The sequence below is a fragment of the Marinobacter sp. L-46 genome (genome assembly GCF_056859535.1).
Window position 1 is genome coordinate 1 of record NZ_JBSXOP010000023.1, and the last position, 50,917, is coordinate 50,917.

Annotated in this window: 40 protein-coding genes and 1 pseudogene; 5 read left to right on the forward strand and 36 right to left on the reverse strand. The window is 58.2% G+C overall.

Translation table 11 applies throughout. The annotated features are described in order from the left end of the window. Positions 1-501 precede the first annotated feature (501 nt). Positions 502-927 (reverse strand): hypothetical protein, encoded by a 426-nt coding sequence (locus tag AC13DJ_RS01480; protein ID WP_482932916.1) that lies wholly within the window; start codon positions 925-927, stop codon positions 502-504. A gap of 225 nt (positions 928-1,152) precedes the next feature. On the opposite strand from AC13DJ_RS01480, the gene AC13DJ_RS01485 reads away from it, so the two are divergent. Beyond that, positions 1,153-1,686 (forward strand): hypothetical protein, encoded by a 534-nt coding sequence (locus AC13DJ_RS01485; protein WP_482932917.1) that lies wholly within the window; start codon positions 1,153-1,155, stop codon positions 1,684-1,686. Between the two features lie 478 nt (positions 1,687-2,164). Here AC13DJ_RS01485 and AC13DJ_RS01490 read toward each other — a convergent pair whose 3' ends face one another. Together AC13DJ_RS01490 and AC13DJ_RS01495 are read right to left on the reverse strand one after the other, a co-directional pair. Then, positions 2,165-2,461 carry a hypothetical protein gene (locus tag AC13DJ_RS01490; protein ID WP_008171112.1) on the reverse strand — a complete coding sequence of 99 codons (297 nt, stop codon included), beginning with the start codon at positions 2,459-2,461 and terminating at the stop codon, positions 2,165-2,167. Positions 2,462-2,557: 96 nt separating this feature from the next. Next, entirely contained in the window at positions 2,558-3,010 is a 453-nt protein-coding gene (locus AC13DJ_RS01495; protein WP_022990378.1) for a hypothetical protein, read from the reverse strand. Positions 3,011-3,414: 404 nt separating this feature from the next. Here AC13DJ_RS01495 and AC13DJ_RS01500 point away from each other — a divergent pair. Next, a pseudogene (locus tag AC13DJ_RS01500) lies at positions 3,415-3,938 on the forward strand (enoyl-CoA hydratase-related protein). 52 nt (positions 3,939-3,990) lie between these two features. Here AC13DJ_RS01500 and AC13DJ_RS01505 read toward each other — a convergent pair. The 11 genes from AC13DJ_RS01505 to urtA form a co-directional block, all read right to left on the reverse strand. Further along, positions 3,991-5,049 carry a ribonucleotide-diphosphate reductase subunit beta gene (locus tag AC13DJ_RS01505; protein WP_199457659.1) on the reverse strand — a complete coding sequence of 353 codons (1,059 nt, stop codon included), beginning with the start codon at positions 5,047-5,049 and terminating at the stop codon, positions 3,991-3,993. 113 nt (positions 5,050-5,162) lie between these two features. After that, positions 5,163-7,922, reverse strand: a complete 2,760-nt coding sequence (locus AC13DJ_RS01510; RefSeq protein ID WP_482932918.1) for a ribonucleoside-diphosphate reductase subunit alpha — start codon at positions 7,920-7,922, stop codon at positions 5,163-5,165. Positions 7,923-8,734: 812 nt separating this feature from the next. Continuing rightward, positions 8,735-9,088, reverse strand: coding sequence for a zinc ribbon domain-containing protein (locus AC13DJ_RS01515; protein ID WP_482932919.1), 354 nt, complete (start codon positions 9,086-9,088; stop codon positions 8,735-8,737). Positions 9,089-9,091: 3 nt separating this feature from the next. Then, complete coding sequence (gene fmdA / locus AC13DJ_RS01520) at positions 9,092-10,324, reverse strand: formamidase (RefSeq protein ID WP_482932920.1); 1,233 nt, start codon at positions 10,322-10,324, stop codon at positions 9,092-9,094. Positions 10,325-10,458: 134 nt separating this feature from the next. Continuing rightward, positions 10,459-11,502, reverse strand: a complete 1,044-nt coding sequence (locus AC13DJ_RS01525; RefSeq protein ID WP_482932921.1) for an AAA family ATPase — start codon at positions 11,500-11,502, stop codon at positions 10,459-10,461. Positions 11,503-11,517: 15 nt separating this feature from the next. Then, positions 11,518-12,564, reverse strand: coding sequence for an aliphatic amidase (locus tag AC13DJ_RS01530; protein ID WP_482932922.1), 1,047 nt, complete (start codon positions 12,562-12,564; stop codon positions 11,518-11,520). 22 nt (positions 12,565-12,586) lie between these two features. Beyond that, the gene (gene urtE / locus AC13DJ_RS01535; protein WP_482932923.1) at positions 12,587-13,276 is read right to left on the reverse strand and encodes an urea ABC transporter ATP-binding subunit UrtE; all 690 of its coding nucleotides are present in this window, start codon (positions 13,274-13,276) and stop codon (positions 12,587-12,589) included. 2 nt (positions 13,277-13,278) lie between these two features. Continuing rightward, complete coding sequence (gene urtD / locus AC13DJ_RS01540) at positions 13,279-14,037, reverse strand: urea ABC transporter ATP-binding protein UrtD (protein WP_482932924.1); 759 nt, start codon at positions 14,035-14,037, stop codon at positions 13,279-13,281. Next, positions 14,037-15,221 (reverse strand): urea ABC transporter permease subunit UrtC, encoded by a 1,185-nt coding sequence (urtC, locus tag AC13DJ_RS01545; RefSeq protein ID WP_482932925.1) that lies wholly within the window; start codon positions 15,219-15,221, stop codon positions 14,037-14,039. The genes urtD and urtC overlap by 1 nt, the downstream gene beginning before the upstream one ends. Positions 15,222-15,230: 9 nt before the next feature. Next, a complete protein-coding gene (gene urtB, locus AC13DJ_RS01550; RefSeq protein ID WP_482932926.1) occupies positions 15,231-16,157 on the reverse strand; it encodes an urea ABC transporter permease subunit UrtB in 927 nt (308 codons plus the stop codon). An 83-nt stretch (positions 16,158-16,240) separates the two neighbouring features. Then, the gene (gene urtA / locus AC13DJ_RS01555; protein WP_482932927.1) at positions 16,241-17,506 is read right to left on the reverse strand and encodes an urea ABC transporter substrate-binding protein; all 1,266 of its coding nucleotides are present in this window, start codon (positions 17,504-17,506) and stop codon (positions 16,241-16,243) included. Positions 17,507-17,806: 300 nt separating this feature from the next. Between urtA and AC13DJ_RS01560 the strand changes: the two genes are divergently transcribed. After that, a complete protein-coding gene (locus tag AC13DJ_RS01560) occupies positions 17,807-21,190 on the forward strand; it encodes a hybrid sensor histidine kinase/response regulator (RefSeq protein WP_482932928.1) in 3,384 nt (1,127 codons plus the stop codon). Continuing rightward, the gene (locus tag AC13DJ_RS01565; protein ID WP_482932929.1) at positions 21,177-22,085 is read left to right on the forward strand and encodes a response regulator; all 909 of its coding nucleotides are present in this window, start codon (positions 21,177-21,179) and stop codon (positions 22,083-22,085) included. Before AC13DJ_RS01560 ends, AC13DJ_RS01565 begins: the two co-directional genes overlap by 14 nt. Before the next feature lie 77 nt (positions 22,086-22,162). On the opposite strand, the gene nhaB is transcribed toward AC13DJ_RS01565, so the two are convergent. From nhaB to AC13DJ_RS01665, 20 genes are all read right to left on the reverse strand, one after another. Beyond that, on the reverse strand, positions 22,163-23,668 hold the full coding sequence (gene nhaB / locus AC13DJ_RS01570; protein ID WP_199457661.1) for a sodium/proton antiporter NhaB: 1,506 nt from the start codon (positions 23,666-23,668) through the stop codon (positions 22,163-22,165). 467 nt (positions 23,669-24,135) lie between these two features. After that, positions 24,136-25,968, reverse strand: a complete 1,833-nt coding sequence (gene glmS, locus AC13DJ_RS01575) for a glutamine--fructose-6-phosphate transaminase (isomerizing) (RefSeq protein ID WP_482932930.1) — start codon at positions 25,966-25,968, stop codon at positions 24,136-24,138. Between the two features lie 29 nt (positions 25,969-25,997). Beyond that, positions 25,998-27,362 carry a bifunctional UDP-N-acetylglucosamine diphosphorylase/glucosamine-1-phosphate N-acetyltransferase GlmU gene (glmU, locus tag AC13DJ_RS01580; RefSeq protein WP_476131975.1) on the reverse strand — a complete coding sequence of 455 codons (1,365 nt, stop codon included), beginning with the start codon at positions 27,360-27,362 and terminating at the stop codon, positions 25,998-26,000. Positions 27,363-27,511: 149 nt separating this feature from the next. Beyond that, the gene (locus tag AC13DJ_RS01585; RefSeq protein WP_058342158.1) at positions 27,512-27,934 is read right to left on the reverse strand and encodes a F0F1 ATP synthase subunit epsilon; all 423 of its coding nucleotides are present in this window, start codon (positions 27,932-27,934) and stop codon (positions 27,512-27,514) included. Positions 27,935-27,972: 38 nt separating this feature from the next. Beyond that, positions 27,973-29,367 carry a F0F1 ATP synthase subunit beta gene (atpD, locus tag AC13DJ_RS01590; protein WP_058342159.1) on the reverse strand — a complete coding sequence of 465 codons (1,395 nt, stop codon included), beginning with the start codon at positions 29,365-29,367 and terminating at the stop codon, positions 27,973-27,975. A gap of 54 nt (positions 29,368-29,421) precedes the next feature. Next, positions 29,422-30,282 (reverse strand): F0F1 ATP synthase subunit gamma, encoded by an 861-nt coding sequence (gene atpG, locus AC13DJ_RS01595; RefSeq protein ID WP_058342160.1) that lies wholly within the window; start codon positions 30,280-30,282, stop codon positions 29,422-29,424. Positions 30,283-30,352: 70 nt separating this feature from the next. Further along, positions 30,353-31,897, reverse strand: a complete 1,545-nt coding sequence (gene atpA, locus AC13DJ_RS01600) for a F0F1 ATP synthase subunit alpha (RefSeq protein WP_058342161.1) — start codon at positions 31,895-31,897, stop codon at positions 30,353-30,355. 28 nt (positions 31,898-31,925) lie between these two features. After that, complete coding sequence (locus tag AC13DJ_RS01605) at positions 31,926-32,462, reverse strand: F0F1 ATP synthase subunit delta (protein ID WP_058342162.1); 537 nt, start codon at positions 32,460-32,462, stop codon at positions 31,926-31,928. 12 nt (positions 32,463-32,474) lie between these two features. Further along, the gene (locus AC13DJ_RS01610; protein WP_058342163.1) at positions 32,475-32,945 is read right to left on the reverse strand and encodes a F0F1 ATP synthase subunit B; all 471 of its coding nucleotides are present in this window, start codon (positions 32,943-32,945) and stop codon (positions 32,475-32,477) included. An 87-nt stretch (positions 32,946-33,032) separates the two neighbouring features. Beyond that, positions 33,033-33,260 carry a F0F1 ATP synthase subunit C gene (atpE, locus tag AC13DJ_RS01615; RefSeq protein ID WP_014423137.1) on the reverse strand — a complete coding sequence of 76 codons (228 nt, stop codon included), beginning with the start codon at positions 33,258-33,260 and terminating at the stop codon, positions 33,033-33,035. 53 nt (positions 33,261-33,313) lie between these two features. Continuing rightward, positions 33,314-34,171, reverse strand: coding sequence for a F0F1 ATP synthase subunit A (gene atpB, locus AC13DJ_RS01620; RefSeq protein WP_482932931.1), 858 nt, complete (start codon positions 34,169-34,171; stop codon positions 33,314-33,316). Between the two features lie 15 nt (positions 34,172-34,186). Further along, complete coding sequence (locus AC13DJ_RS01625; RefSeq protein ID WP_232901992.1) at positions 34,187-34,567, reverse strand: ATP synthase subunit I; 381 nt, start codon at positions 34,565-34,567, stop codon at positions 34,187-34,189. A gap of 228 nt (positions 34,568-34,795) precedes the next feature. Next, positions 34,796-35,671, reverse strand: coding sequence for a ParB/RepB/Spo0J family partition protein (locus AC13DJ_RS01630; RefSeq protein WP_058342467.1), 876 nt, complete (start codon positions 35,669-35,671; stop codon positions 34,796-34,798). A gap of 60 nt (positions 35,672-35,731) precedes the next feature. Further along, positions 35,732-36,526: a ParA family protein gene (locus tag AC13DJ_RS01635; protein WP_232901991.1), complete on the reverse strand. Its 795-nt coding sequence runs from the start codon at positions 36,524-36,526 to the stop codon at positions 35,732-35,734. A 23-nt stretch (positions 36,527-36,549) separates the two neighbouring features. Then, positions 36,550-37,197 carry a 16S rRNA (guanine(527)-N(7))-methyltransferase RsmG gene (gene rsmG, locus AC13DJ_RS01640; RefSeq protein ID WP_482932932.1) on the reverse strand — a complete coding sequence of 216 codons (648 nt, stop codon included), beginning with the start codon at positions 37,195-37,197 and terminating at the stop codon, positions 36,550-36,552. Between the two features lies 1 nt (position 37,198). Beyond that, positions 37,199-39,085, reverse strand: coding sequence for a tRNA uridine-5-carboxymethylaminomethyl(34) synthesis enzyme MnmG (mnmG, locus tag AC13DJ_RS01645; RefSeq protein ID WP_482932933.1), 1,887 nt, complete (start codon positions 39,083-39,085; stop codon positions 37,199-37,201). Between the two features lie 336 nt (positions 39,086-39,421). Beyond that, positions 39,422-40,717 carry an MFS transporter gene (locus tag AC13DJ_RS01650; protein ID WP_482932934.1) on the reverse strand — a complete coding sequence of 432 codons (1,296 nt, stop codon included), beginning with the start codon at positions 40,715-40,717 and terminating at the stop codon, positions 39,422-39,424. Continuing rightward, a complete protein-coding gene (locus tag AC13DJ_RS01655) occupies positions 40,717-43,863 on the reverse strand; it encodes an efflux RND transporter permease subunit (RefSeq protein ID WP_482932935.1) in 3,147 nt (1,048 codons plus the stop codon). Before AC13DJ_RS01655 ends, AC13DJ_RS01650 begins: the two co-directional genes overlap by 1 nt. 3 nt (positions 43,864-43,866) lie before the next feature. Continuing rightward, entirely contained in the window at positions 43,867-44,961 is a 1,095-nt protein-coding gene (locus tag AC13DJ_RS01660; protein WP_474539778.1) for an efflux RND transporter periplasmic adaptor subunit, read from the reverse strand. Positions 44,962-44,991: 30 nt separating this feature from the next. Next, on the reverse strand, positions 44,992-45,348 hold the full coding sequence (locus AC13DJ_RS01665) for a DUF3833 family protein (RefSeq protein ID WP_482932936.1): 357 nt from the start codon (positions 45,346-45,348) through the stop codon (positions 44,992-44,994). A gap of 231 nt (positions 45,349-45,579) precedes the next feature. On the opposite strand from AC13DJ_RS01665, the gene AC13DJ_RS01670 reads away from it, so the two are divergent. Beyond that, entirely contained in the window at positions 45,580-47,400 is a 1,821-nt protein-coding gene (locus AC13DJ_RS01670) for an acyl-CoA dehydrogenase C-terminal domain-containing protein (protein WP_482932937.1), read from the forward strand. A 144-nt stretch (positions 47,401-47,544) separates the two neighbouring features. On the opposite strand, the gene AC13DJ_RS01675 is transcribed toward AC13DJ_RS01670, so the two are convergent. Together AC13DJ_RS01675 and AC13DJ_RS01680 are read right to left on the reverse strand one after the other, a co-directional pair. Then, positions 47,545-49,737 carry a TonB-dependent receptor domain-containing protein gene (locus AC13DJ_RS01675; protein ID WP_474539776.1) on the reverse strand — a complete coding sequence of 731 codons (2,193 nt, stop codon included), beginning with the start codon at positions 49,735-49,737 and terminating at the stop codon, positions 47,545-47,547. A gap of 137 nt (positions 49,738-49,874) precedes the next feature. Next, positions 49,875-50,534 (reverse strand): DUF2959 domain-containing protein, encoded by a 660-nt coding sequence (locus AC13DJ_RS01680; RefSeq protein ID WP_474539775.1) that lies wholly within the window; start codon positions 50,532-50,534, stop codon positions 49,875-49,877. Positions 50,535-50,917: the final 383 nt, after the last annotated feature.

The following is a 50,917-nucleotide window of genomic DNA, read 5'->3' on the forward strand; positions in this document are numbered from 1 at the left end:
CAATGGGGGAAAGGGGGAGTTGTGCCTGAATGCCGGAAACTGGCTAAATAATCGCCAACTTCGACCATGACCACTCGGATCTGGCACTACCAGGCTTGGTCTGCGAAGGTTGTTGGAGCACTATGAGAAATCCGGGCTAGCCGATGCACCCTGAGTAAAACTACCACCGACAATGCGGCGAATGAACCTGGACCTCAGATTAGCAGGTAAGCAAGGAACCAGGTTTCGACGGACACCTGGTTCCGGCAAACACTCACCTTTATGCCAACGCCACTGGCTGATTTTGGCTACCCACTCGCCGCGGATTCCGACGGCCTTGGCAAACCACGGGAATTGCCGGATTTGCTGCCAGTATAAGCCCAAGGCCAACACCACCGAGCCAACCAAAAGGCACAACGCACTACCCAGCTAACGCTAAGCACAGCGGCGACCTTGGAATGGCGACGAAGGAGCCATGGAAAGGGCGTCCGGCGGCCATCGGCCGCGTACTGCTGCGTCTTGTTAAAGGTTTTTGAGGGCTGTTTTTGCCCTGTATGCTTGCACGAATTGAAAGAGGCCTACCCCACTGAACAACGCGACCATTGCGTTTGAGCTGTCCGTATCTACCTGAAATAAACCAGCAGTCGCCATACAAAAAAGCCCGCCAAAAATGTACTCGCTAGGCTCATACCGGTATTTAAATTTCAGTGACTGCCCATAAAGGTGTGATTCAAAATCGACAGGGACCTTCAGCTCTTCCGCTTGTTTACTAGCGAAGCGGTTTACTTTTCCGCGCCAGAACGACCAGTAAACAATTTCCTCACCCGGTAATGCAATTACTCGAAAAGCTCTGCCTGTTCCAGTTGCCACTTGGGTTATGCGTAGACCAGTGACTTCCGAAAGATCGTCGAGTCTTAGTGTTCCATCCAGAAATCGCTTCCGTGCCATGACTCCTTGCCTACCTTTAACGCGAAAATAAGCGGCGCCCTGACAAGGGCGTCCGGTGGAGGCCCTTGTCAGGGCCGGAACGAACTTGATTGACTTGTTAGGCAATCTCATACCCACTCATGACACACAGACACATACATCTTGTACTTTTTTTCACAGACTTATTGACGGCACTCAAATACAGAGTATACTGACCAAAGTATAGACGAAGAACAGGTGATCAGTATGAGTCAAACACCAGATCCTTTAAAGGAACTCGAGGCCATGAGGGGCGTCGCTGATGCACTAAGAGGCCTCGACGAAGATGCCGTAAGAAGGGTTCTCAACTGGGTGAGCGACCATTTTTCTATAAAAATAAGCTCTTCAGATAAGTCGCCTGCTACGAATCAAGCAATCATCGAAGACGTCAATAACGAAAACAGTGACAACGAAATCTCATTCGATGACGTTGCAGAATTTTATGCCGTCGCTCAGCCAGCTTCGGATGCGGAAAAAGCTCTGGTCGTAGCTCACTGGATGCAGTTTCACGAAGGGCTTACGAGCATCGAAACTCAAGGCGTAAACACGCGACTAAAACATATGGGACACGGGATAAGCAATGCTAGTCGCGCATTTGAGAACCTGAAAAAGACAAAGCCACAGTTGATAGTCCAGCTAAAAAAGTCAGGTACCTCAAAGCAAGCACGTAAAAGCTTTAAAGTTACTACTGAAGGTAAGAAGTACGTAGAGCAGATGCTTAAGAATGGAAACAGCAATTGAATACAGTATGAAAAAAGCGCCAATGTTTGCAGACATTGACGCTTTTAGAGATCTTCCACGGGTGCTTGGAGTTGCCCAAAGGAAGGCCGGACCAATTTCCCAGGAAGACACGTTCAGCGACGTAATTCTGGTTGGTAAGTTGGCTGGTGTCAAGGAACTCCGTTGGAGAAACGAAATGGCAACGCCACCTTTTCCAGCACCAGCTGGATTTCGTTGGGTGTTTTGCAAGTCGTTCAAGCACTGGAGGTCAGGGAAGCAGGTCTACCCAAAAAACTCTAGCTGCTTTTGCTTCTTGGTAAGAGCTTAACACCAAGTGGGGGGGCAGATTTCTGCCCCCCTTTTTCGACCTAACGCCAATATTCAGCGGCGGCCTTTGCGTAGCGAAGCGGAGAAAAGGCCGTCCGGTGGAGGGCCGTTAGGCCCGTAACGTACTGGAATGACTGGTTAGCACTGCTCAACTGAACACCTGCGGCTAAAGTCAAAATGGTAATCCGTCTTCGTCTTCTGTTGCATCTAATTCGGTAGACGGCTCTGGGCCAAAAAGTGCGTCTTCAACTGGCATCAGCTCCCACAACTCGTTCTGATGGAGCCAGATCGGATCAGCATTCTCCTGGATGAACTGATCTACAGGCATACCATCCACGGTTGGTGGCCGCTTGATTCTGACTTGCTTACCGTTCATAAAGACCCACTGGTACTTCCTTTGCCGCTCTGCCTTCGCGGCTTTCTTTGCTCTCTTTTGAGCCGGAGTGAGCTTTTTCTTAACCTTTGCCATATCTGAACTTTTTGGTGCTAACGCGAAGCTAAGCGGCGGCCCGTCAGGGACGTCCGGTGGACGGCCGTCAGGCCGGGAACGTACTTAAGCGATTGGTTATGCATTGTTGCCCGCAGCACGAATCTTTCGGAACATCTTGGCGATAAAGCTGTTACCGAGAATCAGACCGACAGACAAGACCAAAACCACACACCAACCATAGTTTATCGACACCTGAGAGCCCACTTGAGTCAGCAGCACACTTACAGAGCGAACGAACCAATAAACGCCAATTAAAAACACGCCAGCAGATACGACACCGCTTTCTGGGATGACAGGCCCGCTGGCTTCTGAGGAAAGAGCAGCCTTGGAGATCTTTGGCGCTCTGAGCCACAAAACCATGCCGATAACGATTGGCACAGAGACGCCTGCAGCAAGGAACCAAATGTGTGGCGAATGTTGGCCACTAAATGCGTCTGGAACCAGAGCAAGCGGAATGTAATTCCCCAAAGTGCTAAAGACCAGGTAGGCAGCAAAAACCTTGATAACGATCTCGATGAGTTCTCTCATAACTCTCTATGCATAACAGTGAATTCTACGAACGAGTTCGTATATCCCGCATTCGTATAATTCCAACCAAAACGCGCCCGAAATTTTTAATTTTTTCTAAACAAAAACAACAACCTAAGAAAACGAACCACGGCTACCGCCGGAGTTATACGCCCTGATTCGAGCCACCCCTGCTCCTACTCAGGGGCGTATAACTCCGCCCCTGAAAACCCCACATCCTAAACATATCAGAAGGTTACTAACATTTCCCATGCATTTCCCCGGAGTTTTGCGAACGGGTTCGTATAACTCCACTGTTTGTTAGTCCATGCAGCACGGGCCTTGGCCAAGGCGGTCGAAGGTTCTTGGCATGGGCCAATCATAGCGAGACAATCGCTGTAAATTTACAGAACAAGGACTCCACGATGGCCAGCTTGCCCCAACTTACGGATGCCCTGCTCACTCTGGAAAACGGGGTGGCCGTGCTGACCCTGAACCGGCACGACCTGCGCAATGCCCTCACAGGCTCCCACCTGATTGATGACATCGTCACCACAGCAGAGTGGGTCAACCACTGCCAGGACGTATCCGTGCTGGTGATCACCGGGGCGGGGTCGGCGTTCAGTGCCGGTGGCAACATCCGCGATATGGCTAACCGCAGCGGCGATTTCGCTGGCAATCCCGCTGAGTGTGCAGAGCGCTATCGCAAGGGTATCCAGCGTATTCCCCTGGCGATGCAGGCGGTGGAGGTGCCGGTGATTGCCGCGGTGAACGGGCCAGCCAGCCGCCCAAGGCAACGCGGCTGACCAAGCGGCTGATGATGATGGCCCAGCGCACCGAGCTGAAGGATTTCCTGGAGATCTGCGCCTGTTTCCAGGGCATGAGCCACAACGAGCCAGAGCACCTGGACGCAGTGAACCGGATGCTGGAAGCCATGGCGCGGAAATAACCCTACCGGAGCTGCCCGACATATCGGACAGCTCTGCCCCCCCCCTACCTGCTTACCACTCCAGCTGAGCGCCGGTCTGGTATTCAATCACCCGGGTCTCAAAGAAGTTCTTCTCCTTGCGCATGGTGGCTTGCTCGTCCAGCCAGGGCGAGACGTTTTTCGCCCCCGGGAACGGCTCTTCCAGCCCTACGGTGCGCGCCCTCCGGTTGGCCACAAACCGGAACTGCTCGGTGTGGTATTCCGCCGAGTAACCCATAATCGGGTCGCGCAGAATGTAGTTGGCGTAAGCCATCTCAGCCGCTTCGGATTCGTCCCACATATCGCGCACGGCTTTGGGGTCGAAACTGATGTTTTCCTCCTCCAGGATCTGGTTCACCACTTTCAGGCCGAAGGAGAAGTGCATGGCTTCGTCCCGCAGGATGTACTGCAGCTGTTCACCGGTACCGCGCATCAGGCCCCGGCGCTGAAGGGCGAAGATGGGGCTGAAGCCGTTATAGAACCAGCAGCCTTCAAACACCGCTGCGAAGAACAGGTAAGACATGATGAATTCCTGCAGGTCGTCCGGGTTGCGCAGGTTCATGTCGGAGCGCATGGCAGCGTCCAGCCGGCGGTTGGCCAGCTGGATTTTGCCGTTGATCTGGGGCACCACGCGGTAGCGGTTGTAGATCTCGCTCTGGTCCAGGTTGAGGGTTTCGATGCAGTGCTGGTAGGTCCAGGTGTGCAGGGCTTCTTCGTATACCTGGCGGGCCTGGTAGATCTGCAGTTCCGGTGCGCTCATTTTCTCCATCACCGCCAGGCCGATGTTGCGCATGGCGAGGATGTCGGAGGTGGTGAGGTAGGCCAGTACGTTTTCGTACACGTGCTTTTCTGCCGGGGTCAAGCGGTGGTGGTAGTCGTGAACGTCCTGGGCCATGTTGACGTCCAGCGGGGTCCAGTGGTTTTTGTTGGCATTCATGAAGTATTCCCAGGCCCAGGGATACTTGAAGGGTGCCAACTGGTTGATGTCGGTTTCGCCGTTGATGACGCGTTTGTCGTCTACGTTCACCGGCGCCGGGCCTTCGGGGTTTGCGGCTTGCTGTGCGGGTTTTGATTCGTCGTCCCAGTTCAGCATGGTTCGCTCCTTTTAGATTGATTTGCCACGGACACTCACGGACCCACACGGACAAAGACAAAGATGTTTTTTCGTCCGTGAGCGTCCGTGAGTGTCCGTGGCCAAAAAGTCAGTTACTGACACGCCTCGCAGTCAGGATTATCAATGCTACAAACCTGCGGCTGTGGCGCAGACACCGGGGCGGTTTTTTCGGCGCCGGTGGCGCCCAGGGAGCGCAGGTAGTAGGTGGTTTTCAGGCCGCGTTCCCAGGCCAGCTGGTACAGGGCATCGAGCTTTTTGCCGCTGGGTTCGGCCATGTACAGGTTCAGGCTCTGGGCCTGGTCCAGCCATTTCTGGCGGCGGGCGGCGGCTTCTACCAGCCAGCGGGCGTCGATTTCGAAGGCGGTGGCGTAGCGGGCTTTGAGTTCGGCGGGTATGCGGTCGATCTGCTGCACGCTGCCGTCGAAGTATTTCAGGTCGTTCACCATCACGTTGTCCCACAAGCCTTCGGCCTTGAGATCCCGCACCAGTGAGGGGTTCACCACGGTGAACTCGCCGGACAGGTTCGATTTCACAAACAGGTTCTGGTACGCCGGTTCGATGGACTGGGACACGCCCACGATGTTGGAAATGGTGGCGGTGGGCGCGATGGCCATGACATTGCTGTTGCGCATGCCGTGTTTGGCGATCAGCTCCCGTATCGGGGTCCAGTCCAGGCGGCTGTCGGTGTTCAGGGACAGGTCACCGTCTTTCCTCGCCTCTTTTAAAAGAGCGATGGAGTCGATGGGCAGAATGCCCTGATCCCACAGCGAACCCTCAAAGGTTGGGTAGGCACCGCGTTCGCCGGCCAGGGTGGCGGAGGCGCGAATGGCGAAGTAGCTGAGCTGCTCCATGGCCACGTCGGCAAACTCCACCGCCTCCGGGCTGGTGTAAGGCAGGCCGAGTTGGTACAGGGCATCCTGGAAACCCATCAGGCCCAGGCCCACCGGGCGGTGTTTGAGGTTGGAATTCCTGGCCTGGGGCACCGCGTAGAAGTTGATGTCGATAACGTTGTCGAGCATGCGTACGGCGGTGTTTACGGTGCGTTCCAGGCGTTGTACATCCAGCTCGCCGTCCTTGATGTGGGCCGCCAGGTTTACAGAGCCCAGGTTGCACACGGCGATTTCGTCGGCGCTGGTGTTCAGGGTGATTTCGGTACACAGGTTGGAGCTGTGCACCACGCCCTGATGCTGCTGCGGCGAGCGCAGGTTGCAGGGGTCTTTGAAGGTGATCCAGGGGTGGCCGGTTTCGAACAGCACAGTGAGCATTTTGCGCCACAGCTGCTTGGCCGGAATTTTCTTGAACAGGGTGATCTCGCCCTGCTCCGCCAGCGCTTCGTAGTGTTCGTAGCGTTCGCGGAAGGCATTGCCGTACAGGTCGTGCAGATCCGGCGTATCGCTGGGGGAGAACAGGGTCCAGTCCCGGTCTTCACGCATGCGTTCGATCAGCAAATCCGGCACCCAGTTGGCGGTGTTCATGTCGTGGGTGCGGCGGCGTTCGTCGCCGGTGTTCTTGCGCAGTTCCAGGAACTCTTCGATGTCCAGGTGCCAGCTTTCCAGGTAGGCACAGACCGCGCCTTTGCGCTTACCGCCCTGATTCACCGCCACGGCGGTGTCGTTGACGACTTTCAGGAACGGCACCACGCCCTGGCTCTGGCCGTTGGTGCCTTTGATGTGGGAGCCGAGCGCCCGCACCGGGGTCCAGTCGTTGCCCAGGCCGCCGGCCCATTTGGACAGCAACGCGTTGTCTTTGATGGCGCCGTAAATGCCTTCCAGGTCGTCCTGCACGGTGGTCAGGTAGCAGGAAGACAACTGGGAGTGGCGGGTGCCGCTGTTGAACAATGTCGGCGTGCTGGCCATGTAATCGAAGCTGGACAGCAGGTTGTAGAACTCGATGGCGCGGGCGTTGGGGTCGTCTTCCCGCAGGGCCAGGCCCATGGCCACGCGCATGAAGAATACCTGGGGCAGTTCCAGGCGGGCGCCGTTCCAGTGCAGGAAGTAACGGTCGTACAGGGTTTGCAGGCCGAGGAATCCGAACTGGTGGTCGCGCTCGGGTTTCAGGGCTGCGCCGAGGCGTTCCAGGTCAAACGCGGCCAGGGCCTCGTCCAGCAGCTCATAGCGGATACCGGCGTGAACAAAGGCGCTCAGGGCCTGTGGATAACTTTCTGCAAGGGGTTGGTTGCGGGGCAAATCCAGCTCCTCGGCCGCCTCCAGCCGTAACTGTTCCAGCAACAGGCGGGCAGTCACGGCGCTGTAGTCCGGCTCCCGTTCTATGCGGCCCCGGGCAGTCATGATCAGGGCAGACAATACTTCGGTTTCGGCAATGCCGTCGTACAGGTTACGCAGGGCTTCCTCCACCAGGGATTCGCCCTCAATGCCGTCCAGCCCGGTCGCGGCCTGCTCTACCTGCAGTTTCATCAAACCCAGATCCAGCGGCGCCACGCTGCCGTCGGCTTTTTTCACGGTCAGGTGCGGGTGCGCTTCCATGGGTTCTTCAATGGCGCGCTTGCGGGCGTGCTCTTCCCGGTACAGCACGTAGGCCCGGGCGACTTTCTGTTCTTCCGCTCGCATCAGGGCCAGTTCTACCTGGTCCTGGATGTCTTCAATATGCACCTTGCCACCGGCCTTCAGGCGCCGGCTGATGGCCTGCACCACTTGTTCGGTGACCCGGTGCACGGCGTCGTTGATACGGGCAGAACCGGCAGCCTGGTCGCCTTCTACTGCAAGGAAGGCCTTGGTAACGGCGACGGTGATCTTGGAAGGGTTAAAGCCAACGAGGGTGCCGTTGCGTTTGATGACCTGAAGGGATTCTGTAGCGGCAACCGCCGGGGGCTCGGGGGACAGGATGGCAGACATGGAACTTCTCCTTGTGTACGCGTGGTGGTGCAGCCTTTGCGTTTGGGAGAAGGGGGAGGTTTTTGCCACGGAATCTACGGCTGAAGAACTCTTCGCCACGGACACTCACGGACACTCACGGACGCTCACGGACGCTCACGGACGAAAAGCTCTTTATCGTTGTCCGTGAGGGTCTGTGAGGGTCCGTGGCCAAAAAAACCAAAACCCGCCTGCTCACCTTGATAAACGCGAAGGTGCAGTGTCTATCCCTGGCAGGTCTTCGGACTCAGGGGCGTGAACCGTGTGGTTCGGCCTTGCGTGGCGACTTCCCGGTTGGAGCCCCTGGTTACCTCCTGAGTCGCCTCTGGCTTTCAGAGCGCTTCACAGTCAAGGCGCAACTTTGCAGTAAGGCCGGGGCCTTTCAAAAAGTTGCAACGCCGATTGTGAAGCGCTCTGAAAGCCCCGAAGGGCGTGCTCTGAAAGCTGCACCTGCTGTGTTGCGACTCTTGCCAAGGGCTAAGGCCATTGGCGGCGAGCCGCGCCTTGCATCTGCAGCTTTCAGAGCACGCAGAGGCGATTCAGGAGGTAACCAGGGGCTCCTTGCCAGTGTCTTTGTGCCACGCTTGTTCCCCAATACCGCTGCGCGTCAGTTCCGGATTCTCACCGGATTCCCGACTACCCTGCGATCAAGATGATCAGAGTTTGATCACAATATATGGTAGTCAACCAAGGACTTGGTCACTATATAGGGGTGTTACAAACAAGACAATACCTGATCGACAGGTCCACATAAAAAAGGCCCCTCAAGGGGGCCAAACACGTGAAAGCAATGGTCAGTGGCTGATCATCCAGGGCCGCATGGACGGGAACATTTTCTTACCGTCAGCAGTGTAGAACAGCATGTGTTTACCGTCCGACTTTTTCTTGCAGCCGCAACTCTTGCGGTGTTCGGCGTCACGGGCGCGCTGGTCGGCTGTGGAGATGATGGGTTCATGCCGTGCCTTTTCGTTGCGCTCCTGGGCCTTGCGCCGGGCCGGGTCCATGCCCAACACCTGTGGTGGCAGTGCAATCACCCGGGGCGACAGCGCCTGGCAGCTGGGGCATTCGGCCGGTTTTCCAGCCTCCGCCATGGTGCCAAGTTCCTGGAACAGACCGTGTTCCCGGCATTTGTAGTCATACAGTGGCATGGCTTACTCCTTGTCCGGTGACAGGGGTACGTCGGTACCCGGTGTGACCTTCTTGGTTGGCCCTTCTGCCGTCGGGTTGATGTCGAAGTCAAAGATTTCGGTTGGCAGCCAGAGGGTTGCACAGGCGTTCGGTACGTCCACCACGCCACTGATGTGGCCTTCCACCGGCGCACAACCCAACAAGGCGTAACCCTGGGCGGGCGTGTAGCCGAATTTGGTGAGGTATTCGATGGCGTTGAGGCAGGCCTGGCGATAGGCTACATGTACGTCGAGGTAGTGTTGCTGGCCATCTTCATCCACAGAGATGCCTTCGAAGATCACATAATCCTCGTAGCGCGGCTTGATGGTGCTGGGCTTGAAGACCGGGTTCTTGATGCCGTATTTGGCCATGCCATCCTTGATCAGGTTCACCCGCAGGTGAATCCAGCCGGCCATTTCGATGGCGCCGCAGAAGGTGATTTCGCCGTCGCCCTGGCTGAAGTGAAGGTCACCCACCGACAGGCCGGCGCCTTTGACGTAAACCGGAAAGTAAACCTTGGAGCCGCGGGACAAATCCTTGATGTCGCAGTTACCGCCATGTTCGCGCGGCGGTACGGTACGGGCGGCTTCACCAGCTGCTGCCTTGACGGCGTCGCCGGCGAGTTTGCCCAAGTGGGCGGTATCCGCGTACGGCAGGTTAGCCAGGCCAGGCACACGGTCCGGTTCGGTGTCGTAGAGTTCTTTCTCGCGCTTGTTCCACTCGGACAGCATTTCCCGGGACGGCAGGCAGCCGATCAGGCCCGGGTGGATCATGCCGGCAAATTCCACGTTGGGAATATGGCGGGATTTGGTGAACATGCCGTTGAAGTCCCAGATGGATTTCTGGGCTTCCGGGAAATGGTCGGTCAAAAAGCCGCCACCGTTCTTCTTGGCGAAGAAACCGTTAAAGCCCCATTGCTGATCCTGGAAAGCGCCGATGTCCATAATGTCCACTTCGAGCAGATCGCCCGGCTCCGCGCCCTCAACGCCTACCGGCCCGGACAGGAAATGCACCTGGGTGAGGTCCACGTCGCGCACATCGTCCGCGCTGTCGTTGTTTTCAATCTGGCCACCGGTCCAATCGTAGCACTCAAGCACGAAATCATCGCCGGGCTTGACCGTGACCGCCATGGGGATATCCGGGTGCCATCGGTTGTGGATGTTTTCGTTTTCGTACGCGGATTTGGTGAGATCCACCTTGATTAATGTTTCAGCCATAGCGGTTGCTCCTTGGTTCTCGGCTTCGGATTCAAAGCAATGAAACGCGGAGCCCCAGGCTCCTGCGCTGACGGTATTCACTATCGTCGATCCGGTCGGGGGGCGGTATTCGCGAAATGCCCCCGGCAACTGCGTCATTTGACGTATTGGCGAACGATGACGGCTTGGCTCTCCCAGTCAGCGATAAATTGCTCGCTTTCCGGATGCGCCAATAACGCCCTGGCAACCGCCGGCTCCAGCCGCTGCCGGAAGGCCCGCAGCATTTCCCGGGCGCCGTACCGGCTGTCGTAGCCCCGGCACAACTCCGAACGCAGGGCCGGCGCCAGTTCCAGTTGCGCGTGTTTTCGGGCCAGGCGCTTGTTCAGGGCGGCCAGCTCAATGTCCAGCAGGGCGTCGAGCCAGTTATCGGTGAGGTTGTTGAAGGTGAGGATCTGGTCGATCCGGTTGAGGAATTCGGGGTCGAAATGGCGGCGCAGCGCGGTGTCACGGATGGCGTCGTGGCCTTTGGGTGAGAGCCCCAACCATCGTCGCCAACCGTTCTGGTACCGGTGATGATGCGCCTCGGCGTCCAGCGCGCCGGCGTTACTGGTCATGAAAATCAGGGTGTTGCGGAAGTCGATCTCGTGGTTGCCGGAGGGAAACACTAGCCGCCCGGTATCCAGCACATTGAGCAGGGTGCGGATCACCTCTTTGCTGGCTTTCTCGATCTCGTCAAACAGCACAATGCCTGGTTTACTGAAGGTGCCCTGCACTTTTTCCAGATCAAACAGGCTGTGGCCTTCCTTGCTGCCCACATACCCCGGGGGCGCGCCGGTCAGGGCGGCGGCGTAATGTTCCTGGGCGAGGGTGTTCATGTCGATGCGGCACAGGCCATCGCGGTTGCCGTGAATGGCTTCGGCAATCAGGCGGACGGTTTCGGTCTTGCCCACGCCAGTGGGGCCCAGGAACAAATGCACCGCCAGCGGCCGGTTGTCTTCGCCGATGTCGGCTTTTACCCGCATCAGCATGGATTCCATGGCCTCCAGGGCTTGGTCCTGCCCCACAATGTTGTCATTCAGACGGGCCATGACGGCCTCCGGCTCAAAGCGGAACCGGGAAACACGAACCGGGCCTGAATCGGCCCGGTTCTTTGCGATGCTTTCCCGGTTGGCTTCCAGCCGTTCATTGATAAACGGCATACGAACCTCCCCGGGTCAGGCGCCTGCGGACTTTTCCTTGCCGTCGTACGGCAACTCGCCCACCGGGCACTCCGCCGTGCCCACGGTCTTGCGGGTCATGGCCTCCACATCTTCCTGCGCCTTCTGGGCGTCCATCACCCAGGTTCGGTAGAACTCGAACGGGCAGTCCGCCACGCCCTTGTCGCCGTCACCCGAGGCATGCACGCCGGTGTAACCGCGGTGAAGGAGCTTGAACAGGTGGTTCTGGGACTGGTCGTTGGCGCGGGCGTCGCGAATCTGGCTCACCGACAGCTGGGCGTACTGAACCCCCATGTCTTCTTCACCGCATTCGCCCAGGGTGCGGCCATCAAAGCCAACGATGGCGGAGTGACCGAAGTAGGAATACACGCCATCGAAACCACTGGCGTTGGCCACGGCCACGTAGCAGTTGTTGGCCCAGGCCATGCTCTTGGCCATCATGATCTGCTGTTCTTTGGCCGGGTACATGTAGCCCTGGCAGCGAACAATCAACTCGGCGCCTTTCATGGCACAGTCGCGCCAGATTTCCGGGTAGTTGCCGTCGTCACAGATGATCAGGCTGATCTTCATGCCCTTGGGGCCTTCAGTTACATAGGTACTATCACCGGGGTACCAGCCTTCCACCGGACACCAGGGAATGCACTTGCGGTACTTCTGGACGATCTTGCCTTCGTTGTTGATCAGCACCAGGGTGTTATAGGGCGCCTTGTTGGGGTGATCCTCGTGGCGCTCACCGGTCAGGGAGAACACGCCCCAGGTATCCGCCTCACGGCAGGCGGCGGCGAAAATTTCGGTTTCATCGCCGGGAATGGTGGCGGCGGTTGCCATCATTTCGTCATTGTCGTACATGATCCCCATGGTGCTGTATTCCGGGAACACCACCAGATCCATGCCCGGCAGGCCGACCTTCATGCCCTTGATCATGTCGGCAATCTTGCGGGCGTTGTCCAGTACCTCGGCCTTGGTGTGCAGACGGGGCATCTTGTAGTTCACCACCGCCACGCCAACGGTATCGTTACTGCTGGAAATATCACCGTGTCTCATACTCGTTACTCCTCACGTCAAATCAAACAGCCAGATAACTGGCAATCTTTTCCTGATCCGCCTCTTCCCGGCTTTCCTCATGCACGATCGCGCCCTTCTCGATCACCAGAATCCGGTCGGCCGCATCCATCACGAAACTCAGCACCTGCTCGGACACCACAATCGACAAACCGCGCTCATCGCGAATGCGCCGCAGTGTCTTGGCAATGTCCTTGATGATGTTGGGCTGGATGCCCTCGGTAGGCTCATCGAGCAGCAGCACTTTGGGACGGGTGGCCAGAGCCCGGGCAATGGCCAGCTGTTGCTGCTGCCCGCCCGACAGGTTGCCACCACGGCGGTTCTGCATTTCCTTGAGTACCGGGAAGAGTTCGTACAGGTCCTCCGGGACTTTCTTCTCGCCCACGGCGGCCAGGCCCGTCTCGATGTTTTCCCTGACGGTGAGGGTCGGAAAGATCATGCGCCCCTGCGGCACAAATCCGATGCCGGCCTTTACCCGCTGAAAACTCTTGAGGCTCGATAGGTCACTGCCGTCCAGCGTGACTTCACCGCCTTTTGTGGGCGTCATGCCCACCAGAGATTTCATCAGCGTGGTCTTGCCCATGCCGTTGCGGCCGACGACCGCGACAATCTCTTTTTCGCCCACCTCGAGGTTCAGGTCGTCAATGATGGTGCTTTGGCCATAGGCCACCGAATGATGTTTTACGTTCAGCATGATCAGTGCCCCAGATAGACTTCGATGACTTTCGGATCCGATTTCACGTGTTCGATGGACCCTTCCGAGAGAACCTTGCCCTGGTGCATCACCGTGACCCGGTCGGCGATATCACCGACAAACTGCATGTCATGCTCGATCACCAACACCGTGTGGTCCTTGGTGATGCGCCGCAGCAGTTCCGCCGTTTTCTGGCGCTCTGTCACCGACATGCCCGCCACCGGCTCATCCAGCATCAGCAGGTCCGGTTTCTGAATCAGCAACATGCCGATCTCCAGCCACTGTTTCTGACCATGGCTGAGCAACGCGGCGGGGCGATCCAGCTCGTCTTTCAGGAAGATGGTTTCAGCCACCGCCTCCACCGCTTCAATCACCGCAGGATCGCGCTTGAATGCCAGGGCTCCCATCACGCTGTGGCCCCTGGGATAGGACACCTCGAGATTTTCGAACACGGACAGATCCTCAAACACCGACGGTGTCTGGAACTTACGACCGACGCCAGAATGCACGATCTGGTGCTCTTTGAGCTTGGTCAGCTCCTTGCCATCGAATTTGATGGACCCCGAGGTTGCCCGGGTCTTGCCGCAGATCAGGTCAAGCACGGTGGTCTTGCCGGCGCCGTTGGGGCCGATAATCACCCGGATCTCTTTGGGATCGAGGTAGAAAGAGAGGTCATCCACGGCTTTGAAGCCATCGAAAGAGACAGTCAGTCCCTCGACCGCCAGCAGGAAGTCCTTGGATTGGGTTTTGGCTGCGCTCATCAGGATTTCTCCGGGCTGTAGTTATCAAGCATCGGTTCGCGGTCTTCAGCATCCTGGGCCTTGCTCTCCGGGGCCGCCGGCGCTTCCGGCTTTTTGCGACGGAGCAGACGGTCTTCCAGTGGCGTGACGTAGGTCTGGTACAGACCGGCCAGGCCATTGGGGAAGGCCAGTACCACGCCTATGAACAGGGCACCCATGGCGAAGGGCCAGAGTTCCGGGAAGGATTCGGAAAAGCCACTCTTCGCGGCATTGACCAGCAGGGCTCCATAGACCGCGCCCAGGATAGAGAGACGACCGCCAAGGGCACAGAAGATCACCATCTCGATGGAGGCCACGATGCCGATGAACGACGGAGACATGAAACCGACAATCAGGGTGAACAGCGCGCCGCCAATGCCCGCAAAGGCGGCGGCCAGGCAGAACACGAAGATCTTGAACGCGGCCACGTTATAGCCAGAGAAACGCACCCGGTTTTCCTGGGCGTTCATGGCCACCAGGATGCGACCGAGCTTGCGGTTCTGGACAAACCGGGCCACGAACAGGCACACGAACAGCAGGCCGACGCACACGAAGTACAGGATGGTTTTCGCCTCATCGGTGCGGATGTCCCAGCCCATCAGGGTCTGCAGGTCGGTAATGCCGTTCACACCCCCGGTGTAGCCTTGCTGACCAATGATCAGAATGGTCAGGATGGCAGCGATTGCCTGGGTGATGATGGCGAAGTAGACGCCCCCCACCCGACGGGTGAACATGGCAAAACCGATGATAAGCGCCAACAGTACCGGCACACCGATGATGGCAATCAGGGTGAACGAGAAGCTGTGGAACGGTTGCCAGAACCACGGCAGTTCGGTCAGCTGGTTCCAGTCCATGAAGTCCGGAATACCCGGGGTAGACTGGATAGCGGTTGCCTCCGGCGTGGAAGCTTCCAGCTTCAGGAACATGGCCATGCAGTAGCCGCCCAGGCCGAAGAACACGCCCTGGCCCAGGCTAAGGATTCCGGCTTTACCCCAGCACATCACCAGACCGATGGCCACGAAGGCGTAGGTCAGGTATTTACCCACCATATTCAGGCGGAACGGGTCCAGCGCCAGCGGCAGAATGACAACCAGCAGCAGCGCCAGTGCCAGGTAGTAGAGTCCCTCTCGGGAGGCAAACCATTTCAACGGGGATGTGTTTTTCATGACAGTCTCCTAGCGACGGACCTTGAGTGCCATCAGGCCTTCCGGACGCAGCATCAGGATGCCGACGACCACCAGCAGGGTGAGGACTTTGGCCATGGAACCACTGAGAAAGAACTCCATCGTGGACTGGGCCTGGGAAATACCGAAGGCAGAGACAATGGTGCCAATCAGACTCTGGGCACCGCCGAACACCACCACCAGGAAGGTATCGACAATGTAGGCCTGGCCGGAGGATGGGCCGGTGGAGCCAATCATGGTGAAGGCTGCACCGGCAATACCAGCAATGCCACAGCCCAGGGCGAAGGTCATGCGGTCAACCCCGGCGCTGTTAATGCCCACGGCTTCCGCCATGGGGCGGTTCTGGACCACAGCGCGGACTTTCTTGCCGTAGCCGGAGCGGTACATCAGCAGGTAAACACCCACGGCGATGGACAACGCAATGATCATGACGAACAGGCCGTTAATCGGTAGCTGCACCAGATCGGTGACGTTGAAGGCGCCCATCATCCATTGCGGCAGCTCCACACCCACTTCCCGGGCGCCGAAGATCGAGCGGTAAGCCTGCTGCATGATCAGGCTCAGGCCCCAAGTGGCCAGGAGCGTATCCAGAGGTCGGTGGTAAAGGTGCCGTATCATGAGCCACTCCACGAGCGCCCCTAACGCGGCACAGACAATAAAGGCCAGAATCATCGCGATGAAAAAGTAACCGCCGAAGAGTCCGGGTAGATATGACTGGAAAAATCCCGAGGTCAGGTAGGTGGTGTAGGCGCCGAGGATCATGAATTCCCCGTGGGCCATGTTGATCACCCCCATTTGACCGAAGATGATGGCCAGGCCCAGAGCCATCAGTACGAACACTGAGAACAGGGACAGCCCGGCAAACCCCTGCATGGCAAATATCGACATTAATTCACTGCTGGTGTAGCCATCGAACATGACCCTTACTCCCCTTGAAACCCAAACACTCTGCAATGCGGAGGTAATAGCGGCCGGCACACCCGGTGCCGGCCGATTCAGCCTTACTGGTAACCTTCTGGGAATGGATCCGGTTCCATCAGCTCTTCGGTCTCGTAGACAACCTTGTACTGGCCGTCAGCCTGAGCCTGGCCAATACGGGTCTTGGACCACAGGTGATGGTTTTCGTGGATTCGAACGTAACCTTCAGGGGCCTTATTGAACTCGATGCCCGCAAACTCTTCACGGATCTTGTCGATGTCGAATGACCCGGCTTTTTCCACCGCGGCCTTCCACAGCCAGGGGCCAAGATAGGCAGCCTGGGTCACGTCACCAATGACCATTTCATCGCCGTAGGCATCCTTGAAGGCGGCAACAAATTCCTTGTTGTTCGGGTTATCCAGGCTCTGGAAGTACTTCATGGAGGCGTAGATGCCCTCTACGTTCTCGCCACCGACGCCGCGGATTTCATCCTCGGTCACGGAGATCGTCAGCAACATGGGATCTTCTTCGGTGAAATCGACACCCGCCGCTTTCATCTGCTTGTAGAAGGCCACGTTGGAACCGCCCACCACGGAGGCGAAGATCACATCCGGCTTTCGGAGCTTGATTTTGTTGATCACGGAATTGAACTGGGTATGGCCAAGCGGGTAATACTCTTCGCCCACGACTTTCAGGCCCAGCTTGTCGATGTGCTTACGGGCAATCTTGTTGGAGGTTCGCGGCCAGATGTAGTCTGAACCAAGCAGGTAGAAGGTTTCCGCCCCCATTTCCTCGACCGCCCAGTCAATACCCGCCAAAACCTGCTGGGTTGCTTCCTGACCGGTGTAAACCACGTTCGGTGACTGCTCCAGGCCTTCGTAGAAGGTCGGGTAATAGAGCATACCGTTGTACTGTTCGATGACCGGGAGTATCGCCTTGCGGGACGCAGAGGTCCAGGCACCGAAGATGGCGGCCACATTGTCCTGGCGCAGCAGCTTGCGGGATTTCTCCGCAAACGTCGGCCAGTCACTGGCTCCGTCTTCCTGCACGAACTCAATTTGCCGGCCCAGCACGCCACCAGACTCGTTGATTTGCTTGATTGCCAGCTTCTCAGCCTGCACCGAACCAATCTCACTGATCGCCATGGTGCCGGTAATGGAGTGAAGGATACCGACCTTGACGGCGTCATCTGTCACCGCCAGCCCGGTGGTGTTTACCTCTTCGGTTGGCGGCGTAGCGGCCTGGGCCGAGGTGGCCAGCATGATGGATGCGGCCAGGGTGGCTAGGCTCTTTCGCAGCCCTTTGCTCTTGGTACTCCGCCGTCCGGCGGCAATGCTTGTGGTTCCCATGGTCATTCCTCGCAGTGTTTGAAAGCCGGTGCCGCACCCCAATCAGGAAGCACAGCGCCCACGACAATCATTCTGCTCAGGCTTGTCACCGGAGCCCATTCGGTATTCGCCCCAGCGCAGTACGTCATTTGACGCATACCGATAATCCATCAGACACGCTAGAACCGCAGATATATCCACTCCGCGCCCCATCGCATCGGGTTATGGCACGTTTTTTGTTCCAGCTATCTGATTTACTGCGTAGGGGCCACCAAAGCGCACCAAAGTAGTGCGGACCGGTGAGGTAGGAGTGAGATTGAGATGGCGACAAAACAGAACATTTTTCGGGTTCGGCGCAGCTATAACCAGTGGGTGGCCAACCAGACCCTGGAAGACTATGCCCTGCGCTTTACCGCCAAGAGTGCACGCCGGTGGTCGGCAGCCCGGGTCAGCCATACCGCTCTGGGAGCCATCTCCTTCCTGGCCATGGAGGCCATCGGCGGCTCCATTACCCTGCACTACGGGTTTGACAACGCCGTTGCGGCGATTCTGGTCGTCAGCCTGGTGATCTTCCTCACCGCCATCCCCATCAGTTACTACGCCGCCCGTTACGGGGTGGATATCGACCTACTGACCCGGGGCGCGGGCTTCGGCTACATTGGCTCGACCATCACCTCGCTGATCTATGCCTCCTTTACCTTTATCTTCTTCGCCATTGAGGCGGCCATCATGGCGATGGCGCTGGAAATGCTGTTTGCCATTCCCCTGGTACTGGGTTACCTGATCTGCGCCGTGGTGATCATTCCTCTGGTCACCCACGGCATCACCACCATCAGCCGCTTTCAGGTGTGGACCCAGCCCCTGTTTATCCTGCTGCAGCTGGCGCCTTTCGTTTTCATCATCTACGCAGATGCCTCCTCCATCACCGACTGGACGCAGTTCCAGGGCGTCGGCCTGCCAGAGGGCAACGGGTTTGATCTGTTGCTATTCGGGGCCGCTGCAGCGATGGTGTTTGCCCTAATTGCACAGATTGGCGAGCAAGTGGATTTTCTGCGCTTCATTCCCGAGCCCACTAACGCCCCGGAGCGGCGCCGCTGGTGGGTGGCGGTGATGGCTGGCGGCCCCGGCTGGATTGTCATCGGTATGGTGAAAATCTTGGCCGGCTCTTTTCTGGCCGTGCTTGCACTAAATCAGGGCATTTCTGCCATGGAGGCGGCCGATCCAACCCAGATGTATCTGGTGGCTTTCAATTACATCACCCACTCACCCGAAATCTCGATGGCGATGGCCGGCATCTTCGTGATCCTGTGTCAGCTCAAGATCAACGTAACCAACGCCTACGCCGGTTCCATTGCCTGGTCTAACTTTTTCTCCCGCTTGACCCACAGCCATCCTGGCCGGGTGGTGTGGCTGGTATTCAATGTGGCCATTGCCCTGTTGGTGATGGAGCTCGGGGTGTATCGGGCGCTGGAAGAAACTCTGGGGTTCTACGGCATTGTCGCCATTGCCTGGGTGGGTGCCCTGGTGGCAGACCTGGTGATCAACAAACCCCTGGGCCTGAGCCCGGCCCATATCGAATTCAAACGGGCGCACCTGTACGACATCAATCCGGTGGGCGTAGGCGCCATGATCACCGCCTCGGTGGTGGGAATCACTTGCCACACCGGGGTACTGGGTGACTATGCCCAGGCCCTGTCCCATTTCATCGCCCTGGCGGTGGCACTGGTCACCGCGCCCCTGATTGCCTGGAAGACCGGCGGGCGTTTCTACACTGCCCGTCCGTTTGTTCCCCTGGCCACCGACCATCAGCTGGTGAAGTGCAGCATCTGCGAACATCACTTTGAGCCGGAAGATGTCACCCACTGCCCCGCCTACGATGGCGCTATCTGTTCTCTGTGCTGTTCGCTGGATGCCCGCTGTGAGGACGCCTGCAAACCGGGCGCCGGCTACCAGGAGCAGATGCAGCAGTTTCTCGGGCGGTTTCTTCCGGCGCCACTGCTGTCGGCACTGCGCTCCCGGCTCGGGCATTTCCTGTCGCTGCTGGTGGTCATCAACGGGTTTTCCGCCCTGCTGCTGTCGCTGATCTATTTCAAAACCCCGGTGGCTTCGCTTGCCGAGGCTACGCTGCTGTCTGTCACCCTGTGGAAAGTGTTCTTCATTCTGGTGATTGTCACCGGAGTGATCTGCTGGCTGTTTGTACTGGCCCATGAAAGCCGGGTAGTGGCGGAGGAGGAATCCCGGCGCCAGACCCGCCTGTTGACCGAGGAAATTGTCGCCCACGAACGCACCGACCAGGCCCTGCAGCAGGCCAAAGAGCAGGCCGAGGCCGCCAACGGCGCCAAAAGCCGGTATCTGACTGGAATCAGCCACGAGTTACGCTCGCCACTGAACGCCATCCTCGGTTACGCCCAGCTCATGGAGAACGACGACTCGGTACCGCCTCATCGCAAGGAAGCCCTGGGGGTCATTCGCCGCAGCGGCGAATACCTGGCGGATCTGATTGAAGGGTTGCTGGATATCTCAAAAATTGAGGCGGGCCGGCTGGATCTGCACCGTGACCAGGTGCGCATCGGGTTGCTGATGGAGCAGTTGGTCACCATGTTCCGGCTTCAGGCCGAAGAAAAGGGCCTGGCGTTTGACTACCACTGCCCTCACCCTCTGCCAGAACTGGTGACCACCGATGAAAAACGCCTGCGCCAGATACTGATCAATCTGTTGTCGAACGCCATCAAATACACCGACCAGGGCAGCGTGTCCCTGACCCTCCGCTACCGCAGCCAGGTGGCGGAATTCACCGTGCATGATACCGGCGAGGGCATTGCCGCAGAAAACATCGAACGCATCTTCCGGCCGTTTGAGCGTATCCGCAATCCCGGTCAGAGCCGCACCGGAACCGGCCTGGGCCTGACCATCACCCGACTGCTGACGGAAATCATGGGCGGCGACATCTCGGTGGAGAGCGAACCTGGCGAGGGCAGCGTGTTCAAGGTCAGCCTGATGCTGTCGAGCCTGCATTCCGCCAGCCCACGCTCGATCTCGACGCCGGCCCGCAGGATCTACGGCTACCATGGCGCCCGCCGGAAAATCCTGCTGGTGGATGACGACGACTCCCATCGTCAGGTAATCCGGGCCATGCTGTCGCCCCTTGGCTTTGAAATCAGCGACACCGGCAATGCCATGACCGTTCCGGAACGGGTGGAACAGGAGCGCCCCAACCTGATTCTGCTTGATGTGTCGATGCCCGGGAAAAGCGGCTGGGAGGTGCTGGCCGAGCTCAGGGAAATGAAATACAACCTGCCCGTGGTGATGGTCTCTGCCGACGCCAACGAGGGCCACCATAGCGCCGAGGCACCGCGCCTGCACGACGGTTACATCATCAAACCGGTGCGACTGAACCTGCTGCTGGACACCATTGGCCGGGTCATGGGCCTGGACTGGCGCTTCGAGAAAAGCCCGGAGCCCCTGGCCGCGCTACCGCTGCCAGCCAGCGGCGCGCTTGAACTGCCCGCCCGGGAGCACTGCGAGGCGCTGGCAGACCTGGCCAGAATCGGCCATCGCAAGGGCCTGCTGGAGGCACTGCACAGCTTGCAGTATGCCGGAGACGCCAGTGACGCCTTCGTTCAGGAGATCACCAAATTCACCAACGATTTCCAGTTCGAGAAGATTCTCGAACTTCTTGAGGTAACCGAACATGAAGCATCCTGATGACCGCAAAACCGTGGTACTGGTCGTCGACGACGCCATCGATTCCATCCGCATGATCAATGATGCACTGGAAGAAGCAGGCATGACCGTGCTGGTGGCGCTGGAAGGTAATCAGGCCCTGACCATCAGCCAGAACATCACCCCCGATGTGGTGCTGATGGATGCGCTGATGCCGAATATGGATGGCTTCGAGACGTGTCGGCGACTCAAGGAAAACCCCGCCTTCGCGGACATTCCGATCATTTTCATGACCGGCCTGAGCGATACCGAACACGTGGTTATGGGCCTGAATGCCGGCGGCGTGGACTATGTTACCAAGCCCATCGACACCACCGAGTTACTGGCCCGCATGGCGGTGCACCTGGCCAACGCCAGAATGACCCGCAGCGCCCGTTGCGCGCTCGATACCGCCGGTCAGAACCTGTTTGCGGTCGACCGCGAGGGCAACCTGCTGTGGGGTACCCCGCAAGTATGCCGTTGCCTGCCGCCGCCGGATCACGAGGATTTTCAGGGAGTACGGCAACAACTTGAGGACTGGCTGGGCCACCGACCGGATCCCGGCCACAGTCTGCCCATCCGGTTGCTGGACACGCCCCGCTCCATCGAATATCTGGCTCTGGTGGATGGCCAGGAATACCTGTTGCGTCTGAAAACACCCCAGAACCAGAACAGCGCCTCAGCGGCGCTGCGGGAACGTTTTGATCTTACCCTGCGGGAGTCGGATGTCCTGCTGTGGATCGCCAATGGCAAGACCAACCGGGAAATCGGACAGATTCTGGAGATGAGCCCCCGCACCGTGAACAAACACCTGGAGCAGGTGTTCCGGAAGATGAATGTGGAAAACCGGACGGCGGCAGCGGCCAATGCCATTCGGGTGCTGGCAACGCTCTACTAACGGTATTGTTTGGGGTTCCCATGAAGGCTAACCGCCACATAAAAACTGCGCGGTTAGTTAAATTTACAAAACCTTGATCAGAACGCGTGGGTCACCATGTACAGGCCAACGCCACCCATCACCACGGTGTACGGCAGGGCCATAATCACCATCTTGCCGTAGGACAACCGTACCAGCGGGGCGATGGCGGAGGTGAGCAGGAACAGGAACGCGGCCTGGCCGTTGGGGGTGGCCACGCTGGGCAGGTTGGTGCCGGTGTTGATGGCCACGGCCAGGGTCTGGAAATGGTCAAAGCTGATGGCGCCGGCATCCAGGGCCTGTTTTACTTCGCTGATGTATACGGTGGCCACGAACACGTTGTCGCTGATCATGGACAGCAGGCCATTGGCAATGAAGAACATGCCCGGTTGCTGGCCTTCCGGCAGGCTCAGTACGTATTCGATGATAGGCTTGAACAGGTGCTGCTCGTGGATCACCGCCACGATGGCAAAGAACACCACCAGCAGTGAGGTGAACGGCAGGGATTCCTGGAAGGCTTTGCCAATCTGGTGCTCGTCGATCACACCGGTGAAGGAAGTAACCAGGATGATCACCAGCAGGCCGATCAGCCCCACTTCCGCTACGTGGAACGCCAGGCCCAGCACCAGGATCACGGCAGCAACAGCTTGCACCCACAGGGCAGCCTTGTCGGACTTGGTGCGGCTGGCTCTTTCGTTATCGGCGTATTCCTGCAACACCTGGCGTACCGGCTTGGGCAGGCGACCGCCGTAGCCGAACCAGCGCAGCTTCTCCAGCGCCCAGCAGGTAAACAGGCCGGCAATCAGTACCGGAATACTCACCGGTGCCATGTGCAGGAAGAAGCCCACGAAATCCCAGCCAACCACCTTGGCGATCAGCAGGTTCTGGGGTTCGCCAACCATGGTGGCCACACCACCCAGGGCGGTACCAATGGCACCGTGCATCAACAGGCTGCGCAAGAACGCCCGGAAGTTTTCCAGGTCTTCCCGGTGCAGTTCCACCACTTCGGCATCGCTGTTGGCATTGTGGTCTTTCTGCTGATAGCCCTTACCAGACGCCACCTTGTGATACACCGAGTAAAAACCCACCGCCACACTGATGATGACCGCGGTTACCGTAAGGGCATCCAGAAACGCTGACAACACGGCTGCGGCACCACAGAACAGCAGCGAGAGCGCAGACTTGGAGCGTACCCCCACCAGGATCTGGGTGAAGGTCACCAGCAGCAGCTCTTTCATGAAATAGATGCCTGCCACCATGAACATCAACAGCAGGATAACCGGGAAGTTGATCAGCACCTCGTGGTACACGGCGTCGGCGTTGGTTAGCCCAATCAGTAAGGCCTCCACCGCCAGTAAGCCGCCTGGCAATAATGGGTAACACTTCAAGGCCATGGCCAGGGTAAAGATGAACTCGGCAATCAGCAGCCAGCCTGCCGTCACCGGCCCGAACACAAACATCACAATCGGGTTGGCAATCAGAAACAGCAGAATAACCTGCTTGTACCAGTTGGGCGCCTTGCCCAGGAAATTGCGGGTAAATCCGGAAACGAGAGTGTCGGGCATTGCATCAGTTCTTCTTGAATTGGCGGCTAAAAAAGTATGCAACAGGCAACCATTACCTGCCTTGATATTTGTGTATAGGGTACCCCTGTGGGGCCGCCCGGGTCTCCGTACTTGGACCTACATCGCCCGGAAAGACTTGCTCTGGATCATGTTTCCGGAAAATCAGGCTGGCCCCGGTTTACCGCGGACGGCGGTGTGGGATCGTAATAAAGTTGGTAACAAAATGGGACTCCGGCCCGCATCTTTCCGCACTGAGAAAACCGGAATAGAAAATAAAGTTGGTAACTTTCAGGCGGAAAATTACGCTCACCGAATGAATCAAGGTATAGCGGTAATCGGTTAAGTTATGGATAAACCTCGTGACTTAATGATTTCGGATTTACGACGAAGGCGGAAGTTACCAACTTTATTACCATAGTTACCAACTCTATTATCACACCACAGGCGGCCAGCCTGAATCTCGCCGTTTATTCCACCGTCACACTCTTGGCCAGGTTTCGGGGCTGGTCCACATCAGTGCCCTTAAGTACTGCAACGTGGTACGACAGCAGCTGCAAAGGCACGGTGTAGACAATGGGCGCCGTGATCTCGTGCACAGACGGAATCTGCATCACATGCAGCCCCTCTTCAGGCTTCACATCGGCATCCCTGTCGGCAAATACAAACAGCTCTCCGCCACGGGCCCGGACTTCTTCGAGGTTCGATTTCAGTTTCTCAAGCAAGTCGTTGTTCGGCGCCACGGTGACCACCGGCATCTCGCTGTCGACCAGCGCCAGCGGACCATGTTTGAGCTCACCGGCCGGATAGGCTTCGGCATGGATGTAGGAGATCTCTTTAAGCTTGAGCGCCCCTTCCATGGCCACCGGGAACTGGGAGCCACGGCCCAGGAACAGGCTGTGGTGCTTGTCCATAAAGGCCTTGGACATTTCTTCGATGTCTGCATCCAGTGCCAGCACATCGCTGACCTGCTTCGGCAGCTGGTGGATAGCTCCCACGATCTCCGCTTCCTTCTCTTCGCTCAGGCCGTTGTGACGGGCCAGGGCCAGGGTGAAGATCAGCAGTGCGGTAAGCTGGGTGGTGAACGCCTTGGTAGAGGCTACGCCAATCTCGGGGCCGGCCTGGGTCATGATCACCAGGTCGGATTCCCGCACCAGGGAGCTGCCCGGTACGTTGCAGATGGCCAGGGCCGCCCGGAAACCGGCTTTCTTGGCCTGGCGAAGTGCGGCCAGGGTATCCGCGGTTTCGCCGGACTGGGAGATGCACAGGAACAGGGTATCCGGCTGGATCACGTGCTTGCGGTAGCGGAACTCGGACGCGACTTCCACGGAGCAAGGGATGCCGGCCAGGTCTTCAATCCAGTAACGGGCCACCATGCCGGCGTGGTAGGAAGTACCACAGGCGATGATCTGCACATGGCGCACGTTTTCCAGCAGGTTGGCAGCGTCGGTACCCAGAGCCTGCTCCAGTACCCGGGTGTCGGTAATCCGGCCTTCCATAGTGGCCTTGATCACTTTCGGCTGCTCGTAGATTTCCTTGAGCATGTAGTGGCGGTATTCGCCCTTGTCGGCGGAATCGGCACCGTGCTCGAAACGGGTAATGGCGCGCTCTACGGCCATGCCTTCGCGATCATGGATCTCGATGCTGCCTTTGCGGATGTCGGCAATATCGCCTTCTTCCAGGAACATGAAACGGTCGGTCACCGGCAGCAGGGCCAGCTGATCGGAAGCGATGAAGTTTTCACCGATTCCCACACCAATTACCAGCGGGCTGCCCTGACGGCAGACTACCATGTGATCCGGCTCATCAGCGTGGACAACAGCCAGGGCATAGGCACCGCGCAGGCGATCCAGAGCGGTTTTAACAGCCTGGTAAAGGCCGCCACCGGCCCGGTAGTTTTTAGCGATCAGGTGCGCCACTACCTCGGTGTCGGTCTGGGACGTGAACTCGAAGCCCTCGGCTTTCAGTTCGTCCCGCAGTTCCTGGTAGTTTTCGATGATGCCGTTATGAACGATGGCCAGGCGGTCACCAGACATGTGGGGATGGGCGTTGAGCTTGGACGGCTCGCCATGGGTCGCCCAGCGGGTGTGGGCAATGCCCACGTGGCCGGCAACCGGGTTCGCGGCGATAGCGTCTGCCAGGGCAGCTACCTTGCCCACTTCCCGGGCCCGCTGTAACTGGTCGGCGCTGCTGATTACGGCCATACCGGCGGAGTCGTAACCCCGGTATTCAAGGCGGCGCAGGCCCTCCAGCAAAATACCCTGGACGTCCCGTTCAGATACCGCTCCTACAATCCCACACATGCTGTTGTCACCTGTTCGTTAATCGGTCTTTACGCTTTTTTCGGCCGTTCCCAGCCGGAGATGTTTCGCTGCTTGCCGCGGGCCACGGCCAGCTCGCCTTCACTGATGTCCCGGGTGATGGTGGAACCGGCACCGATGGTCGCCTGGTCCGCAACAGACACCGGGGCCACCAGCGAGGTGTTGGAACCCACAAACACGCCATCGCCCAACACCGTCTTGTGCTTGTTCACGCCATCATAGTTACAGGTGATGGTGCCTGCACCCACATTCACATTACGGCCCAGTGAGGCATCGCCCACATAGCTCAGGTGGTTGATTTTGCTGCCCTCACCCACCACGGCTTTCTTGGTTTCCACAAAGTTGCCAACCTTGGTGTTGGCAGCCAGTTCGGTGCCCGGGCGCAGGCGGGCAAACGGGCCAATCTGGGCGTTGGCACCCACCACGGCACCTTCGATGACGCTGTTGGCCTTGATCTCGGCACCGTCGGCAATGGTCGCGTCCTTGATCACGCAGTTAGGCCCGATCACCACGTTGCTGCCGAGGCTTACCTTGCCTTCGAACACGGCGTTGACGTCAATCCACAGGTCGTTACCAATGGTCAGCTCGCCGCGAACATCAATGCGGGCCGGGTCGGCCAGGGTGGCACCTTCGGTCATCAGGCGCTCGGCCTGCTGGCGCTGGTACCAGCGTTCCAGCTCGGCCAACTGAAGGCGGTTATTCACACCCTGCACTTCAAACGGGTTCAGGGGCTGCGAAACCGTCACCGACAGGCCGTTATCCACAGCCATGGCAATGATGTCGGTCAGGTAGTATTCACCCTGGGCATTACTGTTGGATAACGTCGGCAACCAGCTTTTCAGGTGGCTGGCCGATACCGCCAGGATGCCGGTGTTTACTTCGTTGATATCCTGCTGCTCGGCGGTGGCATCTTTCTGCTCTACAATCGCCTGAACCTGCCCCTGGTCGTTACGGACAATCCGGCCATAGCCGTGGGGGTTGTCCATATCCACGGTCAGCAGGGCCAGGTTGCGGTCGTCCAGGTCACTGACCATGGATTCCAGGGTATCTTTTCGGGTCAGCGGAACATCGCCATAGAGTATCAGTACCCGGGCGTTATCCGGCAGGTCCGGCAGGGCCTGGGCCACGGCATGGCCGGTACCCAGTTGTTCGGTCTGGAGCACCCAGTTCACCGAGTCGTCATGCAGCGACGCCCGTACCTGGTCCGCGCCATGGCCGATCACTGTGTGAATTTTCTCCGCGCCCAGTTGCTTTGCGGTGTCGACCACATGGTGCAACATGGGCTTGCCGGCTACCGGGTGCAAGACCTTCGGCAGGGCGGATTTCATCCTTGAACCCTGACCGGCGGCCAGGATCACAACGTGTAGCGGGTTCATGGGGCGTACAGCTCCAAACTCTTTATCCGGTAGAAAATAAAAAACCGCGTCCTGGCGGAAACCCCTCTGTTTCCGGTAGGAAACACAGAGCCCTCCACCTGAGGATGCGGTTCACTGTCAGGCCAGTCCGGGCACTGACGCAACCCTGCTTAACGCAGGTTCTTGCGCAGTTTCTGGATGGTACGCAGCTGAGCGGCGGCTTCTGCCAGCTCGGCGGCGGCCCGGGAGTACTCAAACTCGCCTGTCTTATTCGCCAGTGCCTTCTCGGCTTCCTTCTGGGCTTCCAGTGCTGCGGCTTCGTCTACATCTTTTGCACGAACCGCAGAATCAGCCATCAGGGTAACCAGGTTAGGCTGCACTTCCAGGTAGCCACCTGAAACGTACAGAATCTCCTCGGTGCCACCCTGCTTGATGATCCGCACTGCACCCGGCTTGAGCGCAGACAGCAGCGGAGCATGGCCAAACTGGATACCAAGCTCACCCTCGGTACCGGTGGCGATCAGCATCTCCACCAGACCGGAGTAAATTTTTTCCTCGGCACTTACGACGTCACAATGTACGGTCATAGCCATTTCTTACGCCTCTTGGGTCAGAAAGGGAAGAAGGAGGTTTACTTGCCTTCTTTCTCTTTCATTGCCTTAGCCTTCTCGATTGCCTCTTCGATACCACCGCACATGTAGAAGGCCTGCTCCGGCATGTCGTCGTAGTCACCGTTCAGGATACCTTCGAAGCTGGCGATGGTTTCCTTCAGAGACACGTACTTACCAGGGGAACCGGTAAATACTTCTGCTACGTGGAACGGCTGAGACAGGAAGCGTTCGATCTTACGCGCACGGGAAACGATCAGCTTGTCGTCTTCTGACAGCTCGTCCATACCCAGGATCGCGATGATGTCTTTCAGCTCCTTGTAACGCTGCAGAACGTTCTGAACGCCACGGGCAACGTTGTAGTGCTGCTCACCAATCACCAGCGGATCCAGCTGACGGGAGGTGGAGTCGAGCGGATCGATCGCCGGGTAAATACCCTTGGAAGCGATGTCACGGCTCAGTACCACGGTCGCGTCAAGGTGCGAGAAGGTGGTGGCCGGAGACGGGTCAGTCAAGTCATCCGCCGGTACGTATACCGCCTGGATAGAGGTGATAGAGCCAGTCTTGGTGGAGGTAATACGCTCCTGCAGCTCACCCATTTCCTGGGCCAGGGTCGGCTGGTAACCTACCGCTGAAGGCATACGGCCCAGCAGTGCGGATACTTCGGTACCGGCCAGGGTGTAACGGTAGATGTTGTCAACGAACAACAGTACGTCACGGCCTTCGTCCCGGAACTTCTCGGCCATGGTGAGACCAGTCAGGGCCACACGCAGACGGTTTCCAGGGGGCTCGTTCATCTGGCCGTAAACCATGGCAACCTTATCGAGAACGTTAGACTCCTTCATTTCGTAGTAGAAGTCGTTACCCTCACGGGTACGCTCACCAACACCGGCGAATACGGAGAGACCGGAGTGCTCTTTCGCGATGTTGTTGATCAGTTCCATCATGTTTACGGTTTTGCCTACACCGGCACCACCGAACAGGCCAACCTTACCACCCTTGGCGAACGGGCAGATCAGGTCGATAACCTTGATACCGGTTTCCAGCAGGTCGGCAGACGCTGACTGGTCGGCGTAGCCCGGAGCTTTGCGGTGAATACCCCAACGCTCTTCTTCACCGATTTCGCCCTGCTCGTCGATGGGACGACCCAGAACGTCCATAATCCGGCCCAGAGTCTTGGTACCAACCGGTACAGAGATCGGCTTGCCGGTGTTTTCTGCTTTCAGGCCACGCTTCAGGCCCTCGGTGCTGCCCATGGCGATGGTACGAACAATGCCGTCACCCAGCTGCTGCTGGACTTCCAGAGTTGTTTCGCCACCTTCAAGCAGCAGTGCGTCGTAAACGCTTGGCACGGAGTCACGTGGAAATTCCACGTCGATAACCGCGCCAATGATCTGAACGATGTGTCCGCTACTCATGCTCGGTTCCTCGTTATCTAGTAGTCAATAAAACCAGTAGGTTTGTGAGCGCTATCAAACAGATGCGGCGCCGCTCACAATCTCCGAAATCTCTTGTGTGATCGCTGCCTGACGGGCCTTGTTATAGGCCAGCTGAAGCTCGTCAATGATGCTGCCAGCGTTGTCGGTGGCGCTCTTCATAGCGATCATCCGGGCGGCCTGTTCACAGGCCAGATTCTCTACCACACCCTGATACACCTGGGATTCGATATAACGTGGCATCAACCCGTCAAGAATCGGACGTGAGTCCGGCTCGTAGATATAATCCCACTGGCGACCGATGTCTTCATCGGAACCTTCCGGCAGAGGCAACAACTGCTCTGACTTCGGGCTCTGGGTCATGGTGTTGACGAACTCGTTACTGATCAGGAACAGACGGTCGATCTTGCCTGCCTCGAACGAATCCAGCATCACCTTGACACTGCCAATCAGCTTTTCCGCACTCGGGCTGTCGCCCATGTGGGTCAGGGCTGCAACCACGTTTCCGCCATAGCTGCGGAAAAAGGATGCGCCTTTCTGGCCAATGGCACAGATATCAGTCTCAATACCTTTCTCTTTCCATTCACGCATTTCGCGCACGAGCAGCTTGAACGCATTGGTGTTCAGGCCACCACACAGGCCGCGGTCAGAGGAAACTACAATGTAGCCTACCCGCTTGACCTCACGCTCCTGCATGAACGGATGACGGTAATCCTTGTTGGACTTAGCAATGTGTCCGATTACCTGACGCATCTTTTCGGCATACGGGCGAGTTGCCTGCATCCGATCCTGAGCCTTGCGCATCTTACTCGCCGCCACCATTTCCATGGCGGAAGTGATCTTCTGCGTGCTCTTGATGCTTCCGATCTGGTTACGTATTTCTTTTCCGACGGCCATAAGTCACTGCCTTTTCAAGTTAGACACTCAAAGGGACCAGCAAGCCCGCACAATGGCGGGCCCGGTGGATTTACCAGCTCTGAGTGGTCTTGAATTTCTCCAGAGCAGCTTTCAGGCCGGCAGCGATGTCGTCATTGAAGTTACCTTCAGGGCCGATCTTGTCCAGAAGCTCTTTCTGCTCGGAACGCATCCAGTCCAGCAGCTGTGCTTCGAACTTCACAACCTTGTTTACTTCAACATCGTCCAGGAAGCCTTCGTTGGCTGCGAACAGTGAAGTGCCCATTTCCGCAACGGTCATCGGGCTGTACTGGTTCTGCTTCATCAGCTCGGTTACGCGCTGACCATGCTCCAGCTGCTTACGGGTTGCTTCGTCAAGGTCGGAAGCGAACTGGGCGAATGCCGCCAGTTCCCGGTACTGGGCCAGGGCCAGACGGATGTTACCGCCGAGCTTCTTCATGATCTTGGTCTGGGCTGCACCACCTACCCGGGATACGGAGATACCGGCGTTCATGGCCGGACGGATACCGGAGTTGAACAGGTTGGTTTCCAGGAAGATCTGACCATCGGTAATGGAGATTACGTTGGTCGGTACGAATGCAGAAACGTCACCAGCCTGGGTTTCGATGATCGGCAGTGCGGTCAGGGAACCGGTCTTGCCTTTCACTTCACCGTTGGTGAACTGCTCAACGTAGTCAGCGTTTACGCGGGAAGCGCGCTCCAGCAGACGGGAGTGCAGATAGAAAACGTCACCCGGGTATGCTTCACGTCCTGGCGGACGACGCAGCAGCAGGGAGATCTGACGGTAGGCAACGGCCTGCTTGGACAGGTCATCGTATACGATCAGTGCGTCTTCACCGCGGTCGCGGAAGAACTCACCCATGGAGGTACCGGAGTACGGAGCCAGGAACTGCATGGCAGCAGGATCCGCGGCACCGGCAGCAACCACGATGGTGTGGTCCATGGCGCCGTGCTCTTCCAGCTTGCGCACTACGGCGGCAATGGAAGACTGCTTCTGGCCAACGGCAACGTAGATACACTTGATGCCGGTGTGCTTCTGGTTGATGATCGCGTCGATCGCAACCGCAGTCTTACCGATCTGGCGGTCACCGATGATCAGCTCACGCTGGCCACGACCGATGGGAACCATGGTGTCGATGGCTTTCAGACCAGTCTGAACCGGCTCATCAACGGACTGACGAGCGATAACGCCCGGTGCAACCTTCTCGACCGGGGAAGTCAGGCTGTTGCCCAGCTCGCCCTTGCCGTCGATCGGGTTACCCAGACCGTCTACAACACGGCCCAGCAGTTCGTTACCAACCGGTACTTCCAGGATACGACCGGTACAACGTACCTTCTGGCCTTCAGCCAGACCTTCGTAGTCACCCAGAACAACCGCACCAACAGAATCACGCTCCAGGTTCAGCGCCATGCCGTATGTGCCGTTGGCAAATTCAATCATCTCGCCGTACATAACGTCGGCCAGACCGTGGATCAGTACGATACCGTCAGAAACAGACAGGATCGTACCTTCGTTCTTAGCTTCGGAAGAGATATCGAGGTTCTCGATTCTCTTCTTGATGATGTCACTGATCTCGGATGGATTCAGTTGCTGCATGCCTTTGTCCTCAAACCTTGTGCTGAAATCAGGAGCCCAGAGCCTTGGCCATTCTGGCCAGCTTGCCACGAACTGAAGCGTCGATAACCAGGTCGCCTGTACGTACTACCACGCCGCCGATCAGATTCTGATCAACTGCGGTTTCAAGCTCAACCTTGCGCTCCAGCTTTTTGGACAATGCGTCGATCAGTTTCTGCTGTTCGTCTGCAGACAATTCGAATGCGGTATCGATTGTCAGGTGCACAGACTTCTCGAGGTCTGCACGGTACAAACGGAACAAAGCAGAAATCTCCGGCAACAGGGCCAGACGCTTGTTTTCAGCAAGAATCAACAGGAAGTTTCTGAGTGCTTCAGGCAGCGGCTCTTCAAAACAGTCAGCGAAGAGTTCCGCCTTGCGTTGCTCAGACAGGCCGGGGTTGGCCAGGATGTTCTTTACCTCTTGGTCAGCCGCAACCATAGCTGCGAAAGCCAGAGCCTGATCCCATTGATCAACGGCATTCTGGTCCTGCGCGGCTTTAAAAACGGCTTTCGCGTAGGGTCGGGCTAACGTTGTAAGTTCTGCCATGATGACCCTCTTTTAGAGTTCTGCGGCCAGCTTGTCCAGCATCTCGCTGTGAGCTTTGGCGTCTACAGAGGTTTCCAGAATCTTCTCGGCACCGGCAATGGCCAGAGTGGCCACTTCTGCACGCAGTGCGTCGCGAGCCTGAACACGCTCCTGTTGAATTTCCGCCCTTGCCTGCTCAATAAGCTTGTCGCCTTCTTTGCGAGCGTCGTCCTTGGAGGCTTCGACGATCTGGGCGGCACGCTTGTTGGCCTGGTCAATAAGGGCTGCAGCTTCTTCTTTCGCCTTCTGCAGTTCTTTAGCGGCTTTTTCCTGCGCAAGTTCCAGATCGAGGGAAGCCCGATCTGCGGCAGAGAGGCCGTCTGCAATTTTCTTCTGGCGCGCTTCCATGGCAGCCGTAATCGGCGGCCATACATACTTGACGCAGAACCAGACGAAAATAGCGAAGGCAATCGATTGCCCTATCAACGTAAGGTTTATATTCACGGCAATATACCTCTTGCTATTCGTTGCGTCCTGGTGTCCGGAATGCGGTGGCAGTGCCGGGCACTGCCACCCTCAATTCTCGGCTGATTAACCAGCAACAACGAAGATCAGGTACATCGCGATACCAACACCGATCATGGGAACCGCGTCAAGCAGACCAGCCATGATGAATGCCTTGGTTTGCAGCTGGTTAGCCATTTCCGGCTGACGCGCAGTGGACTCGAGCAGTTTGCCGCCCAGCAGACCGAAACCGATACCAGCGCCCAGGGCACCCAGACCGATGATCAACGCAGCTGCGATAAATACCATTTCCATTGAAGACTCCTCAGTTTTTCAGATAGTTAAGGGTTTGTGTATTTAAGGGTTTATCAGTGATCTTCGTGTGCTGCGCTGAGGTAAACCACAGTAAGCACAGTAAAAATAAAGGCCTGAAGCGGGATCACCAGGATGTGGAAGATCGCCCAGGGAACGTTCAGCGTCCACTGGACCCACAGCGGCAACAGCGCAATCAGGATAAAGACAACTTCACCAGCGTACATGTTACCGAACAGACGCAGTGCCAGGCTGATGGGCTTGATGATCAGCGCCAGGATTTCCAGCAACAGGTTGAACGGAACCATGATCCAGTGATTGAACGGGTTAAAGGCCAGCTCTTTGGTAAAGCCACCTACGCCTTTCACCTTGAAACTGTAGAACAGGATCAGCAGGAACACACCGATAGAGATACCGAAAGTACCATTGGGATCGGTGGTCGGAACAATCTTGAAGTACTCAAGACCCATCGCATGGGCGATAGACGGAATATAGTCGATCGGGATCAGCTTCAGGATGTTCATCAGCAGGATCCAGACAAAAATCGTCAGTGCCAGCGGGGCAATCAACGGGTTCTTGCCGTGGAAAACATCGCGCACGATGCCCTGAACGAATTCAAAGGTCATTTCGACCAGGTTCTGCAGTCCGCTCGGCGCGCCGTCGGTGACCCGGTTGGCCACAAAGCGGAACAGACCCAGGAACAGGATACCCATAGCGATAGACCAGCCGAGGGTATCGACGTGGAGCGCCATGAAGCCCATGTCTGCGGCTTCCTGGCCGGTGCGTGCGAAGGTCCAGGTGGCCTCCTGCACAACACTGCCGTCTGCGCGCTCATAGCCTTCCGGGAGCTTGCCATAGGTAAGGTTGGTGAGGTGGTGTTTTATTATATACTCTACTGGGGTATCAGCTGCCATACTGCTCTCGTCCAGTCATCGCTGTGGTCGCGGCCGGATGAGCCAGCGCAATGCCGTACCCAACACAACCATCACAGCAAAAGTGAATAACAGAGCCGGTACGTGTACTGGCTCCATTAAAGTGAAAACGGCCGCAAAAAACACTGCGGTAAGGGCGAGTTTGATGCTCTCTGCCCTGAAAATGTTGCTGACTGCCAGGTGCATTTGCCTTGCGCCCTGGTACCGGTACGTCCGGTGAGCAAAGTAAGCGTTTGGTATGACAAAAATAAGACCGCCGATAAACGCGGAATAACCGGCCAAACGACTTTCCAGCAACCACAAAAGGCTCAGAACGGTGAGAGCGGCCATCTCTATGGTCAGCCACTGTTTCAGCGGCACGTACGTGATGGCTTTCATTGAACGGCTCATATCACCAGCTGTCATTCCAAGCGCGCGGAATTATATGTGTTAACCGGTAGCGGTTCAACATAACCCGACGGAAAAAATGGCTAAAATTTAACCATATTTCAAGATGAAAAGGCCTGTTTTTACACAGGTTGTGTTATCCGGCTTCGGCTGCACCCAGATGTGGTGTTTCTGGCCTGAATGGGTACTTTAGGATGATTTTCAGGAATTTCCGGGTGCTCAGCGGATATGGCCCAGAATACCGTCCAGCTCATCCAGCGAACTGTATTCGATCACCACTTTACCCTTGCCCCGCTTGCCATGGGCAATGGACACCCGGGCACCGAGCCGGTCGGAAAGGTCGTCCTGCAGGGCACGGATGTTCGGGTCCAGCGCCTTGCTGCCGGAATCTTCCGTTGCAGGCTTTTCCTGCTGGATGCGGCGCACCAGGGCTTCGGTCTGGCGCACGGAAAGCGACTTGGCCACCACCTGGCGGGCCACCTGCATCTGCTGTTCCGGGGGTAAGGTCAGCATGGCGCGGCCATGGCCCATTTCCAGGTCACCATGCTCGAGCATGGTGCGCACGTCTTCGGTCAGGCCGATCAGCCGCAACAGGTTGGTAATGGTGGTGCGGGATTTACCCACAGCCTCTGCCACCTGGGCCTGGGTCAGGCCGAACTCTTCCTGCAGGCGCTGGAGGGCAAAGGCTTCTTCGATCGGGTTCAGGTTTTCGCGCTGGATGTTCTCGATCAGCGCCATGGCGATGGCGGCTTCATCCGGCACATCGCGGATGATGGCGGGAATGCTGTCGAGCTCGGCCATCTGGGTAGCGCGCCAGCGGCGTTCACCGGCAATCAGTTCATAGCGGCCTTCGGAAACCGGGCGCACCACCACCGGTTGCATCACACCCTGCTGGCGAATGGAATCTGCCAGTTCCTGCAGGGCGGCGGGGTCCATATCCCGGCGCGGCTGGTAACGGCCACGCTGGATGAGGTCTACGGGGATCTCCCGCAGTTCGCCATCGTGTTCGGCCACTTGCTGGTTCAGGTTAACCTTCGAGCCCTGTAACAGCGCTCCCAAACCCCGTTCGCCCAAGCCTCGTTTTTTCGCCGCCATGGTGTTTGTCATTCTTCCTGTTGAAAAAGTTGGTGCATGGTTGCCCGACGGCAAACTATGTTACACCGCAACGGCGGCGGATGTCTTTTTTGAACCGTGCCGGCGCACCATCTCGCCCGCCAGGGCCAGGTAGGCCACGGCACCCTTCGAGGTTTTGTCGTAGGCCAGTGCCGGCATACCGTAGCTGGGGGCTTCGGCCAGGCGCACGTTGCGGGGAATCACCGCCCGGTACACTTTCTCGCCAAAGTATTCACTGAGCTGGCCGGAAACATCCAGGGTCAGGCTGTTGCGGGGGTCGTACATGGTACGCAGGATGCCTTCGATCTCCAGGTTCGGATTGACCGTTTCCTTGATCTGCTCGACGGTGTTCATGAGTGCCGCCAGGCCTTCCAGGGCGTAGTATTCACACTGCATCGGAATCAGTACGGAATCCGCGGCCGAAAGGGAGTTTACGGTCAGCAGGTTCAGCGACGGCGGGCAGTCGATCAGGATGTAGTCGTAATTTTCCCGGACGCTGTTCAGCGCCAGCCGCAGCCGGTGCTCCCGGCCGATTTCGTTCATCAGTTCCACTTCGGCGGCCGTCAGGTCGCCATTGGCCGGCAGCAGGTCAAAGCCCGAGGCGTCGGTTTTGACGATGACTTCTACCGGGCTGGCACGCTTGGTCAGCACATCGTAACCCGACAGTTCCAGGGCGTTTTTATCCACACCGCTGCCCATGGTGGCGTTGCCCTGGGGGTCCATATCTACCAAAAGCACCCGGCGCCTGGTGGCGGCCAGTGAGGCAGCAAGGTTCACGCAGGTGGTGGTTTTGCCCACACCGCCTTTCTGATTGGTCACTGCAATCACGCGCGCCATGCCTTGCCTCCTGCTGTTTCGGGTTACCGGGATTGGTCGGCCCGGGTGACGATCAGCAAATGCCGTTCGCCGTCTGCTCCGGGTACCTTCAGGGAATGGCTGGATTCTACCTGCCAGCCTTCCGGAAGGGCAGCCACTTCATCATCCGGATACAGGCCTTTCATGGCAAGGAACTGGCCGTCATTCGCCAGCAAGCTGCCACACCAGCTAACCAGGTTTTCCAGCGCGGTAAAGGCGCGGCTGCTGATCTGGCTGAAAGGTTTTTCCGGCTGGCAATCTTCGGCCCGGCCGTGGATGACGTCAACGTTGGCCAGGCCCAGTTCCAGCACACACTGGTTGAGGAAACGGGTTTTCTTGCCGTTGCTGTCGAGTAGGGTAAAGCGCTTGTCCGGGAATACGATGGCCAGGGGAATCCCGGGCAGGCCTCCGCCGGCGCCTACATCCAGCAGGTGTTCGGTGGTTACCCAGGGCATGATGCTGAGGCTGTCGAGCAACTGGCGCGACACCATGACCTGTTCATCCCGGACCGCGGTCAGGTTGTAGGCCTTGTTCCATTTGTTCAGCAGGGCCAGGAACGCCAGCAACTGAGCCTGCTGGCTGTCACTGAGGGCAACACCCATTTGCGCCAGGCCGTCCTGCAGTTGGCCTTGCCATAGCTGTGGATAACTCATCTCAGGCGCTCTGCTTTTTCAGCAGGTCACGCTTTTTCAGGTGCACCAGAATCTGGCTGACCGCCGCCGGGGTCACACCCTGGATGCGGGAAGCCTGGGCCACGGTTTCCGGGCGCACGTCCTTGAGCTTCTGTTTGATCTCGTTGGACAGGCCACCGATCACGTCGTAGTCCAGGTCCAGCGGCAACGCGGTGTTCTCGTTCTTGCGCAGGCGCTCGATCTCGTCCGCCTGGCGGGAGATGTAGCCTTCGTACTTGATCTCGATTTCCACCTGGTCGGCCACGTTCGGGTCTTCAGCCCGCTCGGCGCTGATGTCGGCGATGTGGTCGTAGACAATTTCCGGGCGACGCAGCAGCTCGGCCAGGGACTGGTCCCGGGTCATCGGCTGCTTCAGGTAGCCGTTGGCACGCTCGCCCGCCTCGGTGTTCGGGTGGATGCGGGTGCTCTCCAGGCGGCTACGCTCTTTGGTAATGCCTTCGCACTTGTCACTGAATTTCTGCCAGCGCTCGTCATCCACCAGGCCCAGCTTGCGGCCGGTTTCAGTCAGGCGCAGGTCGGCGTTGTCTTCCCGCAGGATCAGCCGGTATTCGGCGCGGCTGGTGAACATGCGGTACGGCTCCTGGGTGCCCATGGTGATCAGGTCGTCCACCAATACGCCCAGATAGGCTACGTCCCGACGCGGGTACCACTCGTCTTTGTCCTGGGCCCGCAGCGAGGCGTTGATACCCGCCAGCAAGCCCTGGGCGCCGGCTTCTTCATAACCGGTGGTGCCGTTGATCTGGCCGGCAAAGTACAGGCCCTGGATGAACTTGGTTTCCAGGGTGTGGCGCAGGTCCTGCGGGTTCAGGTAGTCATACTCGATGGCGTAGCCGGGGCGCAGGATGTGGGCATTCTCGAAACCGGGAATGGAACGCACGGCCTTGAGCTGGATATCAAACGGCAGGCTGGTGGAAATGCCGTTCGGGTACAGCTCGTTGGTGGTCAGGCCTTCCGGCTCCACAAAAATCTGGTGCGAGTCTTTATCGGCAAAGCGGTTGACCTTGTCCTCGATGGACGGGCAATAGCGCGGGCCCACGCCTTCGATGTTACCAGCGAACATGGGCGAGCGGTCAAAACCACTGCGGATGATGTCGTGGGTTTCTTCGGTGGTGCGGGTCACGTAGCAGCAGATCTGCTCCGGGTGCTCGTCACGGCTGCCGATAAACGACATCACCGGGGTCGGGTCGTCGCCCCACTGCTGCTGCATCGCGGAGAAATCCACGGTGCGGGCGTCGATACGCGGCGGTGTACCGGTTTTCAGGCGGCCGACGTTGAACGGCAGTTCCCGCAGGCGCCTGGCCAGGGCATTGGCCGGCGCATCACCGGCACGGCCACCGGCATGGTTCTGCATGCCGATGTGGATAACGCCGCCAAGGAAGGTGCCGGTGGTCAGCACCACGGTCTTGGCGTTGAAACGGATGCCGGTCTGGGTGACCACGCCCACAACCTGGTCGTTTTCCACAACCAGGTCATCGGCCGCCTGCTGGAACAGGGTCAGGTTGGGCTGGTTTTCCAGCATATGGCGGATAGCTGCCTTGTACAGAATCCGGTCAGCCTGGGCGCGGGTGGCGCGTACCGCCGGGCCCTTGCGGCTGTTGAGTACCCGGAACTGGATACCGGCCTGGTCGGTGGCCCGGGCCATGGCGCCGCCCAGGGCGTCGATTTCCTTCACCAGGTGGCTCTTGCCAATGCCACCGATGGCCGGGTTGCAGGACATCTGCCCCAGGGTCTCAATGTTGTGGGTCAGCAGCAGGGTTTGCGAACCCATGCGCGCAGCCGCCAGGGCAGCTTCAGTGCCGGCATGGCCACCACCAATGACAATGACATCGAAACGGGTCGGAAACTCCACACTACACCTCGGAAATCGGGAAAAAACAGGGCGGCGAGTATAACGCCTCGACCGGGAAATTACAGTCAGAATGTGCAAATTTTAACCAGAACTTCGGGTATCCGAAAGGCGCCAGGTGGGGGAACCGGGTGCAACCCGGGTTCGGCGACCGGTTTTAATCTAGATGAAAACCGAAACTATCGGGTTTTCAGAAGCTTGTAACCGGCAGTTCAGAAAAGTTTTCAAGAAAGTTATCCACATTTAAAAAGGCTTTTCAAACCCGGTTTTACAAATATAACTTACTGTTATTATTGCATTTACAAAAAACGATCCAACGGTTATCCGTAGCTTTTCCCATTAATTATCCACAGATTGGGCGACACGGCGCCGGAGCCCCAGCACACTTACCCACACCAGCGCATTCACCAGGGATAAGATCAGGAAAAAGGTCGGGATTCCCAGGTCAAAGACCCCGAGCACCAGGATACCGGCAATGGCACTGGCCACCATGAACAGGGAATTGATCACATTCAGGGCAGCAATAATGCGGGCCCGCTTGTGATCCGGGGTTTCATACTGGATAAACGCATACAGCGGCACAATGAACAGGCCACCGCAGATACCGATTCCCACCAGGTCAAGCAACACCCGGATATACACAGGTTCCGTCATCAGGCTGAGCCAGGTGGACGGCTCCGGGTTGGCCGGTACCGCAAAGAACAGGTCAATGCCCAACAAGGTCAGGCCCAGGGCGCCCCAGGGTACCGGCGCCAGGGTTATTCGATGCCTGGTCAGCCGTTCGCACAGCATAGAGCCTGCGGAGATACCCACAATGAACATGGCCAGCAGCAAGGTGACCACGGTTTCATCACCCGCCAGCCAGGTTTTGGCAAAGTTGGGAAACTGGGTAAGGTACGCCGCGCCCAGGAACCAGAACCAGGAAATGGCCAGGATCGCCCCCAACACTTTGGGGCGTTCCCGGGCCACGGCCATCAGCCGCCAGGTTTCCAGCAAGGGCCGGAAACGCACCATCACTTCCGGTGCTTCATCCCGGGTATCCGGTACCTTGCGCGCCGCCAGGTAGCCCAGCACCGCCATCACCAGCACGGCCACAGCAGTAATACGTGCCGCCTGCTCCGCACCGGCGATAACACCGGCGGCAATGGTGCCCAGAAGAATGGCCACGAAGGTTCCCATGCTGACCAGCCCGTTGCCACCCACCAGTTCGTCGTTTGCCAACACCCGGGGCAGGATGGAGTATTTCACCGGCCCGAAGAACGTGGACTGCGCGCCCATCAGGAACAGCAACACCAGCAGCAACTCGTACCAGCCAAACCACAAAGCCAGCGCCGCCAGGGACATGATGCCGATTTCCGCCGCCTTGACCCGGCGGATAATCCAGGCCTTTTCATAGCGGTCGGCCATCTGGCCGGCAATGCCGGAGAACAGGAAAAACGGCAGGATAAACAGGAAGGCGGCAATATTGACCACCACATTGACCGACAAGCCAATCAGGCCACCGGCCTGGTAGGTGATCAGCAACAGCAGGGCATTCTTGTACAGGTTGTCGTTAAAGGCGCCGGAAAACTGGGTCAGGTAGAACGGCAGAAACCGCCGCTGGCCCAGCAACCGGAACTGGCTGTGCACAGGCATCAGAACTCATCGGCCTTCTTTGCCGGGCTGCTTGCCAGGCCGGAGCCCCCGGACGGGCCGGCCGCCAGCCGGTCGAGCTCTTTTTCCACCGCGTTGGCAGACTTGGCGAACCGGGCCAGCAGGTTATACAGCACCGGGATAATAAACAGGGTCAGGGTGGTGGCGAAGATCAGCCCGCCCAGAATCACCATACCGATCGCCGCCCGGCTTTCCGCACCGGCCCCGGTGGCAATCACCAGGGGTACCGCACCGAACACGGTGGAGATGGTGGTCATCAGTACCGGGCGGAAGCGCAGCGTCGCGCCTTCCAGAATGGCATCCCGCACACTGTAACCTTTGTCCCGCAGCTGGTTGGCGAATTCCACGATCAGGATACCGTTCTTGGCCATCAACCCCAGCAACATGATGATCCCGATCTGGCTGTAGATGTTCAGGCTGATGCCGGACCAGGCCAGGGCAATCAGCGCACCGGTAACCGCCAGGGGCACCGACAACATGATGATCATCGGGTGAATCCAGCTTTCAAACTGGGCCGCCAGCACCAGGAACACAATCACAAAGGCCAGGGCAAAGGTGATAAAGATGGCCGCCGAGGAATCCTCGAATTCCCGGGACAAGCCTTTGTAACTCAGCCGGGCTTCCGGCGGCAAGTTATCCACAGCCAGGTTATTTAGGTAATTCAGGGCCGTACCCAGATCGTAGCCATCGGCCAGGGAAGCGCTGATCACCACCGCCGGCAGGCGGTCGATCCGGCGCAGATCCGGGTTAGCGCCGATTTCCTCCACCGACACCAGGGCTTTCAGCGGGATCAGCTCCCCCCCTGCCCTCGGCCGCAGGAAAATCTGCTCCAGGTCATCCGGGGTGGCGCGGTTGGCATCCTCGGCCTGGATAATCACATCGTACTCCTGGCCCCGGTCCAGGTAGGTGGTCACCTGTCGGGACGCCAGCATGGTCTGCAGGGTGAGCCCGACATCCTGCACGGTGATATCCAGGTCGGCCGCCCTGTCGCGGTCGATGTTCACCCGGAGTTCCGGGCGGGTAAGCTCGAAATCGGTATCCACATTCAGCAGGTTCGGGTTTTCCCTGGCCCGCTCCATGATCTCTTCACTCCAGGCCTGGACCGATTCGTAGTCCGGGCCGGCAATCACAAATTCCACCGGCTGGCTGAAGCCCCGCTGGCCAAGGCCTGGCGGGTTGATTACGTTGATGCGGGCACCGGATATATCCGACAGCTTGTCACGGATATCTGTAGTCACCTGCTGTTGCTTGATGTTCCGCTGCTCCCAGGGCACCAGCCCCATAATCATGAAGGCGCTATCTTCTTCATCCCGGAAACCGACAATGGAAAGTAACCGCTCGGCGGTGCCCTCCTCCAGGTAGGTCAGCAACCGCTGCTCGGCCTGCTGCACGAAGTGGTCGGTATATTCGACGGTGGCGCCCCGGGGCGCACTGGTGGGCATGATGATTACGCCACGGTCTTCAATGGGCGCCAGTTCCTGCGGCAAGCGGGGATAAATCACCGCGGCGACGATCAGCCCGGCAATCCCCAGGCCCAGCAACAGGCCAGGCTGGTTCAGGGAAAACTCCAGCAGGCGCTTGTAGGCGTTAGTCAGGCCATTGAGCACCTTCTCGCTGAAGGCCCAGAGCCGGTGGCCTTCCGCCGATTCCGGACTGTGGCGCAGCCACTTGGAACACAGCATCGGGGCCAGGGTGAGCGCCACCAGGCTGGAGAAGATCACCGCCGCCGCCAGGGTAAACCCGAACTCGGCAAACAACCGGCCCACGTTACCGCCCATAAACGAGATGGGCACAAACACCGCCACCAGCGTCAGGGTGGTGGCAATGACCGCAAAAGCAACCTGCTTGGCACCACGATAGGCTGCCAGCAACGGTGGCTCGCCTTCATCAATCCGGCGCTGGATGTTCTCCAGCATCACGATGGCGTCATCCACCACCAGGCCGATGGCCAGGATTACCGCCAGCAGGGTCAGCACGTTGATGGAAAATCCCAGAAAGCCCAGGCCGATAAAGGCACCGATCACCGCCACCGGAATGGTGACCGCCGGAATCAACGTGGCGCGCCAGGACCGCAGGAACAGGAAAATCACCAGGATGACCAGCGATACCGAGATCGCCAGGGTCACCAGCACTTCCTTGATGGAAGCACGGATAAAGATAGACTCGTCGTAGCTTTCGCTAATCGACACTTCCGGTGGCAGGGTTTCACGGATCTTGTCCAGCTCGGCCCGCACGCCGTCAGACACCGCAACGGTATTGGCCTTGGACTGGCGGATAACCCCCATGCCAATGGCCGTGCGGCCGGCAGCCCGCAGGCGGCCGATATCCGATTCCACACCCATCTGCACGTTGGCTACTTCACCCAGTCGCAGCAGGTCGTTGCCATCCCGGCGTACGACCAGGTTGCGGAATTCTTCCACTGTGGATAACCGGCCCTCGGCCCGCACGGTAAAGTTGCGGGTGGAGGAATCCACCGAACCGGCCGGTAATTCCACGTTGTTGGCCCGCAGGGCCTGTTCGACTTCCGCCACCGTGATGTTGCGGGCCGCCAGCCGTTCCCGGTCAAGCCAGACCCGGATGGCATAGCGGCGTTCGCCACCGATACGCACATCGGCCACGCCGTCCAGCACCGACAACCGGTCGCTCAGCACCCGGTCGGCAAAATCACTCAGTTCGGCGGCATCCCAGACGTCGCTGGTCAGAGTTATCCACATCATCGGCCGGGCATCGGAATCGGCCTTGCGAACCACCGGCGGATCGGCTTCGTCCGGCATCTGGTTCAACACCCGGGAGACGGCATCACGCACATCGTTGGCGGCGATATCGATATCACGGGACGTGTTGAACTCGATGGTGGTGCGGGATTCACCCTGCTCGGTGGAGGACTCAATAGAACGAATGCCTTCAATGCCACTGATGGCACCTTCGATCACCTGGGTAATCTGGGTATCCACCACTTCGGCGGCGGCACCGGTGTAATCGGTGGACACCGAGACCACTGGCGGGTCGATATCCGGATACTCCCGAACCGGCAGGCCCATCAGGGCGGCCAACCCGAACACAACAATCAGCAGGCTCAGAACCGTGGCGAAGACCGGGCGCTTGATGGAGACGTCTGACAGCACCATGGCTCAGGACCCCTGCACAGAGTCGAACCGGTTCTCCGGAATGGCAAGGCCTGACTCGATCACCCGAACCCGGTTGCCGGAACTCAGCCGGTCCTGGCCGGTAATAATCACCGCATCTTCCATGGTCAGGCCATCGGTGACTTCCACCCATCCGGGCAGGCGGCTGCCGGTTTTTACCGAAACCCGGCGGGCCTGGCCATCTTCAGCCACAAATACGTATTTCTGGTCGCCCCGCAGCATCACCGCCTGCTCCGGTACCACCAGGCCTTCCCGTTCCTGCAGGGTCAAAGAGGCGGACATAAACTGGCCCGGTCGCAAGCGGCCATCGGGGTTATCAATCAGGGCCCGCACCGCCAGGGTGCGGCTCAGCTCGCTGATGCGGGTAGCCAGCTCCACCAGCTCGCCTTCAAAGATTTCATCGGGGAATGCCGGAGAGGTGGCCCGCACCGGCTGGCCCAGCTGAACCTGGCCGACGAACCGCTCGGGCACTGCAAAGTTCAGTTCCAGCTGATCCGTGGAATCCAGGGTGGTGATCACAGTGCCGGCTTGCAGGTAGGCGCCCACACTGATGTCCGACAGCCCGACCACACCGGAGAACGGCGCTTCAACCCGGTGGTTCTGAAGCCGGACCCGGGCTGCTTCGCGCTGGGCAATGGCAACATCCACCGCAGTTCTCAGCTCATCCACCTGGGACTGGGATACGCTGTTGTTGGCCCGCAGGCTGCGGGCCCGGTCATATTGCCGGCGGGCGTCTGCCAGCTGGGCTTCAATTACGGCCAGGTCGGCAGTCGCCTGGCGATCATCCAGCCGCACCAGTACATCGCCTTGCTGCACCTTGCGCCCGGTTTGCAGGTTGAGCTCCACTACCCGGCCGCTGACTTCGGTGGTCAGGGCCACCGCATCCATGGCATTCAGGTTGGCAACGGCCGATACCTCATCCCGCACCCTGCGCATTTCCGGTGCCGAGATATTTACCGTGGATGCCGTGGGTTCGTCTTCGGCTTCCGCATCAGCCGGGTCTTCCAGGCTCAGATACACGCCGGCACCTGCCACCACAACTCCGACCAACACAAGCGCCACCAGCCATTGCTTCCACATGGGTATCTGTTACCTGTCCGTATTCTGTTATCAGGATTGCGGGGCTGACCCCGCGCCTTTTTTCTGGATCACCAGTACCACTTCCCCGACGTCCACACCCCACTTGCTCATGGTGGTCTGGTTGATCAGGGTGCCCACCCCGTTGTCGTCCCAGCTGGCCACGATATCCGCATCGAAGGTGCGGATAACCTCGCCGGAGAAGTCCTTGACCACACCCCGGGCAGAAAGTTCGCCGGTAAAGAACTGACTTGGCACCAGGTCTGGCCCGGTGCTCTGGTAATCATCCAGTGCGGGCGCGGCACAGCCTGCCAGCACCAGAGACATCAACAATATAAGACTCAACGGCCCCAGACCACTGGCCTTGGGTCGCATCCGGGAATTTTGCATGACTTTTACACTCCGGGTTAACGCCAGAACAGCCTGACAGTGCGGAGATCTACGGCCGGTTTACCGTTTCCGATCAGAAAATCGCCACTGCGTCATTTCAGCCAATTGTCCATTTTGACAGCCATTCAGGCGCTTTCCGTCAATGGCAGCCCCACCGGAATGCCGTAAAACTGCACTCATCCGGGCTTGCGGGCCCGCACGAATCGGACTGAGATTAAACGAGGACCGGCTATGCCTGTGTATAAAGCGCCCCTGCGGGACATGAAATTCCTGCTGAATGATGTATTCGACTACCCGACCCATTACCAGGGCCTGGCCTCCGGCGAAAACGCCACTCCGGACATTGTAGATGCAATCCTTACCGAGTGTGGCCGCTTCTGTGAAGAAGTGCTGAGCCCCCTGTACCAGAGCGGCGACGAAGAATGCTGCAAGCTGGAAAATGGCGAAGTAATCACCCCCAAGGGCTACAAAGAAGCCTACCAGCAGTATGTGATGGGTGGCTGGCAAGGCTTATCTGCCCCCGAAGAGTTTGGCGGCCAGGGCCTGCCGGCTTCCATGGGCCTGTTCAAGCAGGAAATGATGGGCACGGCCAACTGGTCGTTCTCCATGTACCCGGGGTTGTCGCTGGGTGCCATGAACACCATCTTCCTGCACGGTACGGACGACCAGAAACAAACCTACCTGGTGCCCCTCACCGAAGGCCGCTGGGGTGGCACCATGTGCCTGACCGAACCCCAGTGCGGTACCGACCTGGGCCAGGTGAAAACCAGGGCTGAACCCCAGGCCGATGGCAGCTACAAACTCACCGGCACCAAGATCTTTATCTCCTCCGGCGAGCATGACCTGACCGAGAACATTGTGCACATTGTCCTGGCCCGCCTGCCGGATGCCCCGAAAGGCACCAAGGGCATCAGCCTGTTCATTGTACCGAAGTTCATGCCGGCCGCCGATGGCGGTGTCGGCGAGCGCAACGGCGTAAGCTGCGGCAGCCTGGAAAAGAAAATGGGTATCAAGGCGTCCGCTACTTGCGTAATGAACTTTGACGACGCCACCGGTTACCTGATCGGCCCGGAAAACCAGGGCCTGGAGTGCATGTTCACCTTTATGAACACCGCCCGGATTGGTACCGCCATTCAGGGTGTGGGGCCGGCCGAGCTGTCTTACCAGTGGGCGCTGGACTATGCGAAGGAACGCCGCTCCATGCGGGCGCTGTCCGGCAAGAAAGAGCCGGACCAGGTGGCGGACAGCCTGATTCACCACGCCGATGTTCGGCGCATGCTGCTGACCCAGAAAGCCATCGCCGAAGGTGGCCGGGCCATGCTCTATTACGCGGCCCGGGTAGCCGACCACATGGTGGAAGCCCATACCGCAGGTGATACTGAAAAAGCCGAGAAGTACGACGACAAACTGGGCTTCCTGACCCCCATCCTGAAAGGCTTCCTGACCGAACTGGGTTGTGAAGCCGCCAACCTGGGGATGCAGGTGTTTGGCGGCCACGGTTACATCCGCGAACATGGCATGGAACAGATCGCCCGCGATACCCGCATTGCCACCCTGTACGAAGGCACCACCGGTATCCAGGCCCTGGACCTGCTGGGCCGTAAGGTGTTGCTGATGACCCAGGGCGGCGCGGTGCGCGAGTTCACCTTCAAGGTGGCCAACTTTGCCCGCAAGCACCTGACCGACAAGCGCCTGCGCCCGATGGCGGTGGAGCTGCTGAAACTCACCGCCCAGTGGAATGTGCTGACGGTACGGGTGATGCTGGCGGCCCGAAAAGACCGGGATGTGGTCAGCGCCGCAGCCTACGACTTCCTGATGTACAGCGGCTACGTGAGCATGGCCTACATGTGGCTGCGTCAGTCCGCCGTGGCTGTGGATAAACTGGATAATGGCGGTGAAGAGTCTGAATCCTTCTACCAGACCAAGCTCAACACCGCCGAGTTCTACTACGAGCGCTTGCTGCCCCGGGCCCAGACCCATGCCACCAGCATGCTCAGCCCGACCCGCAGCCTGATGCAGATTGAAGCCGAGAACATGGCCTTTACCGGGTAACGCCGGTAACTTCCGGTCCCGGGTTTTCCCGGGACTTTTTTCTTCCGGACCCGGGGCCTTGAAATCCCGGTTCCACAAAAAAGGGGAAGCACCTGGCTTCCCTTTTTACGTTGTCGGATTTTATTAACAGAAGCTGTGGATAACTCAGAAATCCACCGTGGCAGACAGCCACAGGCGGCGGCCCTCTTCCACCGTACCCCCGCTGGCCATGCCTCGGAACACGTAGATGTAATCGGATGCCCAGTCGGTTACCTGGTCACCGTCCGCGTTGATATAGCTGTAATTGCTGCCCTCGAGGAAGTCCTTGTCAAACAGGTTGTAGATGGTCGCCGTCAGTCGAACCTTGTCGCTGGCCTGGTAAGAGCCACCCAGATGGAACAGCGCGTAATCGCTCAGCTCTCCGACCTGTTGGTCTATGGCCTGCTCTTCCACGCTCAGGTTCTCCCGGGTTTTCAGGTAGCGGGTGCGCTCGCCCCGGTATTCGCCAGACACCCACAGCCCCAGTTTGGCTGTTGCCTGCCAGTTAAGCCGGGCGTGCAGCACATGTTCGGGTGTGTTGGTCAGCTTTTCACCCTTGTTGTCACCGCTTTTCTGCTCAGAATCGGTATACGTGTAGTTGCCGCGCAGGCTCCAGTCCGGGGCAAACTGCCAGCTGGAGGCCAGCTCGATACCCCGGGTTTCCGCCTTGCCGATGTTATCCAGCTGATCGTAGGTGCCATCGGGAATCCGGGGATCACCGCTGATGGTCACCTCTGAGCCATCATCAATCTTGTCTTCAAAGCGTGTGAAGAACACGGTGGCATTGGCCTCGAAGCCGTCAAGGTTGTCAAAGTAGGCGCCGGCTTCGTAGTTAGTGCTCTTCTCCGGCTCCAGGTCCGGAGTACCGATGGTGATATCTTCACCCTGTCCTGTGACACCGTTGATGCCATCGTGGAGATCGTTGATGTCCGGCGTACGATACCCCTGACTGACCCCGCCCTTGAAGGTCCAGGACGGTGTGCTGTTCCACACCAGGTAGGCTCGTGGCGTAAAGTGGCCGGAGAAGGCATCGTGGTCTTCATAGCGACCGCCCAGCGTCAGCGCCAGGTCGTCTCTCAGATACCACTCGTCTTCGGCAAAAACCGCCCAGGAATTCTGCTCAAAGGTCGTGTCGGCAATGCCGTCGGTCAGTTCGGTGTCCCGGTACTGAGCCCCGAAGGTGGCGATATGGTTATCGGTTAGCGGAGCGACCAGCTTGGTATCAAAGACGGTGTCTTTGGATTCCAGTTCCCGCTCGGCACCACCCACCAGGTTCTGGTAGGGGGCGTCGTAAGCAGCACCGATAGTCCCCGGCAGGGTCCGGCCTTCAGTTTCGGTTACATTGTAGGTCAGGTCATTGCTCCAGGTGCCAAAGCCAAGCTGGCTTGAGTGACCCAACGCCACCTGGTCCCGGTTGAAACGCAGTTCATCGGAATAGCCATTCGCCACGCCAGGGTCGTCTCCACAACTGCGGTCCCGGCCATCCAGCGTACCAAGCTGACAGGACTCGTTGTTGTAAACCTGACGGCCCTGCTCCGCATCCAGATAGAACTCGTGGCCGGCGGCCGGCACCAGGGTCAGGCGGGCACCCAGGGTATGATTGCGGCCATCCACCGGTGCAACACCGCGCTTGGGTGCCTCGCTACCGTCTTCAAAGTCCAGGTCGGCCGCTTCCCGGTCGAGCACGCTGCCTCGCACGGCCAGCCCCAATACATTCTCGATCAACGGACCGCTGGTGTAGAAACTGGTCTTGCCGGTATCACCATAGTCCCGGTTTTCCTGGAAGGTATGCTCCAGGGTGACCGAGCCTGTCCACTCATCCGAGACTTTCTTGGTGATGATGTTGACCACACCGCCGATGGCATCGGAACCATAGAGAGTAGACATGGGGCCACGAATGACTTCGATACGCTCAATGGCGGAAAGGGGTGGAATGAAACTGGTGGAGGTGTCGCCGAATCCGTTCGGGGTAACGTCGCCCGGTGGGTTCTGGCGACGGCCATCAATAAGGATCAGGGTGTATTCACTGGGCAGGCCCCGAATGCTGACGTTCAGGCCGCCGGTTTTGCCGGTGCTCTGGCGGACGTCCACACCCTCTACCGTTTCGAGCGCTTCCCCCAGGTTGGAAAACTGACTCTGCTGCAGGCTTTGCTGATTGATCACACTGATGCTCGCCGGTGCATCGGTAACCTTCTGCTCAAAACCGGCGGCGGAGACCACCAGCTCGTCCATTTGCACCGGCTGCGCAGTGGCCTGCAGTGAATAACCGGCAGAGATTACCGCAACCGAGGTCGCCAGCAATGAAGACCTGAACACCATGTGTCGCTCCCAAAAATTAAGTAATGAATTTCAGGAGCGAATGATATTTGTTATCAATTGAGAATTACAGCAAGTTAACTGGAACAATGTGTGCCAAAAACTGGAACAGTTACGCCATTGCCACTTTTTCGCCGGGGTTATTGATCCCGAAAGCGGCGGATAAAGGCTTCGGATTCGGCGATAGAGGCTTCCATGTTGCGGATCAGGCTGTCGACATCGCTGCGGATTTTACCCAGCTCCGTTTCCAGCGCACCGATGGCCTGGGCATTCAGGTTGTGCTTGAGGTACAACACCTGGTCTTCAAACGCCTGAAGCACCGGTTCCATGCGTGCTTCCGCCTGGTGCATCCGGTTAATCAGCTGCCCGTACTGATTGCGGGTTTCCTGAAGTTGCTGCTCGCTGCTGCGGCGCAGGGATGCGCTTTCGTACAGGTCCAGCTCGTCTTCCCACTCCGCAAACAGGGCACCCGCCACATCCTCGACGCTGTCGATCCGGTCCCGGACTTTCTCGGCAGCATCTTCGCTGTCTTGATAGGCATCGCGGATTTCTTCGTACTTGGCCTTCAGTTCGGTATCGGGAATGGCCACCACACTCTGGAACCGTTCCAGTGACGAGCGGAAGGTTTCCTGGGCATCTGTCTGGGCATCCCGTGCGTTCTCGACCCGGTCGACCAGGATATCGCGCTTCTCAAACCCGAGCTTTTCCATGGTGTTGTAGTACACGGTGCTGCAGCCGGTCAGCACCAGCGCCGCGAACAGAGTGAATATGCCAATGGTGTTCCGGGAGTTGTTTTTCATGGTTGTTCCTATTTTCCGATGCAGAATATTTGTTTTCTTTTAAAAACAGTACCTTGTAAGTTTTTCGGAGCACTCTCGGAGTGCTGAAATTTGCGAAAAAAGTCTAAATATTTGCAAGTTTCTGTAGATCCGAATGCTGATTCCCCATTAAGGACCTGGGAAAAGTGGGAAACTGGGAACATAAAGTATCTCCTGTTCGATTATTCTGCATCTGTCAATATCCACTCTTAATTGAATGGTATCGGCGATTTTCAACCCAGTTGTCCAAATAGCTGCACCTAAGCAGCTAATTTATTGAGCTCAACTTCCTGTAGATTTCCGGGGTTGAGCGACACCGGACCGGTGACCTCCCAGTTCCGGGTATTGCCAGACCAGCGCTGAGG

Coding starts and splice junctions, on each gene's coding strand:
- AC13DJ_RS01480 (WP_482932916.1), bottom strand. CDS start 927: ATGGCACGGAAGCGATTTCTGGATGGAACACTAAGACTCGACGATCTT.
- AC13DJ_RS01485 (WP_482932917.1), top strand. CDS start 1,153: ATGAGTCAAACACCAGATCCTTTAAAGGAACTCGAGGCCATGAGGGGC.
- AC13DJ_RS01490 (WP_008171112.1), bottom strand. CDS start 2,461: ATGGCAAAGGTTAAGAAAAAGCTCACTCCGGCTCAAAAGAGAGCAAAG.
- AC13DJ_RS01495 (WP_022990378.1), bottom strand. CDS start 3,010: ATGAGAGAACTCATCGAGATCGTTATCAAGGTTTTTGCTGCCTACCTG.
- AC13DJ_RS01505 (WP_199457659.1), bottom strand. CDS start 5,049: ATGCTGAACTGGGACGACGAATCAAAACCCGCACAGCAAGCCGCAAAC.
- AC13DJ_RS01510 (WP_482932918.1), bottom strand. CDS start 7,922: ATGTCTGCCATCCTGTCCCCCGAGCCCCCGGCGGTTGCCGCTACAGAA.
- AC13DJ_RS01515 (WP_482932919.1), bottom strand. CDS start 9,088: ATGCCACTGTATGACTACAAATGCCGGGAACACGGTCTGTTCCAGGAA.
- fmdA (WP_482932920.1), bottom strand. CDS start 10,324: ATGGCTGAAACATTAATCAAGGTGGATCTCACCAAATCCGCGTACGAA.
- AC13DJ_RS01525 (WP_482932921.1), bottom strand. CDS start 11,502: ATGCCGTTTATCAATGAACGGCTGGAAGCCAACCGGGAAAGCATCGCA.
- AC13DJ_RS01530 (WP_482932922.1), bottom strand. CDS start 12,564: ATGAGACACGGTGATATTTCCAGCAGTAACGATACCGTTGGCGTGGCG.
- urtE (WP_482932923.1), bottom strand. CDS start 13,276: ATGCTGAACGTAAAACATCATTCGGTGGCCTATGGCCAAAGCACCATC.
- urtD (WP_482932924.1), bottom strand. CDS start 14,037: ATGAGCGCAGCCAAAACCCAATCCAAGGACTTCCTGCTGGCGGTCGAG.
- urtC (WP_482932925.1), bottom strand. CDS start 15,221: ATGAAAAACACATCCCCGTTGAAATGGTTTGCCTCCCGAGAGGGACTC.
- urtB (WP_482932926.1), bottom strand. CDS start 16,157: ATGTTCGATGGCTACACCAGCAGTGAATTAATGTCGATATTTGCCATG.
- urtA (WP_482932927.1), bottom strand. CDS start 17,506: ATGGGAACCACAAGCATTGCCGCCGGACGGCGGAGTACCAAGAGCAAA.
- AC13DJ_RS01560 (WP_482932928.1), top strand. CDS start 17,807: ATGGCGACAAAACAGAACATTTTTCGGGTTCGGCGCAGCTATAACCAG.
- AC13DJ_RS01565 (WP_482932929.1), top strand. CDS start 21,177: ATGAAGCATCCTGATGACCGCAAAACCGTGGTACTGGTCGTCGACGAC.
- nhaB (WP_199457661.1), bottom strand. CDS start 23,668: ATGCCCGACACTCTCGTTTCCGGATTTACCCGCAATTTCCTGGGCAAG.
- glmS (WP_482932930.1), bottom strand. CDS start 25,968: ATGTGTGGGATTGTAGGAGCGGTATCTGAACGGGACGTCCAGGGTATT.
- glmU (WP_476131975.1), bottom strand. CDS start 27,362: ATGAACCCGCTACACGTTGTGATCCTGGCCGCCGGTCAGGGTTCAAGG.
- AC13DJ_RS01585 (WP_058342158.1), bottom strand. CDS start 27,934: ATGGCTATGACCGTACATTGTGACGTCGTAAGTGCCGAGGAAAAAATT.
- atpD (WP_058342159.1), bottom strand. CDS start 29,367: ATGAGTAGCGGACACATCGTTCAGATCATTGGCGCGGTTATCGACGTG.
- atpG (WP_058342160.1), bottom strand. CDS start 30,282: ATGGCCGTCGGAAAAGAAATACGTAACCAGATCGGAAGCATCAAGAGC.
- atpA (WP_058342161.1), bottom strand. CDS start 31,897: ATGCAGCAACTGAATCCATCCGAGATCAGTGACATCATCAAGAAGAGA.
- AC13DJ_RS01605 (WP_058342162.1), bottom strand. CDS start 32,462: ATGGCAGAACTTACAACGTTAGCCCGACCCTACGCGAAAGCCGTTTTT.
- atpE (WP_014423137.1), bottom strand. CDS start 33,260: ATGGAAATGGTATTTATCGCAGCTGCGTTGATCATCGGTCTGGGTGCC.
- atpB (WP_482932931.1), bottom strand. CDS start 34,171: ATGGCAGCTGATACCCCAGTAGAGTATATAATAAAACACCACCTCACC.
- AC13DJ_RS01625 (WP_232901992.1), bottom strand. CDS start 34,567: ATGAAAGCCATCACGTACGTGCCGCTGAAACAGTGGCTGACCATAGAG.
- AC13DJ_RS01630 (WP_058342467.1), bottom strand. CDS start 35,671: ATGGCGGCGAAAAAACGAGGCTTGGGCGAACGGGGTTTGGGAGCGCTG.
- AC13DJ_RS01635 (WP_232901991.1), bottom strand. CDS start 36,526: ATGGCGCGCGTGATTGCAGTGACCAATCAGAAAGGCGGTGTGGGCAAA.
- rsmG (WP_482932932.1), bottom strand. CDS start 37,197: ATGAGTTATCCACAGCTATGGCAAGGCCAACTGCAGGACGGCCTGGCG.
- AC13DJ_RS01650 (WP_482932934.1), bottom strand. CDS start 40,717: ATGCCTGTGCACAGCCAGTTCCGGTTGCTGGGCCAGCGGCGGTTTCTG.
- AC13DJ_RS01655 (WP_482932935.1), bottom strand. CDS start 43,863: ATGGTGCTGTCAGACGTCTCCATCAAGCGCCCGGTCTTCGCCACGGTT.
- AC13DJ_RS01660 (WP_474539778.1), bottom strand. CDS start 44,961: ATGTGGAAGCAATGGCTGGTGGCGCTTGTGTTGGTCGGAGTTGTGGTG.
- AC13DJ_RS01665 (WP_482932936.1), bottom strand. CDS start 45,348: ATGCAAAATTCCCGGATGCGACCCAAGGCCAGTGGTCTGGGGCCGTTG.
- AC13DJ_RS01670 (WP_482932937.1), top strand. CDS start 45,580: ATGCCTGTGTATAAAGCGCCCCTGCGGGACATGAAATTCCTGCTGAAT.
- AC13DJ_RS01675 (WP_474539776.1), bottom strand. CDS start 49,737: ATGGTGTTCAGGTCTTCATTGCTGGCGACCTCGGTTGCGGTAATCTCT.
- AC13DJ_RS01680 (WP_474539775.1), bottom strand. CDS start 50,534: ATGAAAAACAACTCCCGGAACACCATTGGCATATTCACTCTGTTCGCG.